46 protein-coding genes (2 of these 46 running past the window's edge) are annotated in these 57,671 nt (G+C 69.8%); 27 read left to right on the top strand and 19 right to left on the bottom strand.

The features are described from left to right. From sdhA to rutF, 15 genes are all read left to right on the top strand, one after another. Positions 1–209 carry the end of a succinate dehydrogenase flavoprotein subunit gene (sdhA, locus tag CDN99_RS11300; RefSeq protein ID WP_088384959.1) on the top strand. It extends 1,597 nt beyond the left edge of the window, so the window shows 209 of its 1,806 coding nt (coding positions 1,598–1,806); its start codon lies beyond the left edge, outside the window; it ends in the stop codon at positions 207–209. Between the two features lie 19 nt (positions 210–228). Further along, positions 229–933 carry a succinate dehydrogenase iron-sulfur subunit gene (locus CDN99_RS11295; RefSeq protein ID WP_088384958.1) on the top strand — a complete coding sequence of 235 codons (705 nt, stop codon included), beginning with the start codon at positions 229–231 and terminating at the stop codon, positions 931–933. Positions 934–967: 34 nt separating this feature from the next. Then, positions 968–1,249: an FAD assembly factor SdhE gene (locus CDN99_RS11290; protein ID WP_088384957.1), complete on the top strand. Its 282-nt coding sequence runs from the start codon at positions 968–970 to the stop codon at positions 1,247–1,249. 31 nt (positions 1,250–1,280) lie between these two features. After that, on the top strand, positions 1,281–2,591 hold the full coding sequence (gene gltA, locus CDN99_RS11285; protein WP_088384956.1) for a citrate synthase: 1,311 nt from the start codon (positions 1,281–1,283) through the stop codon (positions 2,589–2,591). A 242-nt stretch (positions 2,592–2,833) separates the two neighbouring features. Beyond that, on the top strand, positions 2,834–3,847 hold the full coding sequence (locus CDN99_RS11280) for a LacI family DNA-binding transcriptional regulator (RefSeq protein ID WP_088384955.1): 1,014 nt from the start codon (positions 2,834–2,836) through the stop codon (positions 3,845–3,847). Between the two features lie 26 nt (positions 3,848–3,873). Continuing rightward, positions 3,874–4,887 (top strand): ribokinase, encoded by a 1,014-nt coding sequence (locus CDN99_RS11275; protein ID WP_088384954.1) that lies wholly within the window; start codon positions 3,874–3,876, stop codon positions 4,885–4,887. 28 nt (positions 4,888–4,915) lie between these two features. Further along, a complete protein-coding gene (locus CDN99_RS11270; protein ID WP_088384953.1) occupies positions 4,916–5,917 on the top strand; it encodes a nucleoside hydrolase in 1,002 nt (333 codons plus the stop codon). Between the two features lie 103 nt (positions 5,918–6,020). Then, a complete protein-coding gene (locus CDN99_RS11265) occupies positions 6,021–7,343 on the top strand; it encodes a TRZ/ATZ family hydrolase (RefSeq protein WP_088384952.1) in 1,323 nt (440 codons plus the stop codon). Positions 7,344–7,449: 106 nt separating this feature from the next. Further along, on the top strand, positions 7,450–8,628 hold the full coding sequence (locus tag CDN99_RS11260) for an ABC transporter substrate-binding protein (protein WP_088384951.1): 1,179 nt from the start codon (positions 7,450–7,452) through the stop codon (positions 8,626–8,628). Positions 8,629–9,160: 532 nt separating this feature from the next. Beyond that, positions 9,161–10,285, top strand: coding sequence for a pyrimidine utilization protein A (rutA, locus tag CDN99_RS11255; protein ID WP_088384950.1), 1,125 nt, complete (start codon positions 9,161–9,163; stop codon positions 10,283–10,285). A gap of 10 nt (positions 10,286–10,295) precedes the next feature. After that, on the top strand, positions 10,296–11,072 hold the full coding sequence (gene rutB, locus CDN99_RS11250) for a pyrimidine utilization protein B (RefSeq protein WP_088384949.1): 777 nt from the start codon (positions 10,296–10,298) through the stop codon (positions 11,070–11,072). An 80-nt stretch (positions 11,073–11,152) separates the two neighbouring features. Beyond that, positions 11,153–11,539 carry a pyrimidine utilization protein C gene (gene rutC / locus CDN99_RS11245; protein WP_088384948.1) on the top strand — a complete coding sequence of 129 codons (387 nt, stop codon included), beginning with the start codon at positions 11,153–11,155 and terminating at the stop codon, positions 11,537–11,539. 17 nt (positions 11,540–11,556) lie between these two features. Further along, positions 11,557–12,366: a pyrimidine utilization protein D gene (gene rutD, locus CDN99_RS11240; RefSeq protein WP_088384947.1), complete on the top strand. Its 810-nt coding sequence runs from the start codon at positions 11,557–11,559 to the stop codon at positions 12,364–12,366. A 7-nt stretch (positions 12,367–12,373) separates the two neighbouring features. Next, positions 12,374–12,964 (top strand): malonic semialdehyde reductase, encoded by a 591-nt coding sequence (locus CDN99_RS11235; protein ID WP_088384946.1) that lies wholly within the window; start codon positions 12,374–12,376, stop codon positions 12,962–12,964. Between the two features lie 38 nt (positions 12,965–13,002). Continuing rightward, a complete protein-coding gene (rutF, locus tag CDN99_RS11230; RefSeq protein WP_088384945.1) occupies positions 13,003–13,557 on the top strand; it encodes an NADH-dependent FMN reductase RutF in 555 nt (184 codons plus the stop codon). A gap of 14 nt (positions 13,558–13,571) precedes the next feature. Here rutF and rutR read toward each other — a convergent pair whose 3' ends face one another. Further along, entirely contained in the window at positions 13,572–14,282 is a 711-nt protein-coding gene (gene rutR / locus CDN99_RS11225) for an HTH-type transcriptional regulator RutR (protein WP_088384944.1), read from the bottom strand. Positions 14,283–14,486: 204 nt separating this feature from the next. Between rutR and purL the strand changes: the two genes are divergently transcribed. Continuing rightward, the gene (purL, locus tag CDN99_RS11220) at positions 14,487–18,506 is read left to right on the top strand and encodes a phosphoribosylformylglycinamidine synthase (RefSeq protein WP_088384943.1); all 4,020 of its coding nucleotides are present in this window, start codon (positions 14,487–14,489) and stop codon (positions 18,504–18,506) included. A 53-nt stretch (positions 18,507–18,559) separates the two neighbouring features. Here the strand turns inward: purL and CDN99_RS11215 are convergent, their stop codons facing one another. From CDN99_RS11215 to CDN99_RS11200, 4 genes are all read right to left on the bottom strand, one after another. After that, positions 18,560–20,197 (bottom strand): hypothetical protein, encoded by a 1,638-nt coding sequence (locus CDN99_RS11215; protein WP_088384942.1) that lies wholly within the window; start codon positions 20,195–20,197, stop codon positions 18,560–18,562. Between the two features lie 188 nt (positions 20,198–20,385). Beyond that, on the bottom strand, positions 20,386–21,378 hold the full coding sequence (locus CDN99_RS11210; protein ID WP_088384941.1) for an LLM class flavin-dependent oxidoreductase: 993 nt from the start codon (positions 21,376–21,378) through the stop codon (positions 20,386–20,388). Between the two features lie 65 nt (positions 21,379–21,443). Further along, positions 21,444–22,781 (bottom strand): HD domain-containing phosphohydrolase, encoded by a 1,338-nt coding sequence (locus CDN99_RS11205; RefSeq protein ID WP_141100740.1) that lies wholly within the window; start codon positions 22,779–22,781, stop codon positions 21,444–21,446. Beyond that, positions 22,778–26,449: a response regulator gene (locus CDN99_RS11200; RefSeq protein WP_202820253.1), complete on the bottom strand. Its 3,672-nt coding sequence runs from the start codon at positions 26,447–26,449 to the stop codon at positions 22,778–22,780. The genes CDN99_RS11205 and CDN99_RS11200 overlap by 4 nt, the downstream gene beginning before the upstream one ends. A gap of 277 nt (positions 26,450–26,726) precedes the next feature. Here CDN99_RS11200 and CDN99_RS11195 point away from each other — a divergent pair, with 277 nt between their 5' ends. The 4 genes from CDN99_RS11195 to pdeM are packed head-to-tail and all read left to right on the top strand — an operon-like array spanning position 26,727 to position 33,271. Further along, the gene (locus tag CDN99_RS11195) at positions 26,727–27,941 is read left to right on the top strand and encodes a ligase-associated DNA damage response exonuclease (protein ID WP_088384940.1); all 1,215 of its coding nucleotides are present in this window, start codon (positions 26,727–26,729) and stop codon (positions 27,939–27,941) included. Continuing rightward, complete coding sequence (locus CDN99_RS11190; protein ID WP_088384939.1) at positions 27,938–29,593, top strand: ATP-dependent DNA ligase; 1,656 nt, start codon at positions 27,938–27,940, stop codon at positions 29,591–29,593. The genes CDN99_RS11195 and CDN99_RS11190 overlap by 4 nt, the downstream gene beginning before the upstream one ends. Further along, positions 29,590–32,478 (top strand): ligase-associated DNA damage response DEXH box helicase, encoded by a 2,889-nt coding sequence (locus tag CDN99_RS11185; protein WP_088384938.1) that lies wholly within the window; start codon positions 29,590–29,592, stop codon positions 32,476–32,478. The genes CDN99_RS11190 and CDN99_RS11185 overlap by 4 nt, the downstream gene beginning before the upstream one ends. Positions 32,479–32,503: 25 nt before the next feature. Next, positions 32,504–33,271 (top strand): ligase-associated DNA damage response endonuclease PdeM, encoded by a 768-nt coding sequence (pdeM, locus tag CDN99_RS11180; protein ID WP_375134435.1) that lies wholly within the window; start codon positions 32,504–32,506, stop codon positions 33,269–33,271. Positions 33,272–33,299: 28 nt separating this feature from the next. On the opposite strand, the gene CDN99_RS11175 is transcribed toward pdeM, so the two are convergent. The 7 genes from CDN99_RS11175 to CDN99_RS11140 all read right to left on the bottom strand — a co-directional run bounded on the left by CDN99_RS11175 (position 33,300) and on the right by CDN99_RS11140 (position 43,296). Next, the gene (locus tag CDN99_RS11175) at positions 33,300–33,536 is read right to left on the bottom strand and encodes a hypothetical protein (protein WP_088384937.1); all 237 of its coding nucleotides are present in this window, start codon (positions 33,534–33,536) and stop codon (positions 33,300–33,302) included. 102 nt (positions 33,537–33,638) lie between these two features. After that, on the bottom strand, positions 33,639–36,032 hold the full coding sequence (locus tag CDN99_RS11170; protein WP_088384936.1) for a hypothetical protein: 2,394 nt from the start codon (positions 36,030–36,032) through the stop codon (positions 33,639–33,641). 123 nt (positions 36,033–36,155) lie between these two features. Next, entirely contained in the window at positions 36,156–36,695 is a 540-nt protein-coding gene (locus tag CDN99_RS11165) for an MgtC/SapB family protein (protein ID WP_088385214.1), read from the bottom strand. Positions 36,696–36,739: 44 nt separating this feature from the next. After that, on the bottom strand, positions 36,740–38,716 hold the full coding sequence (locus tag CDN99_RS11160; RefSeq protein ID WP_088384935.1) for an ABC transporter ATP-binding protein/permease: 1,977 nt from the start codon (positions 38,714–38,716) through the stop codon (positions 36,740–36,742). 135 nt (positions 38,717–38,851) lie between these two features. Beyond that, positions 38,852–39,553: a CCDC90 family protein gene (locus tag CDN99_RS11155; RefSeq protein WP_088384934.1), complete on the bottom strand. Its 702-nt coding sequence runs from the start codon at positions 39,551–39,553 to the stop codon at positions 38,852–38,854. 362 nt (positions 39,554–39,915) lie between these two features. Further along, on the bottom strand, positions 39,916–41,100 hold the full coding sequence (locus CDN99_RS29270; RefSeq protein WP_238139480.1) for a serine hydrolase: 1,185 nt from the start codon (positions 41,098–41,100) through the stop codon (positions 39,916–39,918). Positions 41,101–41,181: 81 nt separating this feature from the next. Further along, a complete protein-coding gene (locus CDN99_RS11140; RefSeq protein WP_088384932.1) occupies positions 41,182–43,296 on the bottom strand; it encodes an ATP-dependent helicase in 2,115 nt (704 codons plus the stop codon). A gap of 88 nt (positions 43,297–43,384) precedes the next feature. On the opposite strand from CDN99_RS11140, the gene CDN99_RS11135 reads away from it, so the two are divergent. Next, positions 43,385–44,218, top strand: a complete 834-nt coding sequence (locus CDN99_RS11135) for a TspO-related membrane protein (protein ID WP_202820252.1) — start codon at positions 43,385–43,387, stop codon at positions 44,216–44,218. Positions 44,219–44,304: 86 nt separating this feature from the next. Here CDN99_RS11135 and CDN99_RS11130 read toward each other — a convergent pair whose 3' ends face one another. The 7 genes from CDN99_RS11130 to CDN99_RS11100 form a co-directional block, all read right to left on the bottom strand. Next, positions 44,305–45,375: an ABC transporter ATP-binding protein gene (locus tag CDN99_RS11130; RefSeq protein WP_088384931.1), complete on the bottom strand. Its 1,071-nt coding sequence runs from the start codon at positions 45,373–45,375 to the stop codon at positions 44,305–44,307. Between the two features lie 46 nt (positions 45,376–45,421). Continuing rightward, on the bottom strand, positions 45,422–46,303 hold the full coding sequence (locus CDN99_RS11125; RefSeq protein ID WP_088384930.1) for a carbohydrate ABC transporter permease: 882 nt from the start codon (positions 46,301–46,303) through the stop codon (positions 45,422–45,424). A gap of 10 nt (positions 46,304–46,313) precedes the next feature. Then, a complete protein-coding gene (locus CDN99_RS11120) occupies positions 46,314–47,192 on the bottom strand; it encodes a carbohydrate ABC transporter permease (protein ID WP_088384929.1) in 879 nt (292 codons plus the stop codon). A 95-nt stretch (positions 47,193–47,287) separates the two neighbouring features. Further along, complete coding sequence (locus CDN99_RS11115; RefSeq protein ID WP_088384928.1) at positions 47,288–48,541, bottom strand: ABC transporter substrate-binding protein; 1,254 nt, start codon at positions 48,539–48,541, stop codon at positions 47,288–47,290. Positions 48,542–48,640: 99 nt separating this feature from the next. Continuing rightward, the gene (locus tag CDN99_RS11110) at positions 48,641–49,828 is read right to left on the bottom strand and encodes a maltoporin (RefSeq protein WP_088384927.1); all 1,188 of its coding nucleotides are present in this window, start codon (positions 49,826–49,828) and stop codon (positions 48,641–48,643) included. A gap of 639 nt (positions 49,829–50,467) precedes the next feature. Then, on the bottom strand, positions 50,468–51,901 hold the full coding sequence (locus tag CDN99_RS11105) for a sensor histidine kinase (protein ID WP_088384926.1): 1,434 nt from the start codon (positions 51,899–51,901) through the stop codon (positions 50,468–50,470). A 52-nt stretch (positions 51,902–51,953) separates the two neighbouring features. Further along, positions 51,954–52,631: a response regulator transcription factor gene (locus CDN99_RS11100; protein WP_088384925.1), complete on the bottom strand. Its 678-nt coding sequence runs from the start codon at positions 52,629–52,631 to the stop codon at positions 51,954–51,956. 201 nt (positions 52,632–52,832) lie between these two features. Between CDN99_RS11100 and CDN99_RS11095 the strand changes: the two genes are divergently transcribed. The 6 genes from CDN99_RS11095 to CDN99_RS11070 form a co-directional block, all read left to right on the top strand. Continuing rightward, the gene (locus tag CDN99_RS11095; protein WP_088384924.1) at positions 52,833–53,051 is read left to right on the top strand and encodes a hypothetical protein; all 219 of its coding nucleotides are present in this window, start codon (positions 52,833–52,835) and stop codon (positions 53,049–53,051) included. A gap of 128 nt (positions 53,052–53,179) precedes the next feature. Beyond that, positions 53,180–54,439, top strand: a complete 1,260-nt coding sequence (locus CDN99_RS11090) for an acyl-CoA dehydrogenase family protein (protein WP_375134439.1) — start codon at positions 53,180–53,182, stop codon at positions 54,437–54,439. A gap of 73 nt (positions 54,440–54,512) precedes the next feature. Further along, a complete protein-coding gene (locus CDN99_RS11085) occupies positions 54,513–55,472 on the top strand; it encodes a methionine ABC transporter ATP-binding protein (protein ID WP_088384922.1) in 960 nt (319 codons plus the stop codon). A gap of 28 nt (positions 55,473–55,500) precedes the next feature. Continuing rightward, a complete protein-coding gene (locus CDN99_RS11080; protein ID WP_088385211.1) occupies positions 55,501–56,175 on the top strand; it encodes a methionine ABC transporter permease in 675 nt (224 codons plus the stop codon). 59 nt (positions 56,176–56,234) lie between these two features. Continuing rightward, the gene (locus CDN99_RS11075) at positions 56,235–57,053 is read left to right on the top strand and encodes a MetQ/NlpA family ABC transporter substrate-binding protein (protein WP_088384921.1); all 819 of its coding nucleotides are present in this window, start codon (positions 56,235–56,237) and stop codon (positions 57,051–57,053) included. Next, on the top strand, positions 57,050–57,671 hold the beginning of the coding sequence (locus CDN99_RS11070) for an LLM class flavin-dependent oxidoreductase (protein ID WP_088384920.1). 974 nt of this gene lie beyond the right edge of the window; only the first 622 of its 1,596 coding nucleotides appear in the window; it begins with the start codon at positions 57,050–57,052; its stop codon lies off the right edge, out of view. Before CDN99_RS11075 ends, CDN99_RS11070 begins: the two co-directional genes overlap by 4 nt.

Below are 57,671 nucleotides of genomic sequence, written 5' to 3'. Positions count from 1 at the left end.
CGGCCGCCCGCAGGGAATGCCGCGGCGCCCACACCGTCAACGACTACGAGCGCGGCGCCGACGATGCCGAGTTCCCGCTGGGTCGCAACGACAAGGAGTGGATGAAGCACACGCTGTGGCACAGCGCCACGAACAGCTTGTCCTACAAGCCGGTCAACCTCAAGCCGCTGACCGTCGACAGCGTGCCGCCGAAGGTCCGTACCTTCTGAGCGACGCAGGAGCAATCACATGATCAAGCGCACCTTCAAGATCTACCGCTACGACCCGGACAAGGACGCCAAGCCGTACATGCAGACCATCGAGCTGGAGCTGGCCGGCAACGAGCGCATGCTGCTCGACGCCCTGCTCAAGCTCAAGGCGGTCGACCCGACGCTGTCGTTCCGCCGCTCCTGCCGCGAAGGCGTGTGCGGCTCGGACGCGATGAACATCAACGGCAAGAACGGCCTGGCCTGCCTGACCAACCTGCGCTCGCTGCCGGACGTCATCGTCCTCAAGCCGCTGCCGGGCCTGCCCGTCGTCCGCGACCTGATCGTGGACATGACGCAGTTCTTCAAGCAGTACAACTCGATCAAGCCCTTCCTGGTCAACGACGAGCCGCCGCCCGAAAAGGAGCGCCTGCAGTCGCCCGAGGAGCGCGAGGAGCTCAACGGCCTGTACGAGTGCATCCTGTGCGCGAGCTGCTCGACCAGCTGCCCCAGCTTCTGGTGGAACCCCGACAAGTTCGTCGGCCCCGCCGGCCTGCTGCAGGCCTACCGCTTCATCGCCGACAGCCGCGACCAGGGCACGGCGGAACGCCTCGACAACCTCGAGGATCCGTACCGCCTGTTCCGCTGCCACACCATCATGAACTGCGTCGATGTCTGCCCCAAGGGTCTCAACCCGACGAAGGCGATCGGCAAGATCAAGGAACTGATGGTGCGTCGCACCGTCTGAGGCCCGCACGCCTCTTCGCATCTGGATCACGCGCATGACAGCCGTCGCCGACAACACCCTCGTTTCCGAGAGGGATCTCTCCAAGCTCAAGTGGCGCTGCCGCCGGGGCCTGTTGGAGAATGATCTTTTCATCGAGCGGTTCTTCCGGCGGCATGAAAGCCATCTGACCGTGTTCCATGCCGAGGGCCTCAGGCAGTTGATGGACCTGTCCGACAACGACCTGCTCGATCTGATGCTGGCCCGCAAGGAGCCGGCGGACGATCTGGACCGGCCCGACGTGCATGCGGTGCTGGCGCTGCTGCGGACTCCCCAGTAACAAGAATCCCCCGAAGTCATAAGGAATGCCCATGACCCCGTCTGACGTCAAAGCCACTCTGTCGTTCTCCGATGGCAGCCCCCAGATCGATCTGCCGCTCTACAAGGGCACGATCGGTCCGGACGTGATCGATATCCGCAAGCTGTACGGCCAGACGGGCAAGTTCACCTACGACCCGGGCTTCCTGTCGACCGCCTCGTGCAACTCGACCATCACCTACATCGACGGCGACAAGGGCGAGCTGCTGTACCGCGGCTACCCGATCGAGCAACTGGCGGTGAACTGCGACTACCTGGAGACCTGCTACCTGCTGCTGTACGGGGAGCTGCCCAACCCGGCGCAGAAGGAAGAGTTCGTCAACCGCGTGACCCATCACACGATGGTCAACGAGCAGATGCAGTTCTTCCTGCGCGGCTTCCGTCGCGACGCGCATCCGATGGCCGTGATGACGGGCCTGGTGGGCGCGCTGTCGGCCTTCTATCACGACAGCACCGACATCAATAACCCCGAGCATCGCGAGATCGCCGCGATCCGCCTGATCGCGAAGATGCCGACGCTGGTGGCGATGGCCTACAAGTACACGATCGGCCAGCCCTACGTGTACCCGAAGAACGACCTCTCGTACGCCGGCAACTTCATGCGCATGATGTTCGCCACGCCGTGCGAGGAGTACAAGCCCAACGACGTGCTGGTCCGCGCGATGGACCGCATCTTCACGCTGCATGCCGACCACGAGCAGAACGCGTCCACTTCGACGGTCCGCCTGTGCGGCTCGTCGGGCACGAACCCGTTCGCCGCGATCGCGGCCGGCGTGGCCTGCCTGTGGGGTCCGGCGCACGGCGGCGCGAACGAAGCCGCGCTGAACATGCTGGGCGACATCCAGAAGCAGGGCGGCGTCGCCAAGATCGGCGAGTTCATCAAGCAGGTGAAGGACAAGAACAGCGGCGTCAAGCTGATGGGCTTCGGTCACCGTGTCTACAAGAACTACGACCCGCGCGCCAAGCTGATGCGCGAGACCTGCCACGAAGTGCTGACCGAGCTGGGCCTGCACGACGACCCGCTGTTCAAGCTGGCGATGGAGCTGGAGAAGATCGCGCTGGAAGACGAATACTTCGTCGCCCGCAAGCTGTACCCGAACGTCGACTTCTACTCCGGCATCGTGCAGCGCGCCATCGGCATCCCGGTGCCGCTGTTCACCGCGATCTTCGCGCTGGCCCGCACGGTCGGCTGGATCGCGCAGCTGAACGAGATGATCGGCGACCCCGAGTACAAGATCGGCCGTCCGCGTCAGCTGTTCGTCGGCGCCACCGCGCGTGACGTCAAGCCGATCGGCCAGCGCTGATCCGCCGGGCGGCACGCCCGCGCCGGGTCCGTTCCGAACCCGGCGCCGCGAGCGGCGAGCCCCGAACAAAAGCCCCTGAGCCCCCCGGCCAGGGGCTTTTTCGCTGCGCATCGAGATCGAAAGGATCAACGATGCGCTATGCTTTGCAAACGTTTGCAATTGCCATTTCCGGCCATCGTGGCCCGTTTCCGGATCGTCAGCGATCCGGGTGACCTACCGATCGACAGAGTCCGAAGCTACCAATGAGCACCATCAAGGATGTGGCCGCGCTGGCGGGGGTGTCCTTCACCACGGTGTCGCATGTGTTGAACAACACGCGACCGGTCAGCGCCGAGGCGCGCGCGCGCGTGCTGGCGGCCGTCGACGAGATCGGCTACCTGCCCAGCGCGGTGGCCCGCTCGCTGCGGCGCAGCGAGACCAAGATCGTCGGCGTGCTGGTGCCCAACGTGCGCAACCCGTTCTTCGCGGAACTGGTCGTGGGGGTGGAGGAGTGGTGCCGGCAGGCCGGTTTCTCGGTCTTCCTGTGCAACTCGGACAACGACCCCAAGCACCAGCAGTCCTACTTGCGGACGCTGCTGGAGAAGCGCATCGACGGCCTGCTGCTGAGCTCGGCCGGCGACACCGAGGCCCTCGCCACCACCTTCCGCCACGCCAGCGTGCCGGTCGTGACGGTGGACCGGCTGGTGCCCGGCGCGCGCGCCGACCGCGTCAGCGTCAACAACCAGCTGGGCGCCTTCGAGGTCGTGCGGCACCTGCTGGAGCTGGGTCATCGCCGCATCGGCTGCGTCAGCGGACCGGCCGAATTCGAGGTCACGACCGAGCGCGTCACCGGTTGGCGCAACGCCCTGCAGCAGCGCGGCATCGCGCCCCGGCCCGAGTGGCTGGCCGAGAGCGACTTCAGCACCGCCGGCGGCTACGAGGCCGTCAAGGCGCTGCTGCGTCGGCAGCCCGAGCTGACCGCCGTCTTCACCTGCAACGACTTGATGGGCATGGGCGCGCTGCGCGCCGCGGCGGAGCTCGGCCTGACCGTGCCGCGCCAGCTGTCGGTCGTGGGCTTCGATGCGATCGAGCTCGGCAGCTACGTCTACCCCGCGCTGACCAGCGTGGGCTGCTCGATCCGGGAGCTCGGCCGCGAAGCCGGCCGCGCGTTGATCGAGCGCATCGAGAATCCCCAGGCGCCCTTCAAGGACCTGCAACTCGTGCCGCACGTCGTGCTGCGCGAGAGCACCGCGGCGCCGCTGTCTCCGGAGCAATGATGAGAACAACAACAACGGCGGCCGCGATGGCGGCATCCGCTGGATCGGGCACCGGCGCGCCCGCCACCGTGGTGGTGGTGGGCAGCGTCAACATGGACCTGGTGGCCCACGCCGCGCGCCTGCCGGCGCCGGGCGAGACGCTGATCGGCGACGCCTTCGCGGGCACGCCCGGCGGCAAGGGCGGCAACCAGGCGGTGGCCGCGTCGCGGCTGGGCGCGGAGGTGGCGCTGATCGGCCGCGTCGGCATGCGCCAGCACGGGCAGGACCTGCTGAAGGCGCTGGAGGCCGAGCGCGTCCACACCCAGGCGATCCGGCGCGACGACCAGACCTGGCCCGGCGTGGCCGTTATCATGGTGGCCAGCGAGGGCGGCGAGAACGCCATCGTCGTCGTGCCCGGCAGCAATGCCGACCTGGACACGCAGGACGTGGAGCAGGGCGCCGCGCTGTTGCGGCAGGCCCGGGTCGTCGTCGGCCAGCTGGAGGTGCCGGTGCCGGCGATCCAGCGCGCCTTCGAGATCGCCCGCCAGGCCGGCGTCGTCACGGTGCTGAACGCCGCGCCCGCGCAGGCGCTGCCCGCCGCGCTGCTGGCGCTGAGCGACTGGCTGGTCGTCAACGAGACCGAGGCGTTGCAGCTCGCCAGTACGGTGGAACTGCCCGGCGACGCCGACGAGATCACCATCGCCCGTGCCGCCGCCGCGCACCTGCGCACGCTGGGGCCGCGTCACGTGCTGGTGACGCTCGGCGGCGCCGGCGCGTGGCTGCTGGGCGAAGCGCATCCCGAGGGACTGCATCTGTGCGCATCGCGTGTCGACGCGGTGGACACCGTCGGCGCGGGCGATACGCTGGTGGGCGGTCTGGCCGTCGGCCTGGCCGAGGGACTGGCGCCGGCGCGCGCCGTCGCGCTGGGGCAGTCCGCCGCGGCGCTGTCGGTGAGCCGGTCCGGCGTGCAGCAGGCGATGCCGCATCGATCGGAACTGCCGGACCTGCCCGATCTTCCCGCGCTGACCGCGGCCGCCCTCGGCGCCGCCGGCAACGCCTGACCCTGGAGCCGTCTGGAGCAGTTTTCCCATGGACAGCACGAAGCCCACCCCCACCCCCACCTCCGCCGCCACCTCCCGCATCCCCGTCATCTTCGACACCGACCCGGGCATCGACGACGCGCTGGCGCTCGCCCTGCTGGCCTGCCATCCGCGCTTCGAGCTGCTGGCGGTGACTGCGGTGTTCGGCAACGGCCCAGTGGACATCACGACGCGCAACGCGCGCGGCCTGACGGCGCTCTTCGGCCGGGACATCCCCGTCGCCGCCGGCGCGCCCGGCCCGCTGCGCGATGAGCGCCGCCGCGCCGATGCCGCGCATGTGCACGGCGATGACGGCCTCGGCGGACTGAGCGCCAGCCTGCCCGCGCCGACGCGGCCGCTCGATGCGCGTCCGTCCGACCAACTGATCTGCGACCTGGTCAACGAGCGGCCGGGCGAGATCACGCTGGTCGCCGTCGGCCCGTTCACCAACCTCGCGCTGGCGCTGCGCCGCGATCCGACGATCGCCGCGAAGGTCAAGCAGGTGGTCGTGATGGGCGGCGCTTTCGGCTTGCGCGGCCATGCCGGCAACGTGACGCCGGTGGCGGAGGCCAACATCATGGCCGACCCCGAGGCCGCGGACCAGGTCTTCACCGCCCCCTGGCCCGTCACCATCGTCGGCCTGGACGTGACGCAGGAGGCGATCATGCGCGAGTCCGAGCTCGCCAAGCTGCGCGGGCGCGGGCAGGGCGCCGGCGACCTGCTGTGGCTGGCCACGCGCCACTACCAGCAGTTCTACGACGCGCGCGACGGCATCGGCGGCATCTACGCGCACGACGCCAGCGCGGCGGCGATCCTGCTGGTGCCGGACGCCTTCACGCTGCGCGCCGGGCCGGTGCGGGTGGTGCTGGAGGGCATCGCCACCGGCCAGACCATCCAGGACTGGCGCGGCGAGCACGGCAGCCAGACGCCGTGGAGCGGCCACCCGGCGCAGCAGGTCTGCGTCGAGGTGGACGCGGCCCGCGTGCTGGCGTTGTTCGACGAGATCTTCTGATCCGGCGATGATCCCCCCGGGCTGCGCCGCGCCGCCCGGCCCCAGAATTTCAAGACACGACGCCGCGCCCCGCGCGCGTCCCGAGCGTCCCAAGGAGAACCGCATGTCGACCCAAGCCGTGAAGCTGCTGCTGCCCCGTTGGCTGATCACCATGACCCCGGACAGCCCCGTGCTGGAGCAGCACGCGCTGGCCATCGAGGGCGACCGCATCGCCGCCGTGCTGCCGCGCGAGGAAGCGCTGCGGCGCTACGCCACCGCGGAGCGCGTCGAGCTGCCCCACCACGTGCTGATCCCCGGCCTGATCAACGCCCACACGCACTCGGCGATGTCGCTGCTGCGCGGCGTGGCCGACGACCTGGCGCTGATGGACTGGCTCAACAACCACATCTGGCCGCTGGAGCGCCAATGGGTCAGCGAGGACTGGACCTACCAGGGCTCGCTGCTGTCCGCCGCCGAGGCGATCCGCGGCGGGGTGACCTACCTCAACGACATGTACTTCTTCCCCACCGCCATGGCGCGCGCCGCGGTGGACAGCGGCATCCGGGCGGGCGTGTCGATCAACGTCATCGACTTCCCCACCGGCTACGCCGCCAACGCGCAGGACTACATCGCCAAGGGCCTGGCCGCCTATGAGCAGTTCAAGGGCGAGTCGCTGCTCGACTGGACCAGCGCGCCGCACGCGCCGTACACGGTCTCCGACGAGACCTTCGTCCAGCTGCGCGAGCTGGCCGAGAAGTACGACCTGCAGATGCACTGCCACATCCACGAGACGCAGGACGAGATCGACGGCAGCCTCAAGCAATACGGCGAGCGTCCGCTGGCCCGCCTGAACAAGCTCGGCCTGCTGAACGCCAAGATGATCGCCGTCCACATGGTCCACCTGGACCCGGACGAGATCGACCTGATCGCGCGCCAGGGCGTGCACCTGGTCCACAACCCGAGCTCCAACCTGAAGCTGGCCTCGGGCGTCGCCCCGGTCAAGGCGCTGGAAGCGGCCGGCGTCAACACCATCCTGGGCACCGACGGCGCCGCGTCCAACAACCGCCAGGACATGTTCAGCGAGATCCGCGCCGCCGCGCTGCTCGCCAAGGGCGTGACCGGCGATCCGCTGACCGTCACCGCCCGCACCGCGCTGGAGATGGCCACCGTGCGCGCCGCCAAGGCCATGGGCCGCGCCAGCGACCTCGGCACCCTGGAGGCCGGCAAGCTGGCCGACGTGGTGGCGGTGGCGCTCGACTCGATCGAATGCCAGCCGGTCTATCACGCCGATGCGCAGCTGGTTTATGTCGCCGGCCGTGAACATGTCACGGACGTCTGGGTCGGCGGCCGCCAGTTGCTGAAAAACCGTCACGTTCTGTCGATCGATACCAACGGTCTCCTGGGCCGCGTGCAAGACATCGTGGCTAAGATGCGCGCCGGGCGCTGATCCCCCCTGAACGCGGGGTGATCGGCGACCAGGCGCCGGCGTCACCCTGTCCGCCGGCTTCGAGGGGACAGAGCCGGCGGACTGCCCACGCTGGCGGGACAACACCATGAACAAGCCTTCCTGGAGCCGCCGCTTCACCCGCCGCCTCACGCGCGGCATCGGCCAGCGCCTCGGCGCCGCCACCGCCATCGCGGCACTCGCGCTCGGCGGTTTCACCTCCGCCGCGCGCGCCGACATCCTCGTCGGCCAGACCGCCGGCTTCACCGGCCAGGTCGCGGCCAGCGTCAAGGAACTCACCCTCGGCGCCAGGCTCTACATCGACCACGTCAACGCCAGCGGCGGCGTCAACGGCCAGAAAATCGACCTGGTGTCGATGGACGATGGCTTCGATCCCAAGCGGGCAGCGGCCAATGCGCAGACGTTGATCGACAAGGGCGCCGTCGCACTCTTCCTCACGCGGGGAACGCCGCATACGCAGGCGGTGATGCCGCTCCTGGAGAAGGCGCAGATCCCGCTCGTGGCGCCATCGACCGGTGCGATGCTGCTCCACAAACCCGTCAACCCCTACGTCTTCAACGTCCGCGCCACCTACCAGCGCGAGGCGGAGCGCGCCGTCCAGCTGCTGCTCGAAATGGGCAACACGCGCATCGCCCTGGTCCAGGTCAACGATACCTTCGGCGCCGATGGCGTGGCAGGAGCCATGCGAGGCTTCGAGGACCGGAAAATGAAACCGGTCGCCCACTTCACCTACGACCGGGAAAAGCCCGACGTCCCCGGCATGGTCAAGCAGCTCGTGGCCATCGACCCTCAGGTCGTGCTGCTGGTCGCTTCTCAGCAGATCACCTCGGACACCATCAACGCGCTCCGGGCGGCTGGGTCCCGCATCCTGGGGGCCACGCTCTCCAATAACGCGTCCAATGGCTTCGTCCAACTGCTGGGACAGAACGCGGCGGGGATCATCGTCTCCCAAGTCTTCCCCAGTGAACGGTCCATGAATATCCCGTTGGTGCGGGAACTCGCCGACCTCGTCAAGGCAAAACCCGCCGAGTCGGGCGGGCAGGTCACCCCAGCCATGATGGAAGGCTTCGCGAGCGCCAAAGTCCTCGTCGAAGGGCTCAAGCGCGCAGGGAAGGACCCGTCGCGGGCGTCCATCCTCAAGGCGCTCAATGGCATGAGCCGCTACGACCTGGGCGGCATGGAGCTCGGCTTCAGTCCGACCGATCACACCGGGACTAGCTACGCTGATATCGCCATCATCGATCCGAGGGGGCGATTCTTGCGGTGATTCCTCGGGCTTTTCGCCTGTGGGGTAGCCCGCCGGGATTTCGCCCCGGCGGGCGACTCCCTTTTCTGGTCGCGCCCAGAAAAGGAAGCAAAAGAAGCGCTGACTCCCGGCGAGCTTGCTCGCTGACATCCGGTCCGTCGCTCGTCACTGCGCTCCGAGACTCGTCCAGCACTGCTACTGGAACCCCCACCACTCGCTGACGTCCCATCCCCTCGCTGCGAAGGCTTGCCCGCATCCGCGGGACGCGCCCACCGAGCCAACCAGCAGTTCCAGCCGCGCCAGTGCTTCGGCGCTTCGGCCGCTCCGGTCGCTTCACCTGCGCCTCCTCCCCTCCGATCCTCGGGACCCTTCCGGTCAGCACGACGTTGGTGCCAGCCATGCACCGTCGTGCCGCGTCGGTGCACACGAAAGTAGACTGATTGGTCCATGTTTGACTGGTTGGTCTGCTTTATGTCGTTGTTTTTTATTGCTTTTATTTGAGTGGCACGGCTTGTGCAAATGGAAGGGCTCTTCATCCCCCATCGGAGCCTCCATGAAAGTCGGCGTCTTCATCCCCATCGGCAACAACGGTTGGCTCATCTCGGAGAACGCGCCGCAGTACAAGCCGACCTTCGCGCTCAATAAGGAAATCGCGCTGACCGCGGAGCAGTACGGCCTCGACTTCATCCTGTCGATGATCAAGCTGCGCGGCTTCGGAGGGAAAACGGAGTTCTGGGATCACAACCTGGAGTCCTTCACTCTCATGGCCGGCCTGGCCGCGGTGACGACGAAGATCAAGCTGTTCGCCACCGCCGCCTCGCTGGTCATGCCCCCGGCCATCGTCGCCCGCATGGCGTCGACGATCGACAGCATCTCCAACGGCCGCTTCGGCGTGAATCTGGTCACCGGCTGGCAACGCCCCGAGTACTCGCAGATGGGCATGTGGCCCGGCGATCAGTTCTTCAGCACCCGCTACCACTACCTCTCCGAGTACGTGCAGGTGCTGCGCGACCTCTGGCAGACGGGCAGGTCCGATCTGAAGGGCGAGTTCTTCAAGATGGACGATTGCCGCCTCAGCCCCAGACCGCAGGCCGACGTGAAGGTCATCTGCGCAGGCTCCAGCGACGCAGGCATGGCGTTCTCCGCCAAGTACGCGGACTACAACTTCTGCTTCGGTAAGGGCGTGAACACGCCCCAGGCGTTCGCGCCGTCAGCGCAGAAGCTGATCGAGGCCACCCGGCAGACTGGCCGCCAGGTCAGCACCTACGTGCTCATGATGGTCATCGCCGACGAGACCGACGAGGCCGCCCGCGCCAAGTGGGATCACTACAAGGCCGGCGCCGACCAGGAAGCCATCGCCTGGCTCGGCGAGCAGGGCGCCGCCGACAAGCAGTCGGGCACCGATACGAATGTCCGCCAGATGGCCGACCCGACCTCCGCGGTCAATATCAACATGGGCACGCTGGTCGGCTCCTATGCCTCCATCGCCCGGATGCTGGACGAGGTGGCGGAGGTCGAAGGCACCGAAGGCGTGCTGCTGACCTTCGATCACTTCGTGGACGGCGTGAAGCTCTTCGGCGAACGCATTCAGCCGCTGATGCGCTGCCGCGTCGACGCCGATTCGCCTGTGCCCTCGCAGGTCGCCTCGCAGGCCGCGCGCGTGGCCCGCGTAGCCTGAGGAGACGGCGATGACCCTCCAACACGTCACCATCACCTCCGACGTGCCCGTCGGCCCCGCGCAGGCGCCCGGAGCGCCCGCGCCGCTCGTGATGCAGGCACGGCCCGAGCCCGTGGCCTTCCAGCCCGGACAGACGGCGCTCATCGTGGTCGACATGCAGAACGCCTATGCCTCCGTCGGCGGCTACGTCGATTCGGCCGGCTTCGATATCTCCGGCGCCCAGGGCGTCATCGGCAATATCGCCAGGACCGTCGAGGCCGCCCGCGCGGCCGGCGTGCTGGTGGTCTTCCTGCAGAACGGCTGGGACGACCAGTACGTCGAGGCCGGCGGCCCCGGCTCGCCCAACTGGTACAAGTCCAACGCGCTCAAGACGATGCGCAAGAAGCCCGAGTTCGCCGGCAAGTTCCTGGCCAAGGGCGGTTGGGACTACGCGCTGGTCGATGCCCTCCAGCCCAGGGACGGCGACATCCTTGTGCCCAAGACCCGCTACAGCGGCTTCTTCAACAGCGCATTGGACAGCACGCTGCGCGCGCGCGGCATCCGCAGCCTGGTGTTCACCGGCATCGCCACCAACGTGTGCGTCGAGTCCACCCTGCGCGACGCGTTCCACCTCGAATACTTCTGCGTGCTGCTCGAAGACGCCACGCATGAACTCGGCGGCCCCGCCATCCAGCAAGCCTCCACCTACAACGTCGAGACCTTCTTCGGATGGGTCTCCGCGGTGGACGCCTTCCGCCACAGCCTCGCCCCCATCGCCAATCGCCAATCGCCAATCGCTGATCGCTGATCGCTGATCGCTGATCGCTGATCGCTGATCGCTGATCGCTGATCGCTGATCGCCTGACCTGCCACGGACCCGGAGTTCCCATGCCCAAGCAAGCCATCATTCCCGCCGGTACCGGCACGCCGATCGCTCCCTTCGTGCCCGGCACGCTGGCCGACGGCATCCTGTATGTCTCGGGCACGCTGCCCTTCGACAAGGACAACAACGTGGTCCACGTCGGCGACGCCGCCGCCCAGACCCGGCACGTGCTGGAGATCATCCGCGGCGTGATCGAAACCGCCGGCGGCTCGATGGAGGACGTGACCTTCAACGCCATCATGATCAAGGACTGGGCGGACTACGCGAAGGTCAACGCCGTCTACGCCGAGTTCTTCCCCGGCGTGAAACCCGCGCGGTATTGCATCCAGTGCGGCCTGGTGAAGCCCGAGGCGTTGGTCGAGATCGCCTCGATCGCGCACCTGGGCCAGTGAAGCGGCCGGGAGCACCCATGTCCCTTCACTACGAAGTCCACGGACCCGCGCGAGCCGACGGGCCGAGCGTGCTGCTGTCCTCGGGCCTGGGCGGCTCGGCCACCTATTGGAAGCACCAGTTGGACGTGCTGGTGGCCGCCGGCCGCCGCGTCATCGTCTACGACCAGCGCGGCACCGGGCGCAGTCCCGCCGAGCTGCCGGGGGACTACGCCATCGCGGACATGGCGCAGGACGTGGAACACATCCTCGATGACTCGGACACGCGGACCTGCCATCTCGTCGGGCACGCGCTGGGTGGGCTGGTGGGCCTGCAACTGGCCCTCGATCACCCCGATCGCATCGGCAGCCTGACGCTGATCAACGCCTGGGCCGCGCCCAATCCGCACACGGCGCGTTGCTTCGACGCGCGCCTGGCGCTGCTGGACGCCCGCGGCCCGGCGGCCTATGTCGCCGCGCAGCCGCTGTTTCTGTACCCCGCGGCCTGGGCGCTGGCGAATGCCGATCTGGTCGACGAAGAAGTGGCGCACGCCATCGCCCACTTCCCCGGCGCGGCCAACATGCATGCGCGCATCGGCGCGCTGCGGGCCTTCGACGTCGCGGCGCGCCTGCACCAGGTGGGCTGCCCCGTCCTGGTCATGGCCGCGCAGGACGACATCCTGGTCCCCTGGACCCAGTCCAGCCTGCTGGCCCGGGGCCTGCCGCACGCGACGCTGGCCTGCATGCCGCATGGCGGCCACGCCCACAACGTCACCGCGCCGCAGGCCTTCAATCGCGGCCTGCTCGCCTTCCTCGATCGTCTTGATCGCCTCGATCACCTTGACCGGTAGCACGCCCATGTCCGACGTCCTCGATGCCCAGTCGCTGGGCCAGCTCTTCACCGAGGCCCGCAGCCACAACGGCTGGCTGGCGGAGCCGCTCGACGATGCCGTGCTGATGCGGCTCTACGAGCTGGTCCGGCTGGGGCCGACTTCCGCCAATTGCTCGCCGGCGCGGTTCACCTTCGTGCGCACGCCCGAAGGCAAGGCGCGGCTCGCCCCCGCGCTCTCCAAGGGCAATCTTGAAAAGACCATGACAGCGCCCGTGACCGTGATCGCGGCCTGGGACACGGCCTTCCACGACCAGTTGCCGGCGCTCTTCCCGCATGTCGACGCCCGCGGCTGGTTCACGTCCAGCCCGGAGCTCGCGCACGAGACCGCGTTCCGCAACGCCACGCTGCAAGCCGCCTACCTGATCGTGGCCGCGCGGGCGTTGGGCCTCGACGCGGGGCCGATGTCCGGCTTCGACCGGGCCCGGGTGGATGCCGCCTTCTTCGAGGGCAGCACCTGGACGGCCAATCTACTCATCAACCTGGGGCACGGCGATCACGCCAAGCTGCGGGGCCGGCTCCCGCGGCTGGCCTTCGAGCACGCCTGTCAACTGGTCTGAAGGTCTGAAGTCCGACGGTCTCAAAAGGAGCCCCGCCCATGCACCCGCAAGTCATCGCCGCCGCAGCGGCCTCCCAGCTCCCCGCGGACTCGCCTGGCGCCGATCCCGCGTTGTCCAAGGCCGACTTCCGGCAGGCGATGTCGCGGCTGGGGGCCGCGGTGAACATCGTCACCACCGATGGGGCGGCGGGCAGGGCCGGCTTCACGGCCTCCGCCGTCTGCAGCGTCACCGACGAGCCGCCCATGCTGCTGGTCTGCCTCAACCGGAACGCGTCCGTCTACGACGCCGTCAAGGCGAACGGCGTGTTGTGCGTCAACGCGCTCGGCGCGGGCCACCAGGACCTGTCCAACCTGTTCGGCGGCAAGACGCCGATGGTGGACCGCTTCGCCGCCGCGCAGTGGGCGTCGGGCCACACCGGCGCGCCCGTGCTGACCGGCGCGCCGGTGGCCTTCGACTGCCGGGTGGTGGGCTGCACGTCGGTGGGCACGCACGACGTCCTGTTCTGCGCGGTCCAGGCCGTCATCCTGGGCGAGGCGGCGCACGGCCTGATGTACTTCGGCCGGAAGTACCACGAGCTCGACGCCGCGCACTGACCGGCCCGCGGCGCTCAGCCGGGACGCTGGTCCCCGGTGCGCGCCAGCACGCCGTCCAGGATGATGCGCTCCACGTTGGCCACCGACTGCTCGAAGAACTGCCGGTCCTTGAGCGTCTTGCCGGTGAGCGCCTGGACCTGGAACGCGAAGTCGGCGTACTGCTGCGTGGTGGACCAGAGCGCGAACAGGAAATGTGCCGGGTCCACGTCGGCGGAGAACTGCCCCGCGGCCCGCCACTGGAGGATGACCTCGGTCTTCTGCGCCACCAGCGCCTTGAGGCCCTTCTTGATGTCCGGACCCAGCAGCGGCGCGCCGCGGACAAGCTCCAGGCAGAACAGCCTGGACGCTTCCGGGTTGTCGCGGGAGGCCTGCATCTTCTGGCGGATGTAGCCGGAGATGGCCACCCGCGGGTCCTGCTCGGCGGAGAACGAGCGCAGCGGCTCCAGCCACACCGCCAGGATGTCCCTGAGCACCGCGACGTACAGGTCGTCCTTGTTGGCGAAGTAGTACAGCAGGTTGGTCTTGGAGACGTCCGCGAGCTTGGCGATTTCCTCGACGCTGACGCCATGCAAGCCGGCCTGCGAGAACAGCCTGAGCGCGGCGTCGAGGATGACCTGGCGCTTCTCCCCGATCAACCGCTGGCGTCGCGCGACGGTGTCGGGCAGCGCCTTGGCCGCGACCCGCGCCGTTTTCCTGACGGGCTTGTGCTCCGCATCTTTTTCCATTCCCCGCGAATCCTCGAAACGGCGCCCGGACGCCCCGAGGCAAGCCCCTCATCTTATCGAGCCCGTCCGTCGATCGGCCGCGTCGCGGGCGCCCGGGCGACCGGGCGCACGGCCGCGCCGGGTAAACCCGGTGCGCCCGGCGTCACTGGCTAGAATGTCGGGCTCACCGCCGCGGCGCGCGCGGCGCAAACCCCCCGGGATCCCATGGCCAGCACCACCTCCTCCAAGCATCTCATTCACTTCGAGGGGGGCAATGCCCTCTCGGCCTTCCGGGCCGCCGCGCTGCTGGCCCGCCTGCAGGCCGTCAGCGACCGCATCTCCGCCATCCACGCCCGCCACGTCCACTGGGTCTGGTCCGACACCGCCATCGACGCCGACAGCCACGCCAGGCTCGCCGCGCTGCTGGACTACGGCGACCGCTACGAGGGCCCGGCGGACGGCGCCCTGATCGTCACCGCGCCGCGCCTGGGCACGCTGAGCCCCTGGGCTTCCAAGGCCACCGACATCGCCCACAACTGCGGCCTGACCATCCACCGCGTCGAGCGCGTCACCGAGTACCGCCTGACGCTCAAGTCCGGCCTGCTGGCCGGCCTGACCGGCGGCGCCAAGCCGCTGTCCGAGGACGAACTCCTGGCGTGCGCCGACCTGCTGCACGACCGCATGACCGAAAGCGTGCTGCTGTCGCGCGAGGACGCCCGCCATCTCTTCGACGACAAGCAGGCGCAGCCGCTGGCGCACGTGGACGTGCTGGGCCGCGGCCGCGCCGCGCTGGACGAGGCCAACGGCGCCTGGGGCCTGGCGCTGTCCGAGGACGAGATCGAGTACCTGGTCAACGCCTTCACCAAGCTCGACCGCGACCCGAGCGACGTCGAGCTCATGATGTTCGCGCAGGCCAACAGCGAGCACTGCCGCCACAAGATCTTCAACGCGCAGTTCACCATCGACGGCCAGGCGCAGCCGCTCTCGCTGTTCGGCATGATCCGCAACACCGAGAAGCTCAATCCGCAGCACACCGTCATCGCCTACGCCGACAACGCCGCGGTGATGGAAGGCCATGAGATCGAACGCTGGATGGCCGCGGGCGACCGCCGCGCACCCCGGTATGAGGCGCGCGCCGAGACCGCCCATGTGCTGATGAAGGTCGAGACGCACAACCACCCGACCGCCATCTCCCCGCATCCCGGTGCGTCCACCGGCGCCGGCGGCGAGATCCGCGACGAGGGCGCCACCGGCCGAGGCGCCAAGCCCAAGGCCGGCCTGACCGGCTTCTCGGTGTCCAACCTGCACCTGCCGGGCCTGTCCGAGCCCTGGGAGCAGAACCCCGTCGGCAAGCCCGCCCACATCGCCAGCGCGCTGCAGATCATGACCGAGGGCCCGCTGGGCGGCGCCGCGTTCAACAACGAGTTCGGCCGCCCCGCGCTGGGCGGCTACTTCCGCGTCTTCGAGCAGGACGTCGACGGCATCCGCCGCGGATATCACAAGCCCATCATGATCGCCGGGGGCCTGGGCGCGATCCGCGCGGACCAGACCAGGAAGATCGAGTTCCCCGCCGGCTCGCTGCTGATCCAGCTCGGCGGCCCCGGCATGCGCATCGGCATGGGCGGCAGCGCCGCCAGCTCGATGGCCGCGGGCACCAACACCGCCGACCTGGACTTCGATTCGGTCCAGCGCGGCAACCCCGAGATCCAGCGCCGCGCGCAGGAAGTCCTCAACCATTGCTGGGGCCTGGCCGAGCGCAACCCCATCCTGGCGGTGCACGACGTCGGCGCGGGCGGCATTTCCAATGCCTTCCCGGAACTGGTGAACGATGCCGGCCGCGGCGCGACCTTCGACCTGCGTCAGGTGCCGCTGGAGGAGAGCGGCCTGGCGCCCAAGGAGATCTGGTGCAACGAGAGCCAGGAGCGCTATGTCCTGGCGATCGCGCCCGGGAGCCTGGAGCTCTTCACCGCCATGTGCGAGCGTGAGCGCTGCCCCTTCGGCGTCGTCGGCGTGACCACCGAGCACCGCGAGCTGGTGCTGGAGGACGGCGTCGCGTCGGGCGGCACCGGCGAGCGCGCCATCGACATGCCCATGGACGTGCTGCTGGGCAAGCCGCCCAAGATGCACCGCGACGTGACCCGCGTCGCACGCTCCGGCGGCGCGCTGGACCTGAACGGCGTCGACCTCGCGACCGCGGCCCGGGCCGTGCTGCGTCACCCGACCGTGGCCAGCAAGCGCTTCCTGGTGACCATCGGCGACCGCACCGTCGGCGGCCTGAACCACCGCGACCAGATGGTCGGCCCATGGCAGGTGCCGGTGGCCGATTGCGCGGTCACGCTGGCCGATTTCAAGGGCTTCGCCGGCGAGGCGATGAGCATGGGCGAGCGCACGCCGCTGGCCGCCGTGGACGCCCCCGCGTCCGGCCGCATGGCCGTGGCCGAGGCCATCACCAACCTGCTGGCCGCGCCGATCGAGCTGTCCCGCGTCAAGCTGTCCGCCAACTGGATGGCCGCTTGCGGCGAGGCCGGCGAGGACGCGGCGCTGTTCGACACCGTCAAGGCGGTCGGCATGGACCTGTGCCCGGCGCTGGGCGTGTCCATCCCGGTCGGCAAGGATTCGCTGTCGATGCGCACCCGCTGGACCGACGCGGGCGGCCAGGCCCGCCAGGTCACCGCGCCGGTGTCGCTGATCATCACGGCCTTCGCGTCGCTGGACGACGTGCGGGGCACGCTGACGCCGCAACTGCGCGACGGCGACACGACGCTGATCCTGGTCGACCTCGGCCAGGGCCGCATGCGCATGGGCGGCTCCATCCTGGCGCAGACGCTGAGCCAGTTCGGCCCCGAGGTGCCGGACCTGGACGATCCGGCGCAGCTGAAGGCGCTGGTGACCGCGGTCAACGACCTGCGCGGCCAGGGCAAGCTGCTGGCGTACCACGACCGCAGCGACGGCGGTCTGTTCGCCGCGGCGCTGGAGATGGCCTTCGCGGGCCAGCGCGGTGTCAGCCTGAACGTCGACATGCTGGTCACCGAAGGCGACGGCATCAGCGACAGCCGCGCCGAGATGGGCGACTCCAAGAACTGGGCCGGCCAGGTCAGCGCCCGCCGCGAGGAACTGACGCTGAAGGCGCTGTTCAACGAGGAACTGGGCGTCGTGCTGCAGGTCGCCACCGGCGATCGCGACGCGGTGTTGCAGACACTGCGCACGCACGGCTTGTCGAAGTTCAGCCATGTCGTCGGCAAGACCAACACGTCGGCGCAGGCCGAGGTCTGGCGCGACGCGAAGAAGGTGTTCGCCGCGCCGCTGCAGGATCTGCATCAGGACTGGGATCAGGTGTCCTGGCGCATCGCCCGCGATCGCGACAACCCCGCTTGCGCGGACCAGGAACACGCGCTGGCCGGCCAGCCCGGCGGCGGGCTGCACTGGTTGCCCAGCTTCGACACGACGGTCGATGTCGCGGCGCCGTTCATCGCCACCGGCGTGCGACCCAAGGTCGCGATCTTGCGCGAGCAGGGCGTCAACTCGCACATCGAGATGGCCTACGCGATGGCGCAGGCCGGCTTCGACAGCTACGACGTACACATGAGCGACCTGCAGGCCGGCGCGGTCGACCTGGCGACGTTCAAGGGTTTTGTCGCCTGCGGCGGCTTCAGCTACGGCGACACGCTGGGCGCGGGCGAGGGCTGGGCCCGCTCCATCCTCTTCAACCCGCGGTTGAAGGACGCCTTCGAGGGCTTCTTCGCGCGTCAGGACAGCTTCGCGCTGGGCGTGTGCAACGGCTGTCAGATGCTGGCCGCGCTGTCGCCGATGATCCCGGGCGCGCAGGACTGGCCCAAGTTCGTCCGCAACCGCAGCGAGCAGTTCGAGGCGCGCCTGGCGCAGGTCGAGATCCTCGAGTCCCCCAGCCTGTTCTTCGCCAGCATGGCCGGCAGCCGCCTGCCGATCGCGGTGGCGCACGGCGAGGGCTTCGCCGACTTCTCGCAACGCGGCAATGCAGATCAGGTGCTGCGCGCGATGCGTTATGTCGACGGCAACGGGCAGGCCACCGAGCAATACCCGCTCAACCCGAACGGCAGCCCGCAAGGCCTGACCGCTGTGACGACGGCCGACGGCCGCTTCACTGCGCTGATGCCGCATCCGGAACGTGTCTTCCGCAACATCCAGATGAGCTGGACCGGCGGCGACGCCGCGCAGTTCAGCCCGTGGATGCGGATGTTCCGCAATGCGCGGAAGTGGGTGGGCTGAGGCCCGGCCGATGGCCGAAGCCGCCACGCCAGCTCACGGCGTGAGCGGTTCGTTCAGTTCGGCGCGAGCGGCTCATTCAGTCGACCCTCGGCCCGTCCATCGCCTGACCGGGTCCACAGACCGCTCATCGGCCGCGTCTGGCTGTCGCCGCCGCCCCATCTGTCGCGTTGATGGGGGCGGCAGACCATGACATGCATGGACGTGCCGTCGAAGTGCAGGCCGAGGTTGCCGCCGGACAGTTCCGGGCTGCTGCCGTCGGGGTCGCACGGCAGACCCGGCGCGCGTGTCGTGGGCAGGCGCACGCCCGCCAGGCGGGAGTTGCCTATCGCCGCGGTTCCACCGGAGAAGTCGCCGTAGCCGCTGAGCACCTTCACCACGCCGTTGTGCACCGTGACGTTGCCGTTGCCGACGTTGAGGTTCGCGCCTCCATGCGGGTACCGGGCGCCGATCTGTAGATCCCGGTCGATGTAGGCGTTGCCGTTGACTTCCATCTTGGCGTCCAACATGTTCTCGCGGCCGACCACATGCCGGTCCCAATGGCGTGGCGGGCGCGGCGACTGGCCGACGATCAGGCGCTCCTTCGCCTGCACTATCTTTTCGGCGCTGAGGTCGCCGGCGACTGTCGTGTCGCCGCTCACGGTCAACCGCCCGACGTTGGCCAGGTCCTGCCCGTTGAAATCCCATCGCGCGGTTGGCGGTGCCGATCCATCGCGGCAAGTGGCGCTGCCTCCTGCCACGCACGGCGAGACCTCGGCCGAGCGCCGATGCCGGTCCGTCAAATGCACCAACCCATGCGCCGCGAGCACGCCTGGCGCGCCGGAGTCCGGGGTCGCGCCGCGGATGGGGTTGGGGACGGGCAGGCGACTGCCTTTCAGCGCTGCGGCGGTCTCGGGCGTCGAGCCGGGAGGCGACAACACCCCGGCATGGCCGAGTGCCTTGCGCGCGGCCTGGATCTGGGCCAGCGCGCCGAACGGCAGCGCTTCCGCATAGAAGGGCTGTGTGTTGAAGACCGTCACCGCGAGCGTGGGCCGGCGGTCGGCTGGTGCGGGCGTCGATGCGGCCGATGACGCGGACGCGGGACGGGGCACCGCCGCGGCCTTGGTGTCGAGCCGGTCGTCGCAGGCGGATGTGCAGCGGATCGAGGTGAACCACCTCGGCGCCATGCGTTGCCCGGAGTGCTCGTTGACGACGAGGTCGCCATGGGGCAAGGGGAGTTTGTCGTCCTCGTCCATGTAACCCAGCGCGTTGAGTTCGGCGACTGTCGGCTGATAGCCGTTGGCGATCCGCTGCCCGTCGATCGTCAGCTCGCAGCCGGATGGCGGCGGACGTGTGGTCAACGAACCGTCGCCGGTCCCGCTGGACGGCAGCGACAGCGCCACCTGCTCGCAGGCACGCGGCAGCAGCACGATGCGCTGCCCGTGGTCGCGCGCATATCCCAGCGCACCCTCATGAATCGCGGCCTGCTTTTCACCGGCCTGCTTGCCGACGGCGACCTTGTGCATGAAGTCCTGGCCTCGTACCCAGCCGATCGTCGCGACCGACAGCACCGTCAAGCCCAGCGACAACTCGAGCAGCATCGCGAAGCCGGCCTGCCCGCGCCGCGGCGGCGGACGGCGGGGGCGACGTCTGGTGGCCTGGACGACGGCGGCGGCGTCTGCCGCGGCAGCGATCGGTCGGGAAACAAGCGACATGGGGCAAGACTCCTGGAGTGAACTCGACCGTCCTGCCTTGTGGGCAGAACGTGACTCCGATGGTCTTCCCGCGAGGGGGGCGCCGCAATGCCGCGAGTTGCGCGACCAGGCCGCCGCCGCGGCAGCAATGTGGACGTGCGGTTCCCGGTTCCGGTAGGTGAGGCCGACGGTCGAACGCCGTGGCCGCGCTAGTCCTGGGCCAATGCCGCCAGCAACTCGTACGACCGCCGCCGCGCCAGCGGGTCGTGCACCGCGCAGGCGACGATGAATTCATCCGCCTCGGTGCGCGCCTGCGTCGCCCGCAGGCCGGCGCGCACGGTGTCGGGCGAGCCGACGATGGACTCCGCCAGCATGCGTTCCACGGCCAGCTTCTCGCCGGCCGTCCACAACGCGTCGATGCTGTCGACGGGGCGCGGGATGGGTCCGCGCTGGCCGCGCTGCATGCCCAGGAAACGCTGCTGCAGCGAGGTGAACAGGCGCCGCGCCTCGGCGTCGGTCTCGGCCACGATGATGTTGAGGCCGACCGCCGCGTGCGGCTTCGGATGTTTGACGCTGGGGCGGTACTGGGCGCGGTAGATCTCCAGCGCCTGCATCAGCATCGACGGCGCGAAGTGCGACGCGAAGGCGAACGGCAGCCCCAGATAGGCGGCCAGTTGCGTGCCGTAGAGGCTGGAGCCGAGCAGCCAGATCGGCACCTCGGTGCCCTGGCCGGGGATGGCGCGCACGACCTGACCCTCCTGCTCGGGCGCGAGGTAGGCGGTGAGTTCCAGCACGTCCTCCGGGAAACGGTCCTCGTGCGCGGTCGACAGGTGACGGCGCAGCGCGCGCATCGTCGGGCCGTCGGTGCCGGGCGCCCGGCCCAGGCCCAGATCGATGCGGCCCGGGAACAGCGTCGCCAGGGTGCCGAACTGTTCGGCGATCGTCAGCGGCGCATGGTTGGGCAGCATGATGCCGCCGGAGCCGACGCGGATCGTGCTGGTCGCGGCGGCGATCTGGCCGATCAGCACGGCCGTGGCCGAGGACGCGACACCGTCCATGTTGTGGTGTTCGGCCACCCAGTAACGCTGGTAGCCCAGGCGCTCGGCGTGCCGCGCCAGCGCGATGCTTTCCTGGAGCGCCTGCGCGGCGGTGCCGCCTTCGACGATGGGAGCGAGGTCGAGGATCGAGAGTCGGGTCTGCATGGGCGCCGAGTCTAGGCGGGGGGGAAGGTCCGGGGTGCCGGCAGGGTTACTGCGCGCGACCTTCCCTAGGCGATGTCGGGCGGGCTCACCGTCTCCATCCATTCGCGCTTGCGCTGCATCGTGACGTCGTCGTCCGCGAAGCGGTGCGCGATGGCCTGGAACTCGTCCTGGATGGTCTGGAACGCGTCGACCAGATCCGGGTCGAAGTGGCGCCCGCGACCCTCGGCGATGATCGCCGCCGCCTGCTCGTGCGGCATGCCGGGCTTGTAGACGCGGCGGCAGATCAGCGCGTCGTAGACGTCCGCCAGCGCCATCAGCCGCGCCGACAACGGGATCGCGTCGCCGCCCAGGCCCTGCGGATAGCCGGAGCCGTCCCATTTCTCCTGGTGCCCGTAGGCGATGTCCTTGGCCATCGACAGGAAGCCGACCGGCGTGCCCAGTTGCGCCTCCGCCTGCGCGATCGCGTCGCGACCCAGCCGCGGATGGTCCTTCATGACCTCGAACTCCTCCGGCGTGTAGCGCCCCGGCTTGAGCAGGATGCGGTCGGGGATGCCCACCTTGCCGATGTCATGCAGCGGCGCCGACTTGAACAGCGTGGCGATGTAGTCGCTCGTCAGCGTGTCGCGGAATCGCGCGTGGCCGCGCAGCGCCTCGGCCAGCGCCCGGACGTAATGCTGGGTGCGGCGGATGTGGTTGCCGGTGTCCGAGTCGCGCGTCTCCGCCAGCGACGCCATCGCGTGGATGGTCACGTCCTGGATCGCCGCGAGCTCGGCGCTGCGACGCGCCACCTCGGCCTCCAGGTAGGCGGCCTTGTCGCGCAGGAAGTCGGCGCCGGCCTTGAGCTGCAGGTGCGTGCGCACGCGCGCCCGCACGATCGGCGGGCTGATCGGCTTGGTGATGTAGTCCACCGCGCCCAGCGCCAGCCCGCGCGTCTCGTCCGCGACGTCGGACCTGGCCGTCAGGAAGATCACCGGAATCTCGCGCGTGGCGGGATCGGCCTTGAGCCGCTGGCAGACCTCGTGGCCGTCCATGCCCGGCATCATGACGTCGAGCAGGATCAGGTCGGGACGCGATTCACCGCCGGCGATGCGCAACGCCTTCTCGCCGTGCGTGGCGATCTTGACGCGGTAGCGGTCGCGCAGCAGCTCGCTCATCAAGGTCAGGTTGTCGGGCGTGTCGTCGACCACCAGCAAGGTCGCGCCGTCGGTGGGATCCCCGTCCTCGCGCGGGCCGGCGGCGGCGGCCGTGCGCGGGCTCGCGGACGGATCGCCGAAGCGCGCCGAGGGGGGGGCGGCGGGGCCGCCGACAGGGCCGCTGACGGGGCGGTCGGTGGGGCGATCGCCGGGCCGGCCGGTCGACGTGTCGGTCGACGCATCGACGGATGGCGCGATGGGTGGGCTCATGCGACGCTCCCCGAGGAAAACCGGCCGGGCGAATGGCCGGGGGCGGGCGGCGGCTCGGTGGGGCCGCCGCGGTACTGGCTCGCATCCTCGCGGATCAGGGCCAGCGCGACATCGAAGTCGAAACGCGCCGCGGCGTCGACGGCGCGACGCAGCACGCGCAGTCGTGCCGTGGGCAACACCAGGTCGTTCAACTGCAAGTCCAGGGCCTGCGCGGCATCGGCCGCGGCGGAGTCGCTGTCGACGAGCAGCAGGTCCAGTCGATCGAGTGTCTCGTCGAGCGCGGCCCGCGAGACCGGGTCAAGCGCCGAGGCCGCGGCATCGAGCTCGGCGCCCGATGCCGACGCGGCTTCCACGCGCGGCATCGGCACCGTGTCATGCGGATCTCTCGACGGCGACCGGGACGGGGGGGCCGATGGCGCCGGCGAAGGTGTCGAGGACCGGCCCTGCGATTGCGCCTCCAGCGCCTGATGCCGCCCCAGCGAGACCAGCAGGGCCGCCAACTGCGATTGCGCGCGCGCCAGCAGCGGCTCGCGCTCCGTGGCGGGCAGGCGCTGGGCGCAGGCCTGCTCCAGCGCGCCCGCCGCCGTCGCCAGGGGCCCGGCGCCCAGCGTCGCCGCGGCGCCCCGCAGCGAATGTGCCATGCGCGTCATCGTGACCAGATCGCCGACCGCGGCGGCATCGGCGAAGCTCGCCGCGAAGTCGGTCTGCGTGTCGTGGAAGGTCCGCAGCAGCTTGCGATACAACGCCGGATGATGGCCGGCCGTCGCCAGTCCGGCCTGCTGGTCCAGCCCCACGATGGGCGGCAGCACGCCGGCGACGGTGGGCGTGTCGGCGGCGGCCGCGGCGGTCGGGTCCGCGGCATCGCCGGCGCTCAGCGCCCGGTTGTCGGCGCGGCGTGTGTCGATGCGCCGACCGGCGCCGGAGCGCGTGTCCATCGGCACCTCCGCCGCCGGATGCGCCGGCCGGATCCAGCGCGCCAGCACCTCGAACAGCAGGTCGACGTTGAGCGGCTTGGCGATGTGGTCGTTCATGCCGGCCTCGATCACCTTCTCGCGGTCGCCGCTCATCGCGTTGGCGGTCATCGCGATCACCGGCAGCGATTGCCAGCGCGGGTCCGTGCGCAGCTCGCGCGTCGCCGCGTAACCGTCCAGCACCGGCATCTGGCAGTCCATCAGCACGCCGTCGAAGCTCGCCGGCGCCGCCCGCAGCAGGTCCAGCGCGATGCGTCCGTTGGCGGCCAGCGTGACGTGCAGGCCGGCGTCTTCGAGCAGCGCGGCGGCGAGCTCCTGGTTCAGCTCGTTGTCCTCGGCCACCAGCATGCGCGCGCCGGCCAATTGCCGCATCGCTTCGCGCGCGGAGTTGCGTCGCCGATCGGCCGCCGGGGCGGGCAGGTCGGCATGGCCGAGCGCCTCGCCGATCGCCGCGAGCATCGAGGACGCCGTCACCGGCTTGGTCAGCAGCACCGGACGCCGGCGCGGCGCGGACGCGGACATCGCCGCGGTCAGCGAGTCGTCGCGGCCGAACGAGGTCACCAGCACCACCGCCGGCGCCTGTTCCAGCCGTCCGTCGCCGAGCCGGCGCGTGGCCTCCAGGCCGTCCATCACCGGCATCTGCCAGTCCATCAGCACCAGGGCGAAGGGGCGGCCCTCGGCCTGCGCGCGCTCGGCGTCGCGCACCGCCTGCTCGCCGTCCGCCGCCGTCGTCATGTCCAGGCCGAAGCTGGCGCCCAGCGTCGACAGGATTTCGCGCGCGGCGCGGTTGTCGTCGACGACCAGCGTGCGCAGGTGGGCCAGCTCGTGCGCCATCAGCGCGCGCCGCGCCGGCAGGTCGGACCCCTCCGACTGCACCCCGAAGCGCGCCGTGAAATGGAAGGTGGAGCCGTGGTCCGGCGCCGATTCCAGCCAGATGCGGCCGCCCATCATGTCCACCAACTGCTTGCAGATCGCCAGTCCGAGGCCGCTGCCGCCGTACTTGCGGGTGGTGGAGCTGTCGGCCTGGCTGAAGCTCTGGAACAGGCGGGCCTGCTGCTCGGGCGTCATGCCGATGCCGGTGTCGCGGACGCGGAAGTGCAGCTCGACCTCCGCTTCCGGGGCCGCCGCGCCGTCGCGGGGCTCGGGCGTCACGGCCTCGATGGCGACGATGATCTCGCCCCGGTCGGTGAACTTGGCCGCGTTGTTGCCCAGGTTGACCAGCACCTGGCCCAGGCGCAGCGGGTCGCCCACCAGCGCGGTGGGCAGGTCGGGCGGCACGCTCAGCAGCAGCTCCAGGCCCTTGTCCTCGACACGGAAGCCGATCAGGTTGACCAGGTGGTCGAGCACGTCCTCCATGCGGAAGGGCACGCGCTCCAGGCTCAGCTTGCCGGCCTCGATGCGGCTGAAGTCGAGGATGTCGTCGATGACGCCGAGCAGGTTCTCGGCCGAGCGATGCACCTTCTCGATGTAGTTGCGCTGGCGCGCGTCCAGCGTCGTCTGCAGCGCCAGGTGGGACATGCCGATGATGGCGTTCATCGGGGTGCGGATCTCGTGGCTCATGTTGGCCAGGAAGTCCGACTTGGCGCGGGTCGACTCCTCGGCCGCCTCCTTGAGCGTCTGCAGCTGCAGGTGCTGCGCCTGCAACTGCCGGTGCTGGTCCAGCAGCTCCAGGTCCTTGCGCTCGCGCGCGCTGCGGTGGCCCAGGCCGCGCAGCGACGCGCCCATCAGCCCGAAGGCCAGCAGCGCCACGAGCGCGCCCACGCCCAGCCGCGTCGTGGTGGGCTCCAGCGCGTCGAGGTCGCCGAGCAGCACCACCCGCCACGGCCCGGCCGGGTCGTTCCAGCCCACGTCGGCCTGGACCACGGCCAGGCGGTTGCCGTCGACCTCGGCGTTGGCGGCGCCCAACGCGAAGGGCAGGCGGCGGATGCGCGTCGGGTCGGCGAACAGCTTGCCGAACTGGCGGCTGGCGGTGAGCGCCTCGGCGCGCCGCGCGGTGGGCTCGCCGTCCACGCCCAGGCGCCACTCCGGTCGGCTGGCCGCGAGCACCACACCGTGCGGCGATACCAGCAGCGCGCCGGCATAGCTGCGCGTGTCGAGGAAGCGGTCCAGCGCGTCCGCGTACAGGCGCGCGGCGACGACGCCGACGATGTCGCCGGTCTGGCCCGGCTGGGCGTACACCGGCGCGGCCAGCCAGAAGGCGCGCTGGCCCGTGGTGATGCTGATGCCGGCGAAGACGTTGGGCTGGCCGCGCATCGCCTGGCGGTAGTACTGGCGGAAGGCGACGTCCAGCCCGATGGGCAGCGTGCCGGCCTCATCCCAGCCGCCGACGATGACGCCGCGGCCGTTGACCACGTAGGCCTGTTGCGCGCCGACGCTGCGGGCCAGCACCTCCAGCGCCTGCGCGCCGGGCCGCTCGCGCCGAGCGACCTCGACATCGGTGATCAGGACGGCGGCCTTGAGCGCCGGGTTGAGCTGCCCGGCCAGGACCACGGCCCCCATGCCCTTGCCGGTCAGCGTCAGGCCCTGCAGGCCGAGCGCCTCGCGCTGCGCGGCGTTGGCCAGCGAGCGGTGGAAGTCGCGTTCGAGCGAGCGCCGATGCACCTCGCTGACGACCGCGCCCAGGCTCAGCGCCAACAGCGCGGCCAGCGACCAGGCGGTCCGGCGATGCCTCAACAACCATTCCGACAGGCGACCCATCCCATTCCTCCCAGGAACCCGGTCGGCGTCCGCCGGGCATGTGTGGATGTGAACCGTCGGACGAGTGTAGGGGAGGCGGGCCGGGCCGCCTACCCACATCGCGGGTGCGCCCCGGGGCGAGAGGGGGCGCCTGTTCCGGCCGTCCACCGCTTGCGATGCGGCCGTTGATCCGGGGCGGCGTCGCCGCCAGGCTGGACCGTCGCCGGTCCGTGTCCGGGGGGCCGGACGCGTCGCCGTCCTACAAGCGGCGGTGAGGGGCCGGGCTAGCATCGTCGCCATGGTTGTTCCCGTCGATCCGGATCCCCGTGCCGCATCCGCCGACGCGACCGGCGCGGACGGCCTCGCCCACCGGGCGGGGCAGGATGCCGCCCAGGTCGGCCACGCCGGCCCGGCGGGAGGTCAGGAGCAGGGGGATCTCGTCATCGCCGGGCCCGAGGGGCTGTACTGCCCGCCCGGGGATTTCTACATCGACCCCTGGCGCCCGGTGGACCGCGCGGTGATCACCCACGGCCACAGCGACCACGCGCGCCCGGGTCATGCCCACTACCTGGCCCATCAGGCCAGCGCGCCCATCCTGCGCCGCCGGCTCGGCGAGGACATCACCCTGCAGATGCTGGCCTACGGGGAAATCGTGGAGCACCGCGGCGTGCGCGTCTCGCTGCATCCGGCCGGACACGTGCTGGGATCGGCGCAGGTGCGGCTTGAACACGGCGGCCGGGTCTGGGTCGCCTCGGGCGACTACAAGCTCGAGGCCGACGGCACTTGCGACCCCTTCGAGCCGGTGCGGTGCGACACCTTCATCACCGAGTCCACCTTCGGCCTGCCGATCTACCGCTGGCCGTCGCAGGCCGCGCTGTTCGCAGAGATCGACGCCTGGTGGCGTCGCAACGCCGAGGCCGGCCGCGCGTCGGTGTTGTATGCCTACGCGCTGGGCAAGGCGCAGCGGCTGCTGCATGGGGTGGACGCGTCGATCGGACCCATCGTCGCGCACGGCGCGGTCGAGCCGCTGAACGCCGTGTATCGCGCCGCGGGCGTCGCGCTGCCGTCGACCTTCCTGGCGACCGACCCGGCGCTGGACAAGGCGGCGCTCGCGCGGGCGCTGGTGATCGCGCCGCCGTCGGCCGCCCGCTCGACCTGGCTGCGGCGCTTCGGCGCCGATCCGGCCGATGCGTTCGCGAGCGGCTGGATGCGGCTGCGGGGCACGCGGCGGCGGCGCGGCGTGGACCGGGGCTTCGTCATGTCCGACCATGCCGACTGGCCCGGCCTGCAGGCCGCCATCCGCGGCACCGGTGCCGAGCGCGTCTTCGTCACTCACGGCAGCGTGCCCGTGATGGTCCGCTGGCTGAGCGAGCAGGGCCTGCGGGCGCAAGCCTTCGCCACCGAGTACGGCGAGGAGGACGACGGCGAAGGTCGGGCCGAGGCCGACGTCCGGGCCGAGCCTCGGCTCCCGACGTCCCCATCGGCTCTGCCTGACGATCCGGAGACCGCATGAAGGCCTTCGCCGCGCTCTACCGGGAGCTGGACGCGTCGACGTCGAGTCTGGCGAAGCAGTTGGTGCTGCAGGCCTACCTGCGCGCGGCGCCCGCCGCGGACGCCGCGTGGGCGGTGTATTTCCTGGCCGGCGGCAAGCCGCGTCAGCTGGTGCCGACCCGGCTGCTGCGGGAGCAGGCGCGGCTGGCCGCGGGCCTGCCGGAGTGGCTCTTCGACGAGAGCTACGAGGCCGTCGGCGATCTCGCCGAAACGATCTCGTTGCTCTTGCCCGAGCCGACCGAGACGATCGAGCGGCCGTTGTCCGAGTGGATGACGGCGTACCTGCTGCCGCTGCGCGGCCGGCCGCCCGAAGACCTCGCGCTCGACCTGCAGAGCCAGTGGGCGACGCTGGCGGTCGAGCAGCGCCTCGTCTACTTCAAGCTGATCACTGGCGCGTTCCGCGTCGGTGTGTCCCGGCTGCAGGTCACGCAGGCGCTGGCCGCTGTCAGCGGCGTCGACGCCAAGGTGATCGCGCAGCGCCTGATGGGCTACACGCACATCGGCGCGCGGCCCATGGCGGCGGACCACGAGGCGCTGGTCGCTCCCGCCGATGCATCCGGCGGTGACGGCGCGGCGCGCGGCGGGCAGCCGTATCCGTTCTTCCTCGCCCACCCGTTCAACTTGCCGGTCGAGCAGTTCGACGCCGCGATCGGGCCTCCGGACGACTGGTTGATCGAATGGAAGTGGGACGGCATCCGCGCCCAACTGGTCAAGCGCGATGGGGAAGCGTCGATCTGGTCGCGCGGCGAGGAGCTCGTCACCGACCGCTTTCCCGAGCTGCGCGCGATGGGTGAGGCCTTGCCCGACGGCACCGTGCTGGATGGCGAGGTCCTGATCTGGCGCGACGGCCGCGCGCAGCCGTTCGCCGAGCTGCAACGGCGCATCGGCCGCAAGACGCTGGGCCCCAAGCTGCTGCGCGAGCTGCCGGCGACGCTGTGCGTCTACGATCTGCTGGAGGAGGGCGGCGAGGACCTGCGCGCCCGTCCGCAGCATGAGCGCCGCGCGCGGCTGGAGCGGCTGGTGGCGGCGCATCCGCTGCCGTCGCTGGCATTGAGCCCGCTGATCGCCGGCGCCGACTGGGCCGACCTGGCGCGGCAGCGCATGCAGGCCCGCGCGCTGGGCGTCGAGGGGATGATGCTCAAGCGCCGGGACGCGCGCTACGGCGTTGGCCGGACCAAGGATGTCGGCGTCTGGTGGAAGTGGAAGATCGACCCGCTGTCCGTCGATGCGGTGCTGATCTACGCGCAGCGCGGGCACGGCCGGCGCGCCAGCCTCTACACCGACTACACCTTCGCCGTCTGGAACGCGCCGCCGGAGGACCCCGCGCGGCAACTGGTGCCGTTCGCGAAGGCGTATTCCGGCCTGACCGACGCCGAGATCCAGCAGGTCGACGCCATCGTCCGCAAGACGACGACCGAGAGCTTCGGCCCGGTGCGCAGCGTCACGCCGACGATGGTCTTCGAGCTCGGCTTCGAAGGCATCGCCCGCAGCGGCCGGCACAAGAGCGGCATCGCGGTGCGCTTCCCGCGCATGCTGCGGCGGCGCGAGGACAAGCCGGTCGAGGAGGCCGACACGTTGCAGTCCTTGCAGGCGCTGCTGCCGGGGGCGCGATGACGGACGCGCGCGCGCGGGTCGACGCCTGGCTCGCGGCCAGGGGCTGGACGCCGTTCCCGTTCCAGCACCGGGTCTGGGACGAGATGGCGCGCGGACGCAGCGGCATGCTGCATTCCAGCACCGGCAGCGGCAAGACGCTCGCCGTGTGGCTGGGCGCGCTGGCGGCGCTGCGAGACGAGGTCGGCGCCACGGCCCGAGGGCGAGGTGGCAAGCCGCTCGGCCCGCCGTTGACGGTGCTGTGGATCACGCCCATGCGGGCTCTGGCGGCCGACACGCTGCGCGCGCTGGAAGCGCCGATGGCGGCGCTGTGCCCCGGCTGGACCGCCGGCCTGCGCAGCGGCGACACGACCTCGGCGCAACGTGCCGCGCAGGACCGCCGGCTGCCGACGGTGCTGGTCACGACGCCGGAGAGCCTGTCGCTGCTGCTGTCCCGCGCCGACGCGCGCGATCAGTTGGGCCGAACGCGGCTGGTCGTCGTCGACGAATGGCACGAGTTGATGGGCAACAAGCGTGGCGTGCAGACCCAACTGGCGCTGGCCCGCCTGCGTCGCTTCCGTGGCGGGGGCGATGCTCGCGCCGCCGACGCCGACGCCGACGCCGACGCCGATCCTGCAGCCCTCGTGGCCCGCACCGATCACGCGTCACACGCCGCCAGCGCCGATCACGCGGACCCGGCCGACCCCGTCGACCACGCCGGCTACGCCAACCGCGCCAACCGCGCCAACCGCGCCAACCACGCCAACCACGCCGACCGCCTGCCCGCGCTGATGACCTGGGGTCTGTCGGCCACGCTGGGCAACCTGGACGAAGCGCTGCGGACGCTGCTCGGCGTCGGACCGGACGTGACGGCGAATGCGGCGTTGGTCCAGGGCGAGACCGACAAGACGCTGATCATCGACACGCTGCTGCCGGCCACCGCCGAGCGTTTCGCCTGGGCCGGCCACATGGGGCTGCGCATGCTGCCGCAGGTCGTCGAGGCGATCGAGGCCAGCGCGAGCTGCCTGGTCTTCACCAACATGCGCTCGCAGGCGGAGCGCTGGTATCGCGCGCTGCTGGAGGCGCGTCCGGATTGGGCCGGCGTGCTGGCGCTGCATCACGGCTCGCTGGACCGCGAGGTGCGGGAGTGGGTCGAGCTCGGCCTGAAGGAGGGCCGCGTCAAGGCGGCGGTGTGCACGTCGAGCCTGGACCTGGGCGTGGACTTCCTGCCGGTGGATCGCGTGCTGCAGATCGGCTCCGCCAAGGGCGTGGCGCGGCTGGTGCAGCGCGCGGGACGGTCCGGCCACGCGCCCGGACGGCCGTCGCGCATCACGCTGGTGCCGACGCACAGCCTGGAACTGGTCGAGGCCGCCGCCGCGCGCGCCGCCGTGCGCGCGGGAAAGATCGAGGCGCGCCACAGCCCGCGCGAGCCGCTCGACGTGCTGGTGCAGCACCTGGTCACCGTGGCGCTGGGCGGGGGCTTCCGCCCGGACGCGCTGTTCGACGAGGTGCGGTCGACGGTGGCCTACGAGCCGCTGTCGGCGGAGTCGTGGCAGTGGTGCCTGGACTTCGTGCGACAGGGCGGGCCGTCGCTCGCGGCCTACCCCGACTATCACCGCGTGGTACCGGACGAGGCCGGCATCTGGCGCGTGCCCGATGCGCGCCTGGCGCGGCGTCATCGCGTCAACATCGGCACCATCGTCAGCGATGCGTCGGTCTCGGTGCAGTACCTGGGCGGCGGCAAGCTGGGCAGCGTCGAGGAGAGTTTCATCGCACGCCTCAAGCCCGGCGACGCGTTCATGTTCAGCGGCCGATTGCTGGAGCTGGTGCGGGTCGAGCAGATGACGGCGCTGGTGCGTCGAGCCACCGCGGGCCGTGCCGCGCTGCCGCGTTGGAACGGCGGGCGCATGCCGCTGTCGAGCACGCTGGCGGATGCGGTGCTGCGCGAGCTCGCCGCGGCGGACGCGGGCCGCTACGACTCGCCGGAGATGTCATGCGTGCGGCCGCTGATCGAGGTCCAGCGACGTTGGTCCGGCGTGCCGGCGCCGGAGGTGCTGGTCGCGGAGACCTTCAAGTCGCGCGAGGGCTGGCACCTCTTTCTCTATCCCTTCGCTGGACGAAAGGTACACCTCGGCCTGGCGGGCCTGATCGCGTGGCGGGCGGCGCAGCCGGAGACAGGCACCTTCTCGATCGCGCTGAACGATTACGGCATCGAGTTGCTCAGCGCCAAGCCCGTCGACTGGGCGGAGCGGCTGCCCGCGCTGCTGGCGCCGCGCCCGATGGACGTGTTGCTGCACGAGGTGCTGGCCAGCCTGAACGCGACTGAGCTGGCGCGTCGACGCTTCCGGGAGATCGCGCGCATCGCCGGCCTGATCTTCCAGAGCCATCCGGGCGAGCGCCGCAGCAACCGACAGTTGCAGGCCTCGGCGAGCTTGTTCTTCGAGGTGTTCCAGCAGTACGACCCGCGCAACCGGCTGCTCGCGCAGGCGGAGCAGGAGTTGCTGACGCAGGAGCTCGACGTGCGTCAGCTCGCCGCCGCGCTGGACCGCATGGCCGGCCAGACGCTGCGCGTCCATGCGCTGCGCAAGCCCACGCCGCTGGCGTTCCCGCTGATGGTCGAGCGCTTCCGCGAGAAGCTCAGCAACGAGCCGCTCGGCGAGCGCATCGCGCGCATGGTGTCCGAGCTGGAGCGCAGTGCCGGCGGCGACGCGGTGGGCACCGCGCATGAGCCGGCGGATCGCGTCTTCGCGAAGGCGTCATCGCCGCAGTGGGCAATCGGCGAGTCGCTGGCGCTGGAGACGCGAGGAGACGCCCCGGGCCCGCCGGGCCGGGGGCGACGGCAGTCGCGCGCGCGTCGCGCGGGCCGGTCCTCGCCCCGGTTGCCTCGGGCCACCGGCACGCCCCGATGAGGCGAGGTGGGGCGATGATCTCGACATGACCGAAGCACCGAACACGGCGCCGGATCCGTATCCGTCGATGGGGCCTGGCGATCCCGGCGCCGAAGCCCCGCGCGGCTCGCTGGCGATGACGCTCGCCGGCGAGCGTGTCTGGCTGCTGCCTGAACGCGCCCTCTGGTGGCCCGCCGCGGGCACGCTCTTCGTTGCCGATGTGCACCTGGGCAAGGCGGCCTCGTTCCGGGCGCTGGGGCAGCCGGTGCCGTCGGGCACGACCGCGGACAACCTGTCGCGGTTGAGCCGGCTGGTCGACGGCACGCGGGCGCGGCGCCTCGTCGTGCTGGGGGACCTGCTGCATGCGGCGGCGGCGCAGCAGGCGCAGGTGCTCGATCCGGTGCACCGTTGGCGCCAGCGGCACGCGGCACTCGACTGCGTGCTGATCCGTGGCAATCACGACAGCCGTGCCGGCGATCCGCCGCCGGCGCTGCGCTTCGCGATCGAGGACGAACCCTGGCGCGGCGGCCTCGGACCATTCGCGGCGTGCCATCACCCGCTGCGCGTCGACGGTGCCCATGTGCTGGCGGGGCACCTGCACCCGGCGGTGACACTGCGCGGTCGTGCCCACGAGTATCACCGCCTGCCGTGCTTCTGCGAGTCGGAGGGGCTCATGATCCTGCCCGCGTTCGGTGCCTTCACCGGCACGACGCTGGACGGACTGCCGCGCGACGCACGCTGCCACGCCATCGGCGGCGGGGCGGTGTGGGCGGCCCCCGAGCGCGCTCCGGGGCGCGGCCCCGCGTCCGGGTGAGGGGCCAACGCCGCGGCGGGCGAGAGGCTCAGAGGTGGAAGCCGCCGACGTCGGTGTGGAAGTCGCCGACCTCGGTCCACTCGGCGATGTCCGCGGGCACGGCGAAATGCTTGGACAGCTCGCCCGCCGCCGCCTCGGCGGTCGCGAACGAGTCGCCCCACGGCGCGCTGTCGCGCTTGACCCGCCAGCGTCGCGACAGGCGCGGCTTGATCGTGAAGGTGCCGTCCGGGCCCTGAAAAACGTAAGAGACGGTATCGATATCCATGCTGTCGCTCCGGGTCACGCCCCCAACCGGCGACCCTAACGCAAGCGGCGGCAACTGTCATGCCTGCGTCGCGCAAGGCCGTGACGCGGACGTGTCGGCGGATCAGCGGCCGGGTGCGATTCGTCCACGGTGGATTGGCCAGGCAGCGCGGGCGAGCATCTGTGCCAGGTCGGACGCCCGGCGGCGTTGTTCCGCGGTGATGATGCCTCGGAGTTCAGCGCGATGCAGGATCGTCGAATGGGGGTTGTCACTTGCAGGTGAGGCTATCGCGCCCGCCCAGATCGATTCGGCTGGCGCGCCGGTCTCGTCGGGCAAGAGCAGCGCGGCGATCGATTCGAGACGCACTTGGCCGTCCATCAACAGGCGATTGGATAGCGTCCAGAACCGCTCCAGTTGTTGCACCGCGGACATGACTGGTGACCATGTTGTCCGTAGTTGAAGGCCGCGAGTCGCCGGTCGTGGCGTATCGAGCATCGCTTCGAGCACGGTGCACACGTCGGGTTCGGACAATCGGCCCGAGGCGCGCAGTCGAACGACCTCGTCGAACAGCAAGGACGCGCCCGCAGCGCTTTGGGGCGTGGTATCGATGCCGGCCCAGGCCGCCAACCAGTACCGTCCGTTGTCGGGCACGCGAGAAAGCAAACCGTCGCGCAGAGCCGAAGGAGGCAACAACTGCTGATCGATGGCCTGCTCGAAGAACCGGATGAGGGTGGATTGCATGCGGCCACCCAACTGATCGCTGGTGGGTTTATAGCTAGGCAACGCGGCGCCCCATAGATTGACACCTCCGCGGCCGCGGTCGCTGATCAGGGCGGCAGCGTCCTCGCGGGTCAGGAGACCTGTCCGATGCATCCGCAGGATTTCCGTCAGCCACGCGTCCAACTCCGAGGCATTGCCCTTACTCACCGTGGACAAGGTGAATGTCGTCGAATGGCGTGCTTCGGTGCCGTGGAGAATTCGGCGCATGGCCGCGGAATCGATGAGTTCGGACCGCCTGAGCGCCTGGAATCTCGAGATCAATTCGCGCGCCAGCGGGTCATACGATCGACTCGTTCCCACCAGGCCGACACTCTGATCCGGCGGGCGGGCACCGCCCAGCAACACCTCGATCTGTCCCGGAAGAAGACGCTCGTCCAGGGCCGCGCGCTCGACCGCATCCAGGTATGCACGGACCACCGCATCCTTTCGCGGACCATGGGCCTTGTGCAGAGGCAGGTTTTGGGGATTCGGCCGGAAGATGCGCACCACCTCCTCCGCGTCGAGTCCCTTGCCGATGCCATCCAACAGGGCCTTCATCAGCGTAGAGACCCGTGTGGGGTTGTCACTCAAGACAGCCCAGTTGAGGCATCGAGCATCGAGAAACGACGAGGTCCTTGGTGTCAATGCGGCGATGGCAGTGCCGTGTCCGATCGCGGGCAACGCGCGCACGACCAGTCCGTGTCGCCAGGCATCCACCGCCGCATCTGCCATATGCCGCTGGACCGCTGGCGTAGCGCCCGGCAGATGGCGATTTATCCATGCCACCGCGTCGTCGTCGCCGAGGCGTTGGAGCAACCGAGCCGCCGTGTCCCGCGACAGGATCCAACCGGGGGGCAGTGCGTGCAACTGAGCGGACTCGGCGGCATCGATGACGGTCGAGGCGATGAGGTCCCGTTCTTGAGCGGTCAACCTGGTTGCCGTTGACACGTCGGCACGGTCGATCGCGGCCAGGTCGTGGATGCCGACGGGCCGCTCGAACGAGCGCGTGCCGGCGCCCACCGCGATGCAGGCCCCCTGCGCGTCGATGCATAGGCGGTTGTTGGGGCCTTCATCGCCCGCGAGGCGCAGGCTCAGCCTGGTGGGCGGGGTGGGTGATCGCCGCTGCTCCAGCACGGTGTTCCACATGTGCTTGGCGAGCAGGGTGGGATCGTGATGCACCCATGCCTGCGAGCGGTTCTCGCTGAAGCGAAGCACGCAGGCCTCAGGGATGCGGAGATTCAACCGGCGTTCCAGACCGACCACGCGAAGTCGACATTCGTTCAGCGACGGCGCGCCGCCTGAGGAGTTCGGGATGTCGATGTCGCGCAGACATTGACGCACGAAATCGCGCAGCACGGTGGCCGGGGTCAGGTGCTTCGCCGTGCGTTTGGCAAACTTCGACGTCTGCATGTCGAGGCCCGATGGAGGATCGATCTCGTTGTTCGCGGCGCGCTCCTCGGCGGTGAGCGTCGTGTCGTCCAGTCTGAGCAGGGCGGCGCGAACCAGTCTATCGACCCAGGATGCCTCCGACTGGGCTCCCGTTTCCCCAACCCAGAAGGCAGCGTGTGGGGAACTCCGAACATGAAGGCGGGCGGCTTCCCTGAGCATCTGGTGGCGATGCCGCGCCAAAGTCGCGACCAACGGATGGGGGGCGAGCGCTTCGTCGGCCACGTAGCTCGCCGCGCTTGACAGCGTCGCGTTGACGTGGTCCGCCGGCGCGCTGGTGGAATGGGGGACAAAGGGTTGGTTGGGCCACATGGACGGGACTCCGTTCAAGAATGAATGAAGGTAGTCCGGGAAAGCCGCCCGCGGTTCTCCAGCGTCCTGGCGGCGCCACAGGTGCGCGGAGGGAACGAATGGAGGTGGACCGCGCGATCGCGCTCAGTCAGAGGCTGATGACTTGTCGCGCCGTGACCGCGCGTACCAGCCGGTGAGGTGCGGCACCAGCGTCAGGATCGCCAGCGCCAGCAGCATGCTGACGACGGCGGTGGCCTCGCGGCCCAAGCCGCACGCGACCCCGATCGCGGCGGTCATCCAGATGCCGGCGGCGGTGGTGAGGCCGTGGACCTGCGCTTCCTCCTTCAGCTTCAGGATCGCGCCAGCACCCAGGAACCCGATGCCGGCGATGACGCCCTGCAGCACGCGGCTCATGTCGGGCATCGGCATGCCGCCCTGTTGCGGGACCAGCACGAACAACGCCGCGCCCAGCGACACCAGCATGTGGGTCCGCACGCCCGCGGCCTTGCCTTGCTGCTCGCGCTCGTAGCCCAGGATGCCGCCCAGCAAGGCGGCCAGCAGCAGCCGCACGACCAGGCGGGTGATCTGGGCGACGTCGGGGATGTCGGAGAACTCGGCGCGCAACGTGTCCACGATCTCCTGCGTCCAGGATCGCGTGTCGAGGGCGGCGTCGCCCGCCACCATCGACAGCGCGGGATTCAGCGCGGGCGCGAGGAGGTCGAGCGTGTTCATGGCGGATCCTTTTTCGTCGCGTGCGGCGGGAAGTCGTCCAGCGGCTGACGGGCTTCGGCGGGTTCGATGCCCGATGGCGGGACCAGGGCCGGTGCCGTCGATGCCTTGACCTCCGCCGCGACCGCGGTCGACAGCTCGGCGGCCGCCGCGGGATCCGGGTCGTGCCCGTCGAAGACGAAGCCTTTGGCTGGATGGATTTCCCAGGCACCGTCGCCCTTGAGCTGCAGCACGTGGCTGTGATGTTGGAGCACCGCCGGTCGGTGCGCGATGCTGACCAGCGTCACGCCGTCGCGGCACAGGCGCTGGTAGAGCCGGGACTCGTTGCGCCCGTCGAGCGCGCTGGTGGCCTCGTCCAGGATCACCATCCGGGGCTTGCGCACCAGCACGCGGGCAAAGGCCAGGCGCTGCTGCTCACCCATGGACAGCAGCTTCTCCCAGTCCTGCGTCGCTTCGAGGCCGCCGACGCGCCCGGCCAGCTCGGGCAGGCTGACGTCGTCCAGGATGGCCAGGAGCGCCGCGTCGTCCAGGTCGGTGGTCGTGTCCGGATAGATCATCTGGCTGCGCAGCGTGCCGGGCTGCATGTAGGGCCGCTGGGGGAGGAAGAAGACGTCCTCCAGGGGCGGATGCTCGATGGTGCCGCTGCCGGTGCGCCACAGGCCCGCGATGGCGCGCAGCAGCGAGCTCTTTCCGCAGCCGCTGACGCCGGTGATGAGCAGGCTCTCGCCGGGTTGCAGGGCGAGGTCGAGTTTCTCCACCAGCATGCGGTCGAACTGCGGCGTGTACAGCGTCAGGTCGCGCAAGGCCAGGCGGTCGGCGTGGGTGGTGACGATGCGCTCGCGGTCGCGATCGACGCGGCTCTTGCGCTTGTGCATTACCTCGGACAGCGCGTGCAGCCGGTCGATGCCGGCGACGAAGCGGCTCAGGCTCTCGAAGTTGTCCACGATCAGTGACACGGCGGTCAGCACCGCCGCGAAGGCGCCCGCGGCCTGCACCGCGGCGCCCACTTCCAGCCGGCCGGAGAGCACGGCATCGGCCAGGATCACGCTCGGAACGACCAGCGTCAGCTGGCTGAAGCCGCGCTGGAACAGGTTGAGCGAACGCTGTTTCCTGATCATCTTCTGGTAGTTGGTGAACACGGCCTCGAAGCGGCTTTCGATGTGGGCGCGCTCCTGCCGCTCGCCGCGGTAGAAGGCGATGGACTCGGCGTTCTCTCGCACCCGCATCAGGCCGAAGCGGAAGTCCGCCTCGCGCCGCAATTGCCAGAAGTTCAGCTGGATCAGCGGCGAGCCGAAGACGTAGAGCGCCAGGAAGGTGCCGACCGTCGCGTAGACCGCGAGGAAGACGACCAGCGCCTTGGACAACGACCACAGCACGGCGCAGAAGGCGACCAGTTGCATGGCCGAGCCCATCAGCATCAGCATGAAGTTGGTGGAGCGGCCGGTGAAGGTGTTGATGTCCTCGCTGATGCGCTGGTCGGGGTTGTCCAGGTCGCCGGCGGCGCCGCTGCCGATCTCGTAATACTGGCGGCCGTCGAGGTAGCCGTCGAGGAACTTGCCGGTGAGCCAGCGTCGCCAATGGTTGGAGAACGCGTCGCGCATGTAGTAGTAGAAGGCGTACACCGGCACGGCGAAACCGAGCACGATCAGGCTGTCGCGCACCGACAGCCAGAAGCGCGTGTGATCGCGGGCGGCCAGGGCCGAGGTCATCTCGCCCGTCTTGTCGTTGAGCAGCACGGCGAGCTGGGTCTCGCACAGCATCAGCACGATCAACAGCACCAACAAGGCCCAGGCGGACTTGCGCTGGTTGCCGAGCCAGTAGGGCTTGGCGATCTGCAGGAACTGGCGCCAGGCCGCGGCGGACAGGCGCGGTGGCCGCCTGCGCCTCGGCTTGGGCGTGGCCTGGGGCGCGGGTGGATTCGTGCCGTGGGCGGCGGACGGCGGCAGGTCCGTCGCGGAGGAGGTGGGGGTCGCCATGAGGGGGCTGGAGCCGGGCTGCCGAGGTGACTCGACGGTAGCTCCACCGGATCAGGGCGGGGGTAGGACGGGGACTACAGCGGGTGAAGGAGGGAGGCGCGAGATGAGGAGGACTCCCCCCGGCGCCCGTCGCCTTCAATGCATCAGCTTGGCCACGATCGCGCCGGCCGCGCTGGATCCCACGCAAGTCCCGGCGAACCACCGCAGCAGGCGGGCGCTGATGCGGTCGTCGACGCGTCCCATCACGGCCGCCAGGACCTTGTCGAGGTCGGACTTGAACTCCAATCGAAGGTGTTCCATATCGGTCTTGATCCCGTGCCGCATGTTGTCCATGTCGGTCTTGGTCTGATGCCGCATGGTGTCCATGTCAGTCTTGGTCTGATGCCGCATGGTGTCCATGTCAGTCTTGATCTCGTGCCGCATGTTGTCCATGTCGCTCTTGATCCCGTGCCGCATGTTCTCCATGTCGCTCTTGATCTCTTGCCGCATGTTGCTCATGTCGCTCTTGACCTCTTGCCGCATGTTGCTCATGTCGGTCCGGGTCTCGAGCTGAAAAGCGTCCAGCCTCTTTCCATGCGCCTTCAGCTCGTCCCGAATCTCGACGCGGAACTCCTTGGCCTCCGCGCGAAGGACATGGACCTCGGCACGCAGGCCGTGGACCTCGGACCGGATGCCGTTGACATCGGCGCGGACGTCCTGGACTTCCATACGCAGGCCGTTGACGTCGGAGCGGATCTCCTTGATGTCCGCCTGCATGGCGTCGGCGCGCTCCTTGAGATGCCGCACGTCCGAGCGAATCTCCTGGAAGTCACCGGCATGGTTGCAGGTGTAAATCACTTCGACGTGATTGCGCGAGGGAGGAAGAAGGACCGGCTGAACGCCGCCTCCGTGACTGGATTCGGAAGGATGAGGTTGCATGCGTTGACTCCTGTACATGCGAGGAAAGAAGCCTCGAATGCTAGGAGTCGCGATTCGATCCGAATGTGGTTTCGGAATCGAAGTCGGTCGAAGTCTGATCATTCGCAATTGTCAAATGACCATTCACTCACAACGCGAAATGACAACCGGTCAATGCCATCGTCGGGTCCGTGAAACGCGTGCCCAGGCGAGCACTCGCGGCCAGGCCCGACTCGAAGGCCAGCGGTGACGGGGCGGGATCGAAAGAAGACTGCCGGGGGCAGCGTCCCGACAGCAGGGGATCAGGCGGCGGCCATCTTCGACAGCGACTTGCGGATCAAGGCCGCGTCGCGCAGCCGCTGGGCGGAGCCGTCGGCGTCGAGCAGCACCACGGTGATGGTCTGGCCGCCGCTGCGCAGCCGCATCGCCAGGCATCGACCGGCCTCGTCGGTGTAGCCGGTCTTGGACAGGCGGATATCCCAGCCCTTGGCGCCAACCAGATGATTGGTGTTGCGCAGCTCGCGCGGGCGGCCGTTGATCTCGACCTGGCTGCGGCGGTCGCTGCTGATGCGCGCGATGTCCGGGTAACGCGACGCGGCGGCTGCGATGCGGGCAAATTCGGTGGCCGTCGACGTGTTGGCCGGCGACAGGCCGGTCGGGTCGGCCAGCGTCGTGTGGGTCAGGCCCAGCGCGCGGATCTTGGCCACGACCGCCGCCTCGTAGGCCGGCAGGCCGCCCGGGAAATTGCGGGCCAGCGCGGACGCGGCGCGGTTCTCGGACGAGATCAGCGCCAGCTCCATTGCCGCCTCGCGCGTCATCGTCGCGCCGACGCGCACGCGCGATCGGCTGTGCTTGAGGCGGTCGACGTCGGCGTCGTCGATGCGGATCTGCTCGCGCATGTCCTGCCTGGCGTCCAGGATCACCATCGCGGTCATGAGCTTGGTCAGCGACGCGACCGGCACCACGCTGTCCGCGTCCTTGGCCATCAGGACGCGGCCGCTGTCGTCGATCACCAGCATGTGGCGGGCGTTGACCGGGAGCTTCATCGCCGGCGGCTCGGTGGACAGGACCGGCCCGGCGGGTTGAGCGGGCCGGGCCAGTGCGATGGCCGGCGAGGACAGGGCCGGGTTGGCGGCGGAAGCCGGGGAGGACGAGGCGAACGGGGCCGTGGCGGTCGACGCGGACGCGGCCAGCGGTGTGACCGATGCCGTGCCTGGCGCCGTGACGGGAGCGAAAGTCGCCGGCGCGGCCGCGGCGGGGACCGAGGGATCGGTCAGCGCGGCCGTGGTCGGGACCACGACGTCCGCGGCGGGGGCGTCGCTGGCGGCCTGGACCAGCAGGCTGCCGCAGGTCAGGGCCAGCGCGGGCAGCGCGAGGCGCCAGTTGGTGTGGGCGAGGGTGCTGAGTACGGTGTCTCGGATCGTCACGGCGGTCGGGGGCTGGCGGGTGGCGCGCGGCGGCGGGGTCAGGATTTGACAGCTGCGCACCTTAGAGTTTTCCTGCGCCGCCGTCCATAGCGGCTTGCCGTAACGTGCGTTACGCGTTCTGTCGGCGTTCCGTCGGCGCGTTCAGTCCCATGCCTTGCGCAGCCTGGCCGCGACGTCCAGCGCCGGCTTCAGCAGTTCCGGCAGCGGCGCCTGATGTTGATTCGCCGGACCGACCTTGTCGAAGTGGCGGACCACCTTGCCGGGCAGGAAACGCGAGACGGTCGCGTGCAGGTGACGGTCGCCATGGCGGGTCTGCTGCGTGACGTAGAAGCGCTGCGGCACCATCACCGCCAGGTGGTCCTTGGCGCGCGTCATCGCCACGTACAGCAGCCGGCGCTCCTCCTCGATCTGCGCCTGCGCGCCGGTGCTCAGGTCCGACGGCAGGCAGCCGTCGACGCAATTGAGCAGGTAGACGGCGTTCCACTCCTGGCCCTTGGCCGAATGGATGGTCGACAGGATCAGGTAGTCCTCGTCCCTGTGCGGCACGCCGGACTCGTCGCTGCTCGCGTCCGGCGGATCGAGCGTGAGCTCGGTCAGGAAACGTTCTCGCGAGCCATGGCCCTGGGCGATGCGGACGATCTGCTCCAGATCGGCCAGGCGCACCGGGGCGTCGTCGTGCAGGCGCTCCAGGTGCGGCGCGTACCACTGCACCACGTCCTCGAGGTCCGCCGGCCAGTCGGATGCGGCGATCAGGCGCAGCAGCAGGTCGCGCAATCCGGCCCAGGACGCGGCGGCGGAGGCGGGCGGCTTGAAGTCCCGCAGCGCTTGCGACGGCTCGGCCGGCGCTGCCATCTCGTCCAGCAGCCGCCGCGCGCTGGCCGGCCCGAAACCCGGCAGCAACTGGGCCACGCGGAAGCCGGCCAGCCGGCCGCGCGGGTTCTCCGCCCAGCGCAGCACGCTGAGCACGTCCTTCACATGCGTGCTCTCCAGAAACTTCAGGCCGCCGAACTTGACGAACGGGATGTTGCGCCGCGTCAGCTCCAGCTCCAGCGGCGCGCTGTGGCTGGAGGTGCGGAACAGCACCGCCTGGCGCGTCAGCTTCAGGCCTTGCTCGCGCCGCTCCAGCACGCGGTCGGCGACCCACTGCGCCTGGCGGGCCTCGTCGTCGACGGTGACCAGTTGCGGGCGCTCGCTCGAGACCTTGTCGGTCCACAGGCGCTTCTCGTGACGCTCGGGCGCCATCGCGATGACGGCGTTGGAGGCGTCCAGGATCGGCTGCGTGGAGCGGTAGTTGCGCTCCAGCGTGACGATCCGCGCCGGCGGGTCGAACTGCGTCGGGAACGCGAGGATGTTGCGCACCTCGGCCGCGCGGAACGAGTAGATCGCCTGCGCGTCGTCGCCGACCACCGTCAACCGGTCGCCGCGCGGCTTCAGGCGCTGCAGGATGGTCGCCTGCAAACGGTTGGTGTCCTGGTACTCGTCGACCAGTACGTGCTGGAAGCGCTCGCCCAGCTCCGCGGCCAGTGCGCCATCACCCATCAGCTCGGCCCAGTAGAGCAGCAGGTCGTCGTAGTCCAGCAGCTGCTGGCGCTGCTTCTCCTCGACGTAGGCCTTGAACAGGCGCTTGAGCGCGTCGTGAGCCGGGAAGCACCACGGGAAGTGGTCCTGCAGCACCTGGTCCAGCCGCGCCTCGCTGTTGACGACGCGCGAGTAGATGTTCAGGCAGGTCGCCTTCAGCGGGAAGCGCTCGGCGGTCTCCGCCAGGCCCAGCGCCTGGCGCTGCAATCCCATCAGGTCCTCGGCGTCGGCGCGGTCCAGGATGGTGAAGTTGGGGGCCAGGCCGATGCGGGCCGCGTACTCGCGCAGCAGTCGCGCGCCGACGCCGTGGAAGGTGCCGGCCCAGGGGAAACGGGGCGGTGCCTGCGTCGGCCGCAGGCCCAGCGCGCGATGCAGCATGCGGCCGGCGCGCCGTTCCATCTCGCCGGCGGCGCGGCGGGAGAAGGTCAGCAGCAGCAGGCGCTGCGGATCGGCGCCCGATTGGATCAGATGCGCCACGCGCGCCGCCAGCGTCTTGGTCTTGCCCGAGCCCGCCCCCGCGATCACCAGCAGCGGGCCATGCGCCCCCGGCGCTCCGAGGCCGTGCTCGACCGCGGAGCGCTGCTCGGGGTTGAGGTCGGCGTCAACGTCGGTGGCCGCGGCGTCGGAGAGCGGGGCGATGGTCGGCACGGCGTCGGCGATGGCTTCTGCGGGGGGCATGGGCGGGGATGATAGCTGTATGTAAAACCAGCCCTGCTGGATCGGAGGTGGCATGCGCATTGCCGGGGGAGCAGACTGACATCCTTCCATGCCCATGCTTCAGATCCTCGTCATGCTCGCCGCGTTGTCCATGCCCCTGGTGGCCTGGGCGTCGCAACGCGGGCTGTTCGGCCCCGACAACGGCACCGTGTCGGATCGTTTCCCGACGCTGCTGGTGGCGGACGGGTACGCGTTCTCGATCTGGGGCGTGATCTTCCTGCTGGACTTCGTCTTCGCGCTGTGGATGTTGCGCGGTCATCGCCAGGTGCCGGACCGCGAAGGACACCGCGAGTCGCATCGCTGCCACTGGCTGGTCGTCATCGGCTTCGCATTGACGGCGAGCTGGATGATCGTGTTCTCGCAGCAGTGGTTCTGGCTGGCGCTGGCCGTGATCTGGCTGGCGCTGATCTGCCTGCTGTGGGCGCTGATGCTGCTCGCGCACGCGGCGCCGCGCGGCGCGAGCGCCTGGTTCGCGGTGCTGCCGCTGGGCCTGCATGCCGGCTGGCTGTCGCTGGCGGCCTTCCTGAACACGGCCCAGGTGATCGTCGCCGAGCAGTTGTTGCCGACCGCCGATCAACTGCCCTGGACGCTGGTGCTGTGGGCGCTGGCGGCGCTCCTGGTGCTGGTGGCCAACGCGCGGCTGCATCGGCCCGACGCCGGCCTGCCGGCGCTCGGTTATGCCGCCGCCGTGTTATGGGGCCTGATCGGCGTCTACGTGAAGCAATCGCATGCTGCGATGGAGGGCGCCGGCGCGTCGGCGGGCATCGCCGCCGCGTTGGTCGTGGTGCTGGCCGGGCAGACGCTCTGGCTGCGCATCCGCAACCGTCGCTCGGGGGGATCCGGGTCCGGACGGACACCGGCCATGTCCTATCGACGCCCCTGAGCGCGTCCCCGGGCCGGTCGCGGCCGGCGGTCGATCGAGCGCCCGAGCACCGGCTCGACCGGTGGCCGGACCGAGTGGTCGGCCGATCAGGCCAGGCGGCGCTCGTGGCCGGCGTCGAACAGATGGGCGGACTCGGCCTCCCATCGCAGGCGCACCGCGTCGCCGACGCGCAGGTGCGGATTGCCGGCCACGCGCGACGTGATCGGCCCCATCGGCGTGTCGACCAGCAGATAGGTTTCCGGCCCGGTGGGCTCGATCATGGTCAGCTTGCCCGGCACGCCGTCGTCGGCCAGCCGGATGTGCTCGGGCCGCAGGCCGTAGAGCAGCGCGCCGTCGCCCTGCGCGGCCGCGTTCATCGACGACAGCTGCGCCGCGTTCAGCGGCAGCGGCACGCCTTGCGCCGACAGCGCGTCGCCCTGGCGCGCGGCGGTGACGAAGTTCATCGTCGGCGAGCCGATGAACTCGGCCACGAAACGGTTGGCCGGGCGGGTGTAGATCTCCTCGGGCGTGCCGAACTGCTGGACCAGCCCGTCGCGCATCACCGCGATGCGGTCGCCCAGCGTCATCGCCTCGACCTGGTCGTGGGTGACGTAGACGGTGGTGGTCTTCGTGCGCTGGTGCAGCAACTTGATCTCGGCGCGCATCTCGATGCGCAGCTTGGCGTCGAGGTTGGACAGCGGCTCGTCGAACAGGAACAGCTTCGGGTCCCGCGCCAGCGCCCGCCCCATCGCCACGCGTTGCCGCTGGCCACCGGACAGTTGGCCGGGCTTGCGGTCCAGCAGGTGGCCGATCTGCAGCATCTTCGCGACGCGCTGCAGGATCTCCTCGCGCCGCGCCTTGGGTACCTTGCGCATCTCCAGCCCGAAGGCGATGTTCTGCGCGACGTTCATGTTGGGATACAGCGCGTAGCTCTGGAACACCATCGCGATGTCGCGGTCCTTGCTCGGCAGGTAGGTGACGTCGCGGTCGCCGATGTGGATGGAGCCCGAGGTCGGATGCTCCAGGCCGGCGATCATCGCCAGCAGCGTCGACTTGCCGCAGCCCGACGGGCCGACCAGGATCAGGAACTCGCCGGCCTCGATCGAGAGGTCGATGCCCTTGAGGATGTCCGCCGCGCCGTAGCTCTTGCGGACCTGTGAAATGGCGAGTGCGCCCATGATGTGAATCTCCTTGTCTCTTGCCCGGCCCCGGATCTGGCCGCGATCAGCCCTTGACGGCCCCGGCGGTCAGGCCGCGCACGAAGTACTTGCCGGCCACGATGTAGACGATCAGCGTCGGCGCCGCCGCGATCAGCGCCGCGGCCATGTCGACGTTGTATTCCTTGACCGAGCTCGAGGTGTTGGCCAGGTTGTTCAGGCCGACCGTGATCGGCTTGCTGTCCGCGCCGGAGAAGACGACGCCGTACAGGAAGTCGTTCCAGATCGCGGTGAACTGCCAGATCAGCGTCACCACCAGGATCGGCGTGGACAGCGGCACCACGATGCGCAGGAAGATCTGCCAGAACGACGCGCCGTCCAGCGTCGCGGCCTTGATCAGCTCGTCGGGCAGGCCGGCGTAGTAGTTGCGGAAGAACAGCGTCGTCGACGGCAGGCCTGCCAGCACGTGCACCAGGATCAGGCCCCAGACCGAGCTCGCGATGCCCAGCGTGCCCAGCACCTGGCTCATCGGCAGCAGCACCACCTGCATGGGCATGAAGACGCCGAACAGCAGCAGCGCGAACAGCAGCTCGCTGCCGCGGAAGCGCCACTTCGTCAGCACGTAGCCGTTGAGCGCGCCCAGCGCCGTCGACACGAGCACGGCGGGCACCACCATCAGCACCGAGTTCATGAAGAACGGTCGCAGGCCGCCGCAGTCGGTACCGGTGCAGGCGCTGCTCCAGGCCTTGGACCAGGCGGCGAAGGACGGGCTCAGCGGCAGCGACAGCAAGGTGCCGTTGCGGACCTCGTCCATGCTCTTGAGCGAGGTGCTGACCATCACGTACAGCGGCCCCAGGAAGAAGGCCGCGAACAGCAGCAGCGCCAGCAGCAGGATCGCACGCTGCGCGCTGAAGCCGCGCGCGGGCGGCGAGGTGGGGGAAGGGGTCATGGCGCGGCGCTCACGGCTTCGAGCGGAGCTCGGAATAGAGGTAGGGCACGACGATGGCCGCGATGGTGGCCAGCATCATCGTGGCGCTGGCGGCGCCCAGGCCGATCTGCCCGCGCGAGAACGCCATCGTGTACATGAAGGTCGCCGGCAGGTCGGTCGCGTAGCCGGGACCGCCCGCGGTCAGCGCCATCACCAGGTCGAAGCTCTTGATCGCCAGGTGCGACACGACCATCAGCGTCGAGAAGAACACCGGCCGCAGCGTCGGGATGACGATGCGCCAGTAGATGCGCGGCAGCGACGCGCCGTCGACCTGCGCGGCCTTGATGATCGAGTCGTCGATGCCGCGCAGCCCCGCCAGGAACAGCGCCATCACGAACCCCGACGACTGCCACACGCCGGCGATGACGACGCAGTAGATCGCCATGTCGGGATCGACCAGCCAGTCGAAGCTGAAGTGCTCGAAGCCCCACTGGCGCATCAGGTGCTCGATGCCCAGGCCCGGATTGAGGATCCACTTCCAGGCCGTGCCGGTGACGATGAAGGACAGCGCCATCGGGTACAGGTAGATCGTGCGCAGCAGGCCTTCGCCGCGGATCTTCTGGTCCAGCAGGATCGCCAGCAGCAGGCCCACGGCCATCGCGCCGCCGATGAACAGCGCGCCGAACAGGCCCAGGTTGGTCAGCGCGAGCCACCAGCGCTCGTTGTCGAACAGGGCGCGGTACTGGCCCAGGCCGACGAAGCTGTAGTTGGGCAGCAGCCGTGACGCGGACAGCGACAGGTAGCCGTTCCAGGCCATCAGGCCGTAGATGAAGAGAAACGAGATCAGGAAGGTCGGCGCGACCACCAGCTTGGGAAGCCAGGGACTGCGCGGAGCTCGGGAAGCGGACATGCGAGCGGGCCTGCGGCGGGCACGCGCGGGGCGTGCGGAAGGGGGAGGCGAGGCGGATGCGGAGCGGGCGCCCGACGGCGTCCGCTCCGACGGCTTTACTTCGTCCGTGCGGCGGAGGCCAGCTTGGCCTGTGCGTCCTTGGCGGTCATCTTGTCGCTGTTCCAGAACTGGCTGACGACGTCCTTCATCGCGCCCTCGGCCGCCGCCGGCACGGCCATGCCGTGGGCGATCGACGGCACCAGCGTGCCGGCCTTGGCGTCGGCGGCGAAGTCCGCGGCCGACTGTTTGGCGCAGTCGTCGAACTTGTCCATCTTCATGCCGGTGCGCACGGGGATCGAGCCCTTGTTCAGGTTGAACAGCTCCTGGAACTCCGGCGACATGATGGCCGTGGCAAGGTCCTGCTGGGCCTTCTGGTTGGCCGCGTTCTTCAGCTGGAACAGCGCGAACGAGTCGATGTTGAAGGTGAAGGCCTTCTGCGTGCCGGGGGCGGCGGCGCAGATGAAGTCCTTGCCCGGCGCCTTGCCGGCGGCGATGAATTCGCCCTTGGCCCAGTCGCCCATTAGCTGCATGCCGGCCTCGCCCTTGATCACCATCGCGGTGGCCAGGTTCCAGTCGCGGCCCGGGGCGTTCTTGTCGGTGTAGTCCTTGATGCGCTTGAAGGTGGCCAGGACCTTCTCCATCTGCGGACCGGTCAGCGTGGCGGGGTCCAGCTGCACCAGCGCCTTCTTGTAGAAGTCCACGCCGCCGACGCCCAGCGCGACCGATTCGAAGACGGTGAAGTCCTGCCAGTTCTGGCCGCCGTGGGCGACCGGAACGATGCCGGCCTTCTTCAATGCCTCGGCGGTGACGAAGAACTCGTCCCAGGTGGTGGGCAGCTTGGCGCCGGCCTTCTTCAGCGCCTCGGGGTTGGCCCACAACCAGTTGACGCGGTGCACGTTGACCGGGGCGGCGATGTAATGGCCCTGGTACTTCATGATGTTGGCGACCACGGGCGGGATGACCTCGTCCCACTTGCCCGCGGCGGCGACCGCGTCGACGTTGGTCAGCACGCCCTCGCGGGCCCATTCCTGCAGCGACGGCCCCTTGATCTGCGCCGCCGCCGGGGCGTTGCCCGACACCACGCGCGACTTCAGCACCGTCATCGCCGAGTCCCCGCCGCCGCCGGCCACGGCGAAGTCCTTCCAGGTGTGACCCTGCTTCTGCAGCGTGGCCTTCAGCGCGGTGGCGGCCTTGGCCTCGCCGCCGCTGGTCCACCAGTGCAGGACCTCGACCTCGCCGGCGCGGGCCGCGCCGGCCGCCATCAGCGCGCACAGCGCCGTCGCCTGGGAGAGTTGCTTGAGCTTGTTCATTCCGTTGTCTCCGTGTCGTCAGGAAGCTGACGTGAATGTTGTCATGGGATGTCGTATGAGCGGGGACGGGAGCCGCCCCTGGCAAACCGTCTCAACGCGTCAGAACCAGACCTCGACCTGCGCGCCGAAACTGGTGCCGGAGGTCTGTCCGTCGTAGCCGGGCTCGCCCGTGACGTTGCCGGCGGCCCGGTTCCACTTGGCATGGGTGACGTAAAGCCGGAACTCGGGTCGGTCCATCAGCGCCGGGCCGGTGGACAGCGTCGGCGCGAAGGTCACCTTGGTCAGGCGTGCGCGTTCGCCGCCGTCTGGCTTGTATTGCGAGACGCCGGCCTCGGTGAGCAGCTTGAAGTTGCGGGTCACCGCATAGGACACGCGACCGCCGACCGAGGTGGACACCGTGGCCTTGCCGGCGTTGTCCTTCTCGTTGGCCCACAGCAGCATGCCCATGCCGCCCCAGGCGCCTTGCTGGAAGTTGACCGACTCGACGATGCGGACCTTCTTGGCCGCGGAGGTCGCGGTCTGGTCGCCGAAGTTGGAGTTCAGCCCGGTCGAGCCCTGCGCGTATTGCACCCACAGCACGTTGTTCAGCGAGGTGCCGAACAGCTTGCCCTGCACATGCTTGAACGCCAGGCCCCAGCCGTTGGTGCCTCCCGCGAACTGCGACTTGGTCGCGGTGGCGAAGATGTTCAGCGCGCCGTTCTCGTTGGTCGGCATGTCGACATACTCGACGTTGCCGCGATGGGCGGGGCGCTGGTTGTTGTCCTTGTCGTTGGTGTAGTACGCGACGCCCAGCTTGCCCGGGCCGATGCCCAGGCCCTTGATGCCGGCTCCGATGCCGGCCATCTCGGTGAAGTAGGTGTCGACGATGTGCACGTCGCCGCGGCGGCCGCGTTCCTTGCCGGCCCAGACGGTGGCCTCGGGCGCGAAGTCGAAGCCCTTGGCCTCGGCGTACATCTGCGCCAGGCGCAGGTGCTTGGCGTCGTCCGCGTCGGAATGCGGGTTCCAGTAGTCGGTCATCAGCACCACCCTGTAGTCGATGCCGTCCTTCTTGAAGCCCTGCGCGAGCTGGAACTCGCCGTAGATGTCGCACTCGTTGCCGAGCCGGTACTTCATGCCGCCCGTGCCGCCGTTCAGGGCGTAGCAGGCTCGGCTGACGCCGCCGTCGGTGGTGCCGCCCGGGCCGGCGCGGAAGTAGCCGGTGAAATCCACCGCCTGGGCGGAGCCGGCGGCCAGCAGCAGGCCGGCGGCCATGGAAAGCGTTGCACGTGCGTGCGGGGTGCGGGTCATGTTCAGTCTCCGTTGTGGTCCGCCGAACGCTGCTCCGGGCGTGCGATCGTTAAGCGGACGTTTATCTTTCTTGCATGCGGACTGAACTTTAATTTTCTGTTAATAAAACTATATTGGTGCTTACCAGGATGGCGTGGTGCGCGGTGTTCGCGCAAATGCTCGCGTGTGATCCCTTTGGGGGCGGATGGCGTGCGAATGCCTCGGGATCGGGCGTCGTCCGGGATTGGACCGAGCGTGATCGGAGCGACCGGGGCGCCCTTTTCTCCATGTCCCTCCTCTTCAACTGCCTACCGGCAGTCGAATTCACCTTCCTTGACTTACGAAAAGGGCTCCCCGGTCGCTCCGATCCGATGCACCGAGTGACGTGTGGGTGGGAGGACCAAGAGGGGTTTGGGGACTCGTCCGTCAGGGCAGGGCGGATGGCGTCTGAATGGCTCGGGATCGGGCGTCGTCGGGATTGGACCGAGCGTGATCGGAGCGACCGGGGAGCCCTTTTCTCCATGTCCCTCCTCTCCAACTGCCTCCCGGCAGTCGAATTCACCTTCTTTGACTTGCGAAAAGGGCTCCCCGGTCGCTCCGATCCGATGCACCGAATGACGCGTGGGTGGGAGGGGCGAGAGGGGTTTGGGGACTCGTCCGTCAGGGCAGTGGCAGATCGATCGCCACGCGCAGGCCGTGCGGTGCGACGCCGGACAGCGCGATGCGGCCGCCGTGACGCTCGACGATCTCCTTGACGATCGCCAGGCCCAGTCCGCAGCCATTGCCCTCGTGGGTGCCGCGGAAGAAGCGCTCGAAGACCTGCTCCCTCAGGTCGCTCGGAATGCCCGGGCCGTTGTCGGTGACGACCAGCTCGGCTCGGCCGCCCACGGCGCGGACCTGCACGGTGACGCTGGCGCCGCGGCCCGCGTACCGCAGGGCGTTGTCCACCAGGTTGACCAGCGCCTCGCGCAGCAATAGCGGGATGCCGATCACCTGGACGGGCGCGTGCTCGGGCTCCTCGCAGTCGGGACCGTCGTAGCCGAGGTCCACGTTGTGCTGCAGCGCGCGCGGCACCAGCTCGGCGGTGACCTCGCGCGCCAGTCGGCCCAGGTCGAGGTGCTCCGGCGTCTGGCGCGTCAGCGATTCGGGCTCGGTGCGTGCCAGCGCCAGCAACTGGTTGACGAGGTGGGCGCTGCGCGTCGCGCTCTCATGCACGCGCGCCAGCCGCATCGTCAGCGGACCGGGCGGGGCCTCGGCCAGCGCGAGCTCGCTCTGGCTCTTGAGCCCCGCCAGCGGCGTGCGCAGCTGGTGGGCCGCGTCGCTGATGAAGCGGCGCTGGCCCTGCACGTTGTGGCGCACCGCCTCCAGCAGATCGTTGATCGCCTGCGCCAGCGAGCGCAGCTCCTGCGGCGCGGCGTCGAGCTCGATCGGCCGCAGGTCGTTGGGCTTGCGGCCCTCGACCAGCCCGCGCAGCCGCGCGATCGGCGCCAGGCCGGCGCCCACGCCCGCCCACACGATCATGCTCATGAGCACGATCAGCGCCGACAGCGGCAGCATCGTGTCGATCAGCAGCCGGCGCGCGAGCAGCTCGCGATTGGCGCTGGAGCGCGCGACCTGCACCAGCATCGTCTGTTGCGCCTTCGGGTTCTCGCCGAATTGCAGGTACAGCGCGGCCACGCGCACCGGCGACGCCGGCTGGCCGTCGCCGTCCTGGCCGTCGAGCTCGCCGTCGTAGAACTGCGCCTCGCCCAGCGGCGGGCTGGCGGGCATCGCCGGCGGGCTGGGCAGGTTGCGATTGCCGAGGATGAACTTGCCCGGCGGCGAGCTGACGGTGTAGAGCAGCTTGTCGCTGGGGTCGGCCTCCAGCACGTCCTGCGCCGCGCGCGGGAAGTCGATCAGCAGGCCGTTGCCCATCGGCTTGACCTGCCGCGCCAGCGAGCGCGTGGCCTGCAGCAGCGTCGCGTCGACCGCCTCGTTGGCGTAGCGCCCGGCCAGGCGATAGCTGAAGGCCGCCCCGGCCAGCCACAGCACGAGTTGCGGCAGCAGCAGCCACAGCAGCAGTTGGCGTTTGAGCGAGAACCGCTGCGGACTCATGGCACGGTGAAAGGGGGAAGGGCGGAGGTGGGCCGGCGAGGGCGGCGTGACGTCAGGTCCGCTCCAGCTCGAGCAGGTAGCCCAGGCCGCGCACCGTGCGGATCGCCACCTGCGCGCCTTCGAGCTTGCGGCGCAGGCGGTGGATGTAGACCTCGACGGCGTTGTTGGCGGCCAGGGTGTCGGCGCCGCGGTCGCCCGACCAGGCCTGGTTGATCTGCTCCTTCGTGATGACGCGGCCCTGGTGCGTGAGCAGCAGATCGAGCAGGTCGAACTCGCGCGGGCTCAGCTCCAGCATCTCGCCCCGCACCTGCGCGCTGCGCGTCTCGCGCTGCATGCTGAGCTGGCCCAGCTCGGTGCTGGCCTTGAGCGCGCGGCTGCGGCGCAGCAGGGCACGCAGTCTGGCTTCGAGCTCGGGGAAGTCGAAGGGCTTGGTCAGGTAGTCGTCGGCCCCGGCGTTGAGCCCGGCGACGCGGTCTTCCAGGCTGTCCAGCGCGGTGAGGATCAGCACCGGCAGGGACTCGTCGGTCTGCCGCAGTTGGCGCAGCACTTCGAGCCCGCCCACCATCGGCAGGCCCAGGTCCAGCACGACCACGTCGAAGGCCTGCTTGGCGAGCAGGTACTGCGCGACCGCGCCGTTGGGCGCATGCTCCACGGTGAAGCCGATGGCGCGCATCTGTTCGCACAGGGCGTCGGCCAGGATGGCATCGTCTTCGGCGAGCAGTAGGTTCATGAACGGCAGATTAACAGCCGGCGCCGTGCCCTTCCATGGGGCAAGCCCGGGGCGGCGATCGCCCCGGCGCCCCGATGTCGGGCGATCGCCTACAGGCCGTGCCGGCGATGCCCGCTTGCCGGCGCGGCTGGGGGTTGGGGATACTTCACGTCACCCAGTCGCGCCGCGACCCGCGAGGCGCGCTCTTGAAGGAGAAGAGGCATGGATGCCACGACCCTCAAGCAAACGCTCTGGCGCGTCGTTTATACGAAGAGCGCCAACCTGAACAGCGGCGGCGATTGCGCCGGCCCCTGGCACCCCGACAAGGCGCACATCGAGCAATGCGCCGCCAACTTGCGAGCCCTGTCCCAGCGCGTGGGCATCCAGAGCAACGCGCAAGCCGCGACGAACGCGTCGACCTGGATCAAGGAACGGACCTGATCCACCGCGCGGGGGCCGCATAAGCACAGACGAATTTCTCGCTTCGATCCGCGAGCGCGGACAGGAACACTCGGCGGCATCGCGCCCCGTGGCGCCCTGATTTCCGCCCGCCGATGACCAGCAGTCTCCTGAATCGTCCCGTCGATCCTGTGTCCGTCCCCGCGTCCGGTGCGACGACCGATCGCTCCGCCGCGCCGTACCGTGATGTCGAGCTGGATCTGGCCCGCGCGATCGGTCCCGTGCTGGACGGCCTGGTCGAGCAACTGGCCGCCACCGCCGTGCGGCGCGACCGCGAGGGCGGCCATGCGGCGGAGCAGCGCGAGCTGATCCGCGCCAGCGGCCTGCTGGCCCTGACCGTGCCGGCCGCGCTGGGCGGATTGGGTGGCGGCGTGGCGGCGTTCTTCCAGGTCGTGCGCCGTCTGGCCCGAGTCGACAGCGCGCTCGCGCATGTGCTGGGCTTCCACCATCTGCAGCTCTACGGCGTATCGCTGTACGGCGGCCCCGCCGCGACGCAGCACGGCGCGCGGCACCTGCGCGAGACCGCCGAGCAGCGCCTGTTCTGGGGCAACGCGCTCAATCCCGCCGACACGCGCCTGACCGCCGTGCGCGACGGCGGCGGCTGGCGGCTGGACGGCGTGAAGAGCTTCTGCTCGGGCGCGCTGGGCTCGGACCGGCTGACGCTGTCGGCGGCGACCGACGAGGGCGGCTTCCTGATCGGCATCGTGCCGACGCGCCGCGATGGCGTGCGGGTCGAGCAGGACTGGGACGCCTTCGGCCAGCGCCAGACCGACAGCGGCACCGTGCGTTTCGACGCCGTGCGGCTGGACGACGAGGAACTGCTGCAGGTGCCGGGGCAGGGCCCGACGCCGCGCGCGACGCTGCGCTCCCAGATCGCGCAACTGATCATGACCCACCTGTACCTGGGCCTCGCCGAGGGCGCCTTCGACGAGGCGCGCCGCTACACGGCGACGCGCGCGCGGGCCTGGTCCGCGTCCGGCGTGGGGCGGGCGGTCGACGATCCGCTGATCCAACACCGCTACGGCGACCTGTGGCTCAAGGTGCGCGCGGCGCAATCGGTGGCCGCCGACGCGGTCGAGCGGCTGCGTCAGGCGCTCGATCGCGGCGAGGCGGTCACGGCGCGCGAGCGCGGTGAAGTGGCCGTCGCCAGCGCCGAGGCGAAGGTGCTGGCGCATCGCGCCAGCGTCGAGGTGAGCAGCCAGCTCTTCGAATTGACCGGCGCGCGCAGCACCTCGGCCGAGTTCGGGCTCGACCGCTTCTGGCGCAACGCGCGGGTCCACACGCTGCACGACCCTGTCGACTACAAGCTGCGCGACATCGGCCGCTTCCACCTCGACGGCCGCATTCCCGATCCGACGGCGTACTCCTGATCGACCGGGCGCCGGAAGGCCGGACGCACCGCTCACCCGACCGATAGAAAACCATCGAACGCGAGGCCTCCCCATGACCGCCGTCGTCGACCCGCTGATCCGTCTGGACGGTGTGTCCAAATCCTTCGCGCTGCCGGACGGGCGCCGCTTCGACGCGGTGCGCGACGTCAGCCTGAGCGTGCGACCGGGCGAGATCCTCGGCCTGATCGGCCGCAGCGGCGCCGGCAAGTCCACGCTGCTGCGCCTGATCAACCTGCTCGAGCGTCCCGACGCGGGCCTGGTGCGGGTGGCGGGGCGCGAGCTGACGACGCTGCCCGCCAAGGACCTGCGCCTGGCGCGTCAGCGGATCGGGATGATCTTCCAGCAGTTCAACCTGCTGCAGAACGCGACGGCGGCGGAGAACGTCGCTTTCCCGTTGCGACTCCACGCCGGCCATTCGCGCGCCCAGGTGGCGGACCGCGTCGCCGAGTGCCTGGCGCTGGTCGGCCTGGCCGATAAGGCCGACAGCTATCCGGCGCAGCTCAGCGGCGGGCAGAAGCAGCGCGTGGCCATCGCCCGCGCGTTGGCGCCGCGTCCCGACGTGCTGCTGTGCGACGAGCCGACCTCGGCGCTCGACGCCGAGACCACGCGCGAGCTGCTCGCCACGCTGGCCGACGTCAACGCGCGGCTGGGCGTGACGCTGGTCATCGTCACCCATGAGCTGGAGGTCGTGCACGCGCTGTGCCGTCGCGCCGCGGTGATCGCGGACGGCCGGCTGGTCGAGCAGTTCGACGTCGCCAATGCCGCGCGGCAGGCCGCGTCGCCGCTGGCGCTGGAGCTGGTCCGGCTGCAGCGTCAGGCGGCGATCGCCGACCAGGTGCCATCGCATGCCGCCACGTCGCATGCCGTCTCCAGCCCGACCTCGATCTTGAGTCCCGCACCGACCGCGACATCGACCTCGACCTCGACCTCGACCTCGACCTCGACCTCGACCCCAAGCCTTGCCGCGCCGTCGGCCCCGCTCGTTTCATCCCTGGAGGCGCTGCGTGCCTGAATCCATCGAGGCGTGGCTCGCCACCTGGCTGCCCCAGACCTTCGTCGCCCTGCTGCCCGAGCTCTGGATCGCGCTCGGCCAGACCGCGCTGATGCTGGCGATCGGGTTGGGCGCGGCGGTGTTGCTCGGCGGCCCGCTGGGCGTGGTGTTGTTCCTTCTGAGCCCGGGCCAATCGCTGTCGGGCCGGCGTGGCGCGGCGCTCGCGCATCGGTTGCTGAACTGGACGGTGAACACCGTGCGCAGCTTCCCGTTCATCATCCTGCTGGTGGCGTTGGTGCCGCTGACGCGTGTGATCGCGGGCACCTCGATCGGGCCGCTGGCCGCCGCGGTGCCGCTGTCGTTCGCGGCGATCCCGTATTTCGCGCGCCTGGTCGAGCAGTGCCTGCGCGAGGTGCCGCGCGGCGTCATCGAGGCGGCTCAGGCGATGGGGGCCTCCGAGACGCAGATCGTCTGGCGCGTGTTGGTGCGCGAGGCGCGGGCCGGCCTGGTGGGGGCGCTGACGGTGCTGGCCATCAGCTTCCTGTCCTACTCGGCGGTGGCCGGCGTGGTCGGGGGCGGCGGTATCGGCGACCTCGCGATCCGCTACGGCTATTACCGCTTCCAGACCGACGTGATGGTGCTGACCGTCGCGATCCTCATCGCGCTGGTGCAGCTCATCCAGTTTGTCGGCCATCGCCTCGCGCGGCGGCTGGACAAGCGATGACGGCTGGCGCAGCAGCCTGCCGTTTCCCTCATCGTTTCAACGACCCAAGGAACCGCCCCATGATCCTCGCCCGCCGCGGCTTGATGACCCTCGCGCTCGCCGTCAGCGCGCTGTCCACCGTTCTCGCCCCGGCCGCGCGGGCGCAGGACAAAAAGGAGCTGACGCTGGGCGCCACCGCCGGCTCCAACATCGAGGTGCTGCGCCAGGGCATCAAGCCGTTGCTGGAGAAGCAGGGCTACAAGGTCAAGCTGGTCGAGTTCAACGACTACGTGCAGCCCAACGTCGCGCTGGCGCAGGGCGCGCTGGACGCCAACTTCTTCCAGCACATCATCTATCTCAACCGCTTCCGCGAGGACCGCGGGCTGGACATCGTCGACATCGTGCAGGGACCGATGGCGCCGTTCGGCATCTACTCCAAGAAGCGCAAGAGCCTGGCCGACGTCCGGCCTGGCGACCGCATCACGCTGGCCAACGATCCGGCCAACCTGGCGCACGGCCTGGCGCTACTGGCCGACCAGAAGCTGTTGACGCTGAGGCCGGGCGCCGATCCGATCCGCGTCACGGAGAAGGACATCGCCAGCAATCCGCTCAAGCTCAAGCTGCAACCCATCGAGGCGGCGCAGATCCCGCGCACGCTCGACGACGCGGAGTACGCCATCGTCAACGGCAACTTCGCGATCTCCAGCGGGCTCAAGCTCAGCGACGCGCTGCTGCTGGAGAAGACGCCCGATCACTACATGCTGGTCGTCGCGGTGAAGGGCAAGGACAGGAACCAGCCCTGGGCCCGTGCGATCGCCGACGCCTTCCACGCGCCGGAGTTCAAGACCGTGCTGGAGCGCAACTTCCCGGGCTACGCGCGGCCGGCGTTCCTGCAATGAGCGCACCGATCCAGGCGACGACGCCGGCCCCGATCGCGCCGGCCAAGATCGTTCGCTTCAACGCCTTCGCGATGAACACGGTCGGGCATCAGTCGCCCGGCCTGTGGACCCATGAGCGCGACCAGTCGCACCGCTACACCGATCCCGACTACTGGCTGGACCTGGCCCGGCTGCTGGAGCGCGGCGGCTTCGACAGCGTCTTCCTGGCCGACGTGCTGGGCGTGTACGACGTGCACGGCGGCTCTCCGGACGCGGCGTTGCGCCATGCGATCCAGGTGCCGTTGAACGACCCGCTGGTGCTGGTGCCGCTGATGGCGTCGGTGACGCGGCACCTGGGCTTCGGCGTGACGTGCGCGCTGACCTACGAGCAGCCATACAGCTTCGCGCGGAGGATGTCGACGCTCGACCACCTGACGCGGGGGCGGATCGGCTGGAACATCGTCACCGGCTACCTCGACAGCGCCGCGCGCAACCTCGGCCAGCCGGCGCAGCTCGCGCATGACGAGCGTTACGACCTCGCCGACGAGTACCTCGACGTCGTCTACAAGCTCTGGGAGCTGAGCTGGGAGGACGGCGCGGTGCGGCGCGACAAGTCCGCGGGCGTTTTCACCGACCCGG

Origin of the sequence: Roseateles aquatilis (assembly GCF_002205645.1) — a bacterium.
Classification (GTDB): domain Bacteria; phylum Pseudomonadota; class Gammaproteobacteria; order Burkholderiales; family Burkholderiaceae_C; genus Roseateles; species Roseateles aquatilis.
The sequence above is the reverse complement of the archived record's forward strand: the minus strand, read 5'-3'. Positions and strand labels throughout refer to the sequence as shown.

Coding starts and splice junctions, on each gene's coding strand:
- CDN99_RS11295 (WP_088384958.1), top strand. CDS start 229: ATGATCAAGCGCACCTTCAAGATCTACCGCTACGACCCGGACAAGGAC.
- CDN99_RS11290 (WP_088384957.1), top strand. CDS start 968: ATGACAGCCGTCGCCGACAACACCCTCGTTTCCGAGAGGGATCTCTCC.
- gltA (WP_088384956.1), top strand. CDS start 1,281: ATGACCCCGTCTGACGTCAAAGCCACTCTGTCGTTCTCCGATGGCAGC.
- CDN99_RS11280 (WP_088384955.1), top strand. CDS start 2,834: ATGAGCACCATCAAGGATGTGGCCGCGCTGGCGGGGGTGTCCTTCACC.
- CDN99_RS11275 (WP_088384954.1), top strand. CDS start 3,874: ATGGCGGCATCCGCTGGATCGGGCACCGGCGCGCCCGCCACCGTGGTG.
- CDN99_RS11270 (WP_088384953.1), top strand. CDS start 4,916: ATGGACAGCACGAAGCCCACCCCCACCCCCACCTCCGCCGCCACCTCC.
- CDN99_RS11265 (WP_088384952.1), top strand. CDS start 6,021: ATGTCGACCCAAGCCGTGAAGCTGCTGCTGCCCCGTTGGCTGATCACC.
- CDN99_RS11260 (WP_088384951.1), top strand. CDS start 7,450: ATGAACAAGCCTTCCTGGAGCCGCCGCTTCACCCGCCGCCTCACGCGC.
- rutA (WP_088384950.1), top strand. CDS start 9,161: ATGAAAGTCGGCGTCTTCATCCCCATCGGCAACAACGGTTGGCTCATC.
- rutB (WP_088384949.1), top strand. CDS start 10,296: ATGACCCTCCAACACGTCACCATCACCTCCGACGTGCCCGTCGGCCCC.
- rutC (WP_088384948.1), top strand. CDS start 11,153: ATGCCCAAGCAAGCCATCATTCCCGCCGGTACCGGCACGCCGATCGCT.
- rutD (WP_088384947.1), top strand. CDS start 11,557: ATGTCCCTTCACTACGAAGTCCACGGACCCGCGCGAGCCGACGGGCCG.
- CDN99_RS11235 (WP_088384946.1), top strand. CDS start 12,374: ATGTCCGACGTCCTCGATGCCCAGTCGCTGGGCCAGCTCTTCACCGAG.
- rutF (WP_088384945.1), top strand. CDS start 13,003: ATGCACCCGCAAGTCATCGCCGCCGCAGCGGCCTCCCAGCTCCCCGCG.
- rutR (WP_088384944.1), bottom strand. CDS start 14,282: ATGGAAAAAGATGCGGAGCACAAGCCCGTCAGGAAAACGGCGCGGGTC.
- purL (WP_088384943.1), top strand. CDS start 14,487: ATGGCCAGCACCACCTCCTCCAAGCATCTCATTCACTTCGAGGGGGGC.
- CDN99_RS11215 (WP_088384942.1), bottom strand. CDS start 20,197: ATGTCGCTTGTTTCCCGACCGATCGCTGCCGCGGCAGACGCCGCCGCC.
- CDN99_RS11210 (WP_088384941.1), bottom strand. CDS start 21,378: ATGCAGACCCGACTCTCGATCCTCGACCTCGCTCCCATCGTCGAAGGC.
- CDN99_RS11205 (WP_141100740.1), bottom strand. CDS start 22,781: ATGAGCCCACCCATCGCGCCATCCGTCGATGCGTCGACCGACACGTCG.
- CDN99_RS11200 (WP_202820253.1), bottom strand. CDS start 26,449: ATGGGTCGCCTGTCGGAATGGTTGTTGAGGCATCGCCGGACCGCCTGG.
- CDN99_RS11195 (WP_088384940.1), top strand. CDS start 26,727: ATGGTTGTTCCCGTCGATCCGGATCCCCGTGCCGCATCCGCCGACGCG.
- CDN99_RS11190 (WP_088384939.1), top strand. CDS start 27,938: ATGAAGGCCTTCGCCGCGCTCTACCGGGAGCTGGACGCGTCGACGTCG.
- CDN99_RS11185 (WP_088384938.1), top strand. CDS start 29,590: ATGACGGACGCGCGCGCGCGGGTCGACGCCTGGCTCGCGGCCAGGGGC.
- pdeM (WP_375134435.1), top strand. CDS start 32,504: ATGACCGAAGCACCGAACACGGCGCCGGATCCGTATCCGTCGATGGGG.
- CDN99_RS11175 (WP_088384937.1), bottom strand. CDS start 33,536: ATGGATATCGATACCGTCTCTTACGTTTTTCAGGGCCCGGACGGCACC.
- CDN99_RS11170 (WP_088384936.1), bottom strand. CDS start 36,032: ATGTGGCCCAACCAACCCTTTGTCCCCCATTCCACCAGCGCGCCGGCG.
- CDN99_RS11165 (WP_088385214.1), bottom strand. CDS start 36,695: ATGGTGGCGGGCGACGCCGCCCTCGACACGCGATCCTGGACGCAGGAG.
- CDN99_RS11160 (WP_088384935.1), bottom strand. CDS start 38,716: ATGGCGACCCCCACCTCCTCCGCGACGGACCTGCCGCCGTCCGCCGCC.
- CDN99_RS11140 (WP_088384932.1), bottom strand. CDS start 43,296: ATGCCCCCCGCAGAAGCCATCGCCGACGCCGTGCCGACCATCGCCCCG.
- CDN99_RS11135 (WP_202820252.1), top strand. CDS start 43,385: ATGCCCATGCTTCAGATCCTCGTCATGCTCGCCGCGTTGTCCATGCCC.
- CDN99_RS11130 (WP_088384931.1), bottom strand. CDS start 45,375: ATGGGCGCACTCGCCATTTCACAGGTCCGCAAGAGCTACGGCGCGGCG.
- CDN99_RS11125 (WP_088384930.1), bottom strand. CDS start 46,303: ATGACCCCTTCCCCCACCTCGCCGCCCGCGCGCGGCTTCAGCGCGCAG.
- CDN99_RS11120 (WP_088384929.1), bottom strand. CDS start 47,192: ATGTCCGCTTCCCGAGCTCCGCGCAGTCCCTGGCTTCCCAAGCTGGTG.
- CDN99_RS11115 (WP_088384928.1), bottom strand. CDS start 48,541: ATGAACAAGCTCAAGCAACTCTCCCAGGCGACGGCGCTGTGCGCGCTG.
- CDN99_RS11110 (WP_088384927.1), bottom strand. CDS start 49,828: ATGACCCGCACCCCGCACGCACGTGCAACGCTTTCCATGGCCGCCGGC.
- CDN99_RS11105 (WP_088384926.1), bottom strand. CDS start 51,901: ATGAGTCCGCAGCGGTTCTCGCTCAAACGCCAACTGCTGCTGTGGCTG.
- CDN99_RS11100 (WP_088384925.1), bottom strand. CDS start 52,631: ATGAACCTACTGCTCGCCGAAGACGATGCCATCCTGGCCGACGCCCTG.
- CDN99_RS11095 (WP_088384924.1), top strand. CDS start 52,833: ATGGATGCCACGACCCTCAAGCAAACGCTCTGGCGCGTCGTTTATACG.
- CDN99_RS11085 (WP_088384922.1), top strand. CDS start 54,513: ATGACCGCCGTCGTCGACCCGCTGATCCGTCTGGACGGTGTGTCCAAA.
- CDN99_RS11075 (WP_088384921.1), top strand. CDS start 56,235: ATGATCCTCGCCCGCCGCGGCTTGATGACCCTCGCGCTCGCCGTCAGC.